We start from the raw sequence: 57671 nt of genomic DNA on the forward strand, positions 1-57671 counted from the left end.
GGTGATGACGTCGTACCAGGTGCCGGCACCCATGTTTCGGTTGGTCGCCAGCAGGCGAAGCAACTGACCCACATGCCCGTGGAACGTATAACGCACGACCTGTCCGGGCTTTTCAATGACCGTATGCACTGTGGAGTTGGGTTCGAATGCACCACCGTCCACATACTTTGTGAGCCAGAACTTTGTATCCATCGTTTGCGTCCGCGTGTCGTACGGCGCGAGCGTCGCCGTATACGAGCCGGCGGGTCGATAGATAATTTGACCCTGACAGTCCCCATAACCCGAGTAGCCGCAGGCGTACGAACCGGCAGACTCTCCCGAAGGGCCGTTGAAATTCATATACAGCGCGCCGTTTGCAGGCAGGGTAGTCAGGTCCGACGTACCCACACCAAAGGCGCCGGCGTCCGGAACATCGAACGCGATACGTTTCTGATGAAAGGGCAACGTGGTAACCAGATGAATGGGCGAGTCTTCGGCTTTCACCGTCGCGTCCACTTGCGCTGCGACAAAGCACGTCCATGCCTGGGAAGCGCTCAGGACAAGCGTAAACGTGCCAGAAGCGGCGGCCCTCGGCAGCAAGAGTGTCGGTGACGTACTCACTAGCGTGCCACTGACCGTACTGCTTCCGTCGGGCGCAAACAGCTTGTAGCTCAGCCCCGCGGAAGGCAGGCCTGTACAACGGGAAGTGTCCAGGTCAAGCGAGATATAGCTACCAAGCGTGCCTGCGAAGCTCAGTGCATAACCACGTCCCGCAAGCGAGCTATAGGATCGAAACTGAGCATCGAGCGGTATCGATGTACCACCTAAGAGACCGGACAGGTCGCTGCCGGCGGGAAGTACGACGAAGTTGCTTGCCGATTGGCCGCGCTTTGCACCAACCGCGACAGCGACAGGCCCCGTCACCGCCGAGGCCGGAACCTTGGCGGTAAGAAGGTCGGCGCGGGCGCTATCCACCACTGCCGCAACGCCGCCAAACGATAGTTGATTGTTGGCTGCGACCGGATCAAATCCCTGTCCCTGGATGGATACCGTTGTTCCAATCGCTCCGTATGCTGGCGCGAAACCGGTGACAGCGACGCCATCGACGACTGGCCCCTGGGCAATCAGTCGACCATCCGCGTCATAGGTGTAATGGACCTCCTGCGCGTTGACGGCAGGAGCCAGGAAAGAGATGAGGACAACCGCTCTGAACCGAGCCCAAAACCAAGCTGACATTCCCTTGCCCCTGAGTGAAACGTTGGCGCTCCCGCCCGCCTGGGACGAAGCCCAACGTACGTGCAAGCGTATCCCCCGGGCACCGCGCCAAAGCGTGCCTAGGAAAATATTGCGATGTCCGCAATCTTTTTTTTGCTACTCGCGTCACATAATTGCGAACCGTGCACGACGGAAGCATTCCGACCCTTGAGGCAGCCATCGACCGGGAGGTCTAATATCGAAGCCTCGACACTGGGTACGCGACCGGGCTAACCGTCCAAGAACGGAAGGACCTGCGTTCTTTCCTGGAGACGCTCTAGCCGACCGGCTCGTGCATTCGAACACCAAGCAGGCAGGTAGCTACCCACCCTCTCAGTTACGACTCATGCGAAGCAGTTGCAACCGTCCACCTTGACGTTCGAACTCAACATGAAAGTACTGGTCATCCGTCGAACCTTTACAGTGCACGTTTAGCTGAAAGGCTTCATAGTCGCCGGAGAATCGATACGAAAAGCCGCTCAACTGAGGGCTTACGTCACTGTCCGCAGGTATTGGATATTGTTTATTTGCGAGAACAAGCGACCTTGCCTCGTACCAGCTATCCGAATCCTTAAAAAATTCAAACGCTGTAATCCACGCCGAGACTGCGATAAGGAGGATTGCAGCGCATAGGACAATCAATCGCTTCGTATCGAGGGATCTAGCCACGCGTATAACCTATAACCAAATGTAATTCCGCCACCGCAAGATCGTCGAGCTCCGGATGATCCACGTAGAGAAGGTCCATCAGCTCAGTCTGTATGGTACCGATGGATAGACCAATACCTCTCTTGATCTTTTGATAGTCCGGATTCGGACAGGTCGCCTCCACGTCACGAAGCAGGGTGGACAACTCCACGATCGCTTTAAGCGAGGCTTGGTGAATCTGTTCGGCTACCGCCTTATCAATCATGAGCCGTCTCCGCTTCGTTCCTCGATGCTTTGTGAGTCGCCGGCACCGAGGCTTGTGCAGGACGAGGGATGACTTTCATTCTGAACCAGGCCCGCGTATCTGACGCGATCTACACGTTGCGCTCGCTGTTGCTGCATGAGGTTCCACAGGGTACGAGGATCCATGGCAAGGCGAAGCCGGTCCGTCCAGCCAAGCGGCGGATCCGTAAGCATCGCGATCTGTCGCTGCATTTTCAGATCGACCCGAAGATTCTCCATCGCCTTCGACGGGTCCTCCTCCAGGCAGCGGAGCAGCCTTCGCTCGGCGATGAGCCGGGCCACATCGTTGGCATATTGCCGATCGAGATGGTCCGAAAGCATCTCGCTGTAGCCGGACAAGAATCCGAACCAGCCGCAAGCCAGGCACGCCAGGAGAAACGTCAAGACGACGAGCGGCTTTCTCATAGATCATCCTTTGCGGAATCGACTCGGCCAGCTGGAATCCCCACCCTCACGACGTCCATACTATTGCCACGTCAACTCCCAGGTTGCTTAGCCCTTCAAGATGGGCTCGCGTGAATCTCGGTCCGCCATCGAAGGCGTATTGGGTATGCTCGCAGACCAACGCCCACGGTTTGCCTGACGCCGCGCTGCGCAGACGATCCTCCTCGAGCCGACCGATAACCCGCTCCATGCCTGCCGCGAAGTCCGTGTCTTCTTCGATGGGGGACAAACTGGCGACTCGCGCAAGATAGCTTCCACCCGGCCCCCGTGCCTTGTCTATCCAGAAACGATACCGGTGAATGGGAAGCCCGTCGCCCTCTTCGTCGTCCCCGATCGCGGACACGCCATCCTCGTCCGTTCCCACCTCGTCCGACGAAGGATGGTAGTTATCGAAGCAAGCGGGCGCACCGATGGCGCCCAGTTTTTCGAGCAGGTCGTGCGATAGATAGATCAACGATGAGCGCGCCCGATGGAAGCATCCAATCCACCAGTAGGCGTCTTCGTTTTCGACGTAGTTCTTGAGGGTTTCTCGAACGGGAAAGAGGCCCTTGACGGAGAAGCCTAACGCCTCCTCGATCGACGACCAGATCCGATAGGTCCCTTCACCGCCGTCACCCATCGGGTACTGCCAGCGGCGCAGATTGATCGCAGACCTCCGTTGCGTCGCCCGTCGGTTGACGTAGACATGCTCGCCTTGCAGGTTCAACGCCGCATCCATCGCCGCGAGATCCAACGCACTACCGTCAATTCTCAACACACACGTGTACTCTGCATCTGGCAGGTGCTCGTCATCGAACGAAGTGCCGGCACCAGGGTCGCGTGGCAGCTCGGTAGTCCCTAACTTGTTTGCAACGGACTTGTTGTCAGCGCCTTGAGGTCCTTTAGGCACGGTCTATCCCGTCGAAGTCATCGGGATTCGCAATCCAACCGACGACGCTGCGTCGGGCTACGACCCTGTCGCCGGCCTTCGACGCAGAGCATTACCTACTCGACGTCAGATTACGGCGCGAGCGCATACCGTCGTTTGATGCCTTCCCGTTTTCGCTCCCCGCCGTGAAGGAACTCGGCACCCTGAAGCTCCATCCCAGGGTCATGTTCATCGTCGGCGAAAATGGCAGTGGGAAATCCACCCTACTGGAGGCGATCGCCACCGCCTCCCGGGCGAGGCTAGAAGAGACCGAGATGCCGCGTCTGTAGGGGAATGCCTACAAACGCATAAAATGGGACCTCGATCGCCATCTGAGCAGGACAGCGAGAGACTGCCATATCATCCGGAACCAGCTCGGCCGCTTTTCACCCAGGACCCCATGGCTTCCACGTCCACCGCCTCAAGCGACCAAACACTCCGCTACCGACCAGATATCGACGGCATGCGCGCGATCGCCGTGCTGGGCGTGGTCCTCTACCACGCAGGCATCGGCCCAGCCGGCGGTTTCGTGGGCGTCGACGTCTTCTTCGTCATTTCCGGCTTTCTCATCACGTCACTGCTGGAGATCGAGCTCGGGGCAACCGGGCGCATCGACATTGCGGCGTTCTACGCGCGTCGCGCCCGCCGGCTACTGCCCGCTCTGGCCATCGTGCTGACCGCTACGGTCGCGGCAAGCTTTTTCGTTCTGTCGTACGGCGACCTCAAAGCAGCACTTCAGTCCGCGGCCGCATCCGTCGTGTTCGGTGCAAACATCTTCTTTCAGTTCACCACAGGAGATTACTTCGGGCCGGATGTCAGCCGCCTGCCTCTGTTGCATCTATGGTCGCTGGGAGTCGAAGAGCAGTACTACCTTGTGTGGCCGATTGCACTATGGCTCTCACGCAGGTTACCCCTCAGCGGGCGACGCGCCGTCTTCTTGATCGGTGCACTCGCGTCGATCGCCTTCGCGGAATGGGCGCTCTACCAAGGCAGTCAGGCGGCTTTCTATGCCATGCCGTCACGCTGGTGGGAATTGTCGCTTGGGGCCCTTATCGCCTGGGCTCCCGCTCCCGGCCCGCGCGCGCGCCGCTGGGAAAGCTGGGCGGGTCTCGCCCTCATCGGTGTGGCCATGGCGGCCCCGACCCATCACTTTCCCGGAATCGGCGCCCTGCCCGCAGCGCTTGGGGCAGGACTGCTACTGCACGCATCCACGAGCGCGGGGGGCATATGGCGACTGTTGTCATCCCGCCCCATGGTGCTGATTGGGCGTATTTCGTATCCCCTCTACCTGTGGCACTGGCCCCTGCTAGCCCTCGCTTCTGCGACATGGCCCGGGCGGCTCGACGCGTCGGTGCGAGGCGCGCTCTTACTAACCGCGATGGCGCTTGCCGCCGCGACCTGGCGCTGGCTCGAACGGCCAATCCAGCGCATACCTGTGGCGGCCCCGCGACGACTTGTCGGAGCCACCCTGGTAGCCAGCATGGCGATGGCGATTCTTGCGACGCAACTGGCGAACATGACGGCAGCCTCGCCTCCGCCACACGATCCTGGCGTGGCCGCCGAGCAGGATGCACCGACCAACTTCCGTCTTTGCAATAACCGGATGACGATGCCTGCCGCCCTCCCGGACGAAGCGGTGTGCGTGCTCGGAGGGACGGCACCGCCACGCGTTGCCATCTGGGGCGACTCCCATGCGATGGCCTTTCAACCTTTCGCCATTGCAATCGCGCATCGCGCAGGGAAAACCGCCATCGCCTACTCGCGCGATGCGTGCACACCCAGCGTCGACTCAGATAGCGGACAAGCACCCTTGTTCATTTCACGCTGCAAGGATTTCGACGAACTGGCGCTGCGTCGCGCGGAGATGATGGACACCGTGATCCTGTCCGCGCGTTGGCCGGGCAATCCCACGGCCAATTTCACGGCTTCCTTCACTGCGATGGTCGGTGAGCTTTCAGGCCATGTGAGCCACGTCATCATCATCGGGCCTACGCCGGACTTGCCCGCTTCCGTGCCAGACTGCCTGCGAAAGGCCTCGCCGCACGCATGCGAAGTAACTCGGGATGCCTTTGTCACGAAGTCCGCAGCGATCCGCCAGCTCCTTTCTTCGTTCCCTGCACGACATGCCAACGTCGCCTATGTCGAGCCACTCGATTTCTTCTGCGACCAGACCGTCTGCCCTGGGGTACGCGACGGCATGCCATTGTACTGGGACGACAATCACATCTCCTGGACGGCAGCGGCCGCTTTCGCCGAGCAATTCCTGGCTGATCAGCCGAAGCGGGAACGACTGCACACCCCCTAAAAAAACGGCGACCCGAAGGTCGCCATTTTTTCCTTATCTTACTTGGTCGTAGGAGCCGTCCACTCCTTCAACCACGCATTGACCTCTTCATGCCATTGCACGCTGTTCTGCGGCTTGAGCACCCAATGGTTTTCATCCGGGAAATGCAGCAGCTTGCTCGGAATGCCACGACGCTGCAGCGCGGTGAACGCGCCCAGGCCTTGCGTTTCCGGAATGCGGAAGTCCTTGCCGCTGTGGATGACGAGCATCGGCACGCGCCAGTCCTTCACGTGGTTGATCGGGTTGAAGCGCTCGTAGTTTTCCGGGTGATCGTACTGCGTGCCACCGTTCTCCTTCTCTTCGAACCAGAGCTCTTCGGTGTCGTAGTACATGGCGCGCGCGTCGAAGACACCGTCGTGGTCGACGAGGCACTTCCACGGCTGGTTCCACACGCCGGCGATCCAATAGACCATGTAGCCGCCGTAGCTCGCGCCGAGGGCGCAGGCACGGTCGCCGTCGAGGAAGCTGTACTTCGACAGCGCGGCGCTCCAGCCGGCCTTGAGGTCTTCGAGCGGCTTGCCACCCCAGTCACCCGAGATGGCGTCGGTGAACTTCTGGCCGTAACCCGTCGACCCGTGGAAATTCACCGTGACCACGGCGAAGCCCTGCCCCGCGTAAGTCTGGGCGTTCCAGCGATAGCTCCAGCTATTGGTCATCGCACCCTGCGGACCGCCGTGGATGACGAAGGCGACCGGATAGGTCTTGCCCTTCTTGAAGCCCACCGGCTTGACCACGTAGCCCTGCACGGTGTCGCCGTTCGCACCCTTGAAGGTGTAGAACTCGAAGTCACCCGTCTGCGCACTCTTGATGCGCTTGGCGTTGAAATGCGAAACCTGCTTGAGGCCTTTGCCCTTGACGTCCGCCGTGTAGAGATCGGCCGGATGCTTCAGGTCGTCGCGGGTGAGCAGCACCTTGTTGCCGCCGATCGAGAAGCCACTGACGGAACCGTCTGTGACCAGCGTGGTGGCCTTGCCCGTCGCCACGTCGATCGCGAACAGCGGATGCTGGCCGTTGTCGTCGGTGGTGGTGTAAAGGGTCTTGCCATCAGCCGACACCGTGAGCGTCCCGGCGGAGCGGTCCCATGAGGGATCGACTTCGTGCTTCGAGCCCGAGGCGATGTCGAGAGCCCAGATGCCGAAACGATCGGCTTCCGAGCCCGGATCCTTCATGGCCGTATAGAAGAGGGTCTTGCCGTCCGGGGACACGACCGGGTTCGCATCCCAGGCCAGGTTGTCGGCCGTGAGATTTGTCGGAGCGGCCGAGCCATCGGCAGGCACGCTATAGACGTCGAAGTTGGTCGACCAGGGCTCGGTCTTGCCGGCAATGCGTGCATCGAAGTACACGGTCTTGCCGTCCGGCGAGAAGGTGAACTCGTCTTCGCCGCCAAAAGGCTTGCTCGGCACGTCGCCATCGATGCCCTTGCTCAGCAGTGCTGGCTGCGAAGCATTGCTGGCGTCGGCGATGTAGAGCTGGTTGCGTCGGCCGTCGGCCCACGTATCCCAGTGCCGGACAAAAAGCTTGTCGTAGACAGTACCAGTCGACTTGTCCTTCTCGCGGCCGTCCAGACGCTCCTTGGTGCAGGCCAGGTCGGCGCAGTCGGTAAACACTTCATAGCTAAGCAGCAGCTTCGAGCCATCCAGCGAGAGCTTGAACGAGCCGACATCGAGCGGTGCCGACGTCACGGCGTCGCCGGTTCGGATCGTCAAGGCCAGGCCCTTGGCGTTATCGGCATCGAAGGCGCGATGCCAGACCTGCGCAATGCCGTCCTTCGGCGCGCTGTAGAAGATGGACTTGCCATCCGGGGCCCAGCGCGGCGACGAGCCCTTCTCCACCACCTTCATCGGCTGTGGCGGCTTGTTGAGGTCCATCACATAGATCGAGGTGTTGCCCTTGTTCGCGGCGTAGTCCGTGGCGCGCACGGTAAAGAGTGCATAGCGGCCATCCGGCGACAGCTGCGGATCCCCGACACGGTCCATCATGACCAGGTCGCGGATAGAGAAAGGATGCGCGGCGGCGCTGTCGGCGTCAGCGGCCAGGACAGGGCCGGACGCCAGCGCGAGGGCCAGCGCGGCGAGAAGTGGTTTCATGCTTGGGGGTTCCCTTGGTCGTTCGGAGACACCGGCGACGGTAAGGTCCCAGCCCCCGATGCGCAAGCACGTGTGCGCCCCGTCTCACTTTCCGCCATCGGCCGGGCGCCCGCTTACCCATGGTACGAAACCTGCTAGAGGGTCTCGACCACGATGGAGCCAACCCATGTCACCCGATCATCGCCGCGGCTTCACCCTTATCGAACTGATGATCGTCGTCGCCATCATTGCGATCCTGGCTGCCATCGCTATCCCCTCTTACAGGAACTATGTGATCCGCGCCCAGGCGTCCGAGGGCATGGCCGTGTCTGCCGCTGCGCAAACGGCCGTTGCCGAATTTCGCAATGCGAAAGGGGCATTTCCTGCCACGAACGAGTCGGCAGGACTGCCGACCGCGGCGTCCATCTCGGGCCGCTACGTATCATCCGTCGCACTGGTGGCCAACGGGGTGATTCAGGTCAATTACGCCAAACCCTCCTCCAATCCCGCGATCGCACAATCCAAGCTCGTCCTTTCCGCTATCGATAACGGCGGCAGCGTTGGCTGGTCCTGCAAAGGGAACGTCGATCCGCAGTTCGCACCCCGTGGATGTGGCCAGGGTTGATCGGCGCGCGTCTTCCCTTCCTTTCGCGTATTGTCACGCGCTTCTACCGCCAGAAGCGGTGATGACCTTGCCACGAAAGGAGTTGAGATAGTGCACTCAGTTGCATGGACACGCAGGCAGATCATCGCCCTGGCGGCGATCGCTGCGCTCGCGCTTCTCGTCCGCCTCTACTACGTCCATAACGCCGTTGTCGTTGATCCACTCCGTGGCGACGCGGTGCAATACGTGGTCTACGCGATCAACCTGCTCGATCACCATGTGTTTTCGATGCAGACCGAAGGCGTATTGCTGCCCGATGGATTCCGCGACCCGGGATACCCGACCTTTCTCGCGATACTGATGAGTGTTGCAGGACGGCAGCAAGGCTTTTACCTGTTGACACTGGATGTTCAGAGCGTGCTTTCTGCGGCTACCGTTGCGATGTACTTCGTGCTCGCCCGGCGTTGGCTCGGCATGGCCGCTGCCTTCGTGGTCGGCCTCGGCATGACGTTCTGGCCACATGCCATCACCCTGACCGGTTATGTCCTCAGTGAAACCCTCGTTGGGTTTCTGTTCGTTCTCGGACTCGTTCTACTGCAGGTGGGGTACGATCGACGCTCTCGCTGGATCGGCGCCGCAGCGGGACTTTTCTTCGCGGCAGCGGCGTTGACGAACGCGACACTCTTACCCGTACTCCCGCTATTCGCCCTTGTTGCGCTATGGCGAGATCGGGATCGTCGGCCGATGTGGTCGATGGTCCTGCTGGCCGCACTGATACCCGCAACAGCGTGGTCCGTCAGAGGTGCCAGCCTTCCATCCACTCGAAGCGATCGCGCCAGCGACCGCATTGCGATGAACTTCGTCCAGGGCTCCTGGCCCGAATACCACACGGCGTGGTCCTCCGTTGTCGTCAAACGGGACGAGACGCCCCGGGCCGTCCTGAATGCCATCGACGCCGACGTCAATCGGTTGCAGCAAAATCGTGCCCAGGGCCTGTCCAGCATTTTCGGTCGCTTTTCAAGTGAGCCGCTGCGCTACACGCTCTGGTACCTGAGCAAGCCCGTGGAGCTGTGGGGATGGGAGATCGGCATCGGCAACGGCGGGATCTATGTGTTCCCGACGCTGCAATCGCCGCTTTCAGGACAGGGGCCTCTTCGCATCACCACCGACCTTTTCATCATCGCCAACCCGCTACTGATGTCGCTGGCACTCGTCGGTCTGATCGTCGTACTTGCAACGGCACGTGCGCGTCCCAAGCCGCTCGTACTTGCCGCATTCGCCGTCGCGTTCCTGACGATGGTGTTCACCGTACTCCAAGCGGATGCCCGGTATGCCGTGCCTTATCGCGGGATCGAATGGATCCTCGCCGCAGCGGGATGGATGTGGCTTGTCGGTCGCTATGAGCGTGTACGAGCCCGGCTCAGGACGACCCCAACGGGCGTCGTCGCAAATGATTGATTTCGGCATATGACTGGACGCTTTGCGTCACATAGTGACCTCCGTGGTCACATCCATGCTTCGCTGCAATCCCATGAATCTTCGAATTTTTCCTGTTGATGTCATAGCGTGACCCGATGCACAATCCCGGCACCGGCAGATATGAGGCAATATGCCGGTCGCGGAAGCCATGGCATAGACCATGCAGGCTTTGCGGCGAGCTTCCTGGTCGTTCCTGACCAAAGTAAGTGAGGGGTGCCTGCGTTCCCGCCCAGCGGGGCCGGGGACTAGGGCTCAGGGGGCGTCACTTTTTTCGGTTAGTCAATTCAACGAGGAACATTCATGAAGAACGTCCAGAAGGGCTTCACCCTGATCGAACTGATGATCGTGGTTGCGATCATCGCGATCCTGGCTGCCATCGCTATCCCGCAGTACCAGAACTACCTGATCAAGACCCAGGTGTCGGAAGGCGTGAACCTGGCTGACGGCGCCAAGACCGCTGTTGCCGAGTACTTCCAGAACTACGGTCGTTACCCGACGAACAACCTCTCGGCTGGCCTGTCGCCCGCTGCTTCGGTCACGGGCAAGTACGTAAGCCAGCTGGTTCAAGCTGGCGGCGTGATCACGGTCACGTTCAATTCGACGAACGCGAACAAGAACATCCAGACCCTCCACTTCGACCTCTCGCCGAGCAACAGCGGCGGCTCGATCTCCTGGAACTGCCGTTCGGACGCCGGCGGCGCCTCGAAGACGACCGTGCCGGACGTCTACCTGCCGACCGTTTGCCGCAAGTAAGCCTGAGGGCTTGAAAGAAGGGGCCGCTTGCGGCCCCTTTTTTTTGTCTATCGCATGATTTCGACGCCGCGTGATCTCCTGTTGCTTCCCGTCCTGCTGGTCGTCGCGGCGGTACTCGTGTACCTGCCCGGCTTGCATGGGCCGTTTCTTTTCGACGACTGGGCAACGCTGCCGCAACTCGGTGCGAACGGACCCATCCACGACGCCTCCAGCTTTATCCGCTACGTCACCTCGGGCACATCCGATCCCACCGGGCGTCCGTTGGCACTCGTCAGCTTCCTGATGAATGCCCACGACTGGCCCGCCGATCCGCTGCCGTTCAAGATCACCAATCTGGCGATCCATCTCGCCAACGCGCTCTTGCTTGGCACACTGCTCAGCCATTTGGGTCGCCACCTCAATCTGAGCCCGGCACGACGTACGCAGGCGGCGTGGTTTGCCGCCACTCTTTGGGCGCTCCATCCTTTTCTCGTCTCGACCGTGCTCTACGTGGTGCAGCGCGAGGCGATGCTGGTCGCCACCTTTTCGCTCGCTGCGCTGATCCTCTGGCTGAAGGGTCGCGATGCCCTCGGCGATGCGGATCGGCGCGCGGCTTTCAGGCTCTTTGCGTCCGCCGTGGCGACGGCAGGCCTGGCCCTGCTGTGCAAGGCGAACGCCGTGGTCATCCCCTTGTTGGCACTGGCGATCGAGGTCACGCTGCCGCCACTGCCGGAAGCTGCGCGTCGGGACTACCGACGGGTCGCACGCGTGGCGATCCTGTTTCCCAGCGCACTTCTGCTCGTCGCACTGGCGTGGCTGGCCTTAGCCGCCCTGGGACAGCCTGCGCTACCGGATCGCGGGTGGACCGTGAGCCAGCGCCTGCTCACCGAGCCCTCGATTCTCCTCGACTATGCCGCAAGGCTGTGGCTGGTTCTCCCGGCGGGCGGGGCGTTTTTTCACGACCAGATGACGGCCGCAACGTCCGTACTGGATCTGCGGCGCGTCGTTCTGCCGCTGGCCGCGTGCGTCATGCTGGTTGGCCTGGCGATCGTGTGGCGCAGGCGATTCCCGGCCGCCGCGGTCGCGGTGCTCTTCTTCTTTGCGGGACATGCGCTTGAGTCGACCTCGGTGCCCCTAGAACTTTATTTCGAACATCGCAATTACCTCCCTTCCGCGCTGTTGTTCTGGCCGCTGGCACTATTGATCGTCGATGCACCGTTCCCGTGGCTGCGCCGCGGCCTCCCTACCCTATTGCTCGTGGGGGTTGCCTGCCTCACTTACACTCAGGCGGCATTGTGGGGCGACCAGGTGGCGCAGGCTGAGGTCTGGGCTCGCCTGCAGCCCGATTCACCACGTGCGCAATCGAACGCCGCGGGTGTGGAATTGGCCACCGGACGAATAGGTGAAGCGCTTCAAAGGATCGACACCGCGCGACACCGCTTCGACGGAGAGCCCCAGGTCGCGATCAACCTTCTCGATATTCACTGCGTCCTTGGGCGTGTCAGCGCCGACGATCTCAGCTACACCACACGGGCGTTTGCCACAGCCAGGCGCGATCCGGGCGCCCTTGTGACGCACTGGTTTGAAGAGCGCATCGGCAAGCTGTCCCGGCCGGGCTGTCGTGGCCTCGACGCGACAGCCTTGCATGCCTTGTTGAGCGCACTTCAAAGCAATCCGCGCGTTGCAGCGCTACCGGGAAGACGCCAGGATGTCGCTCACCTGTCTGGCGTGATCGCCCTGTCCGAGGGGCACGCTGACGCCGCCGCGGGACTATTTGCGACGGCCCTTGCGGAGGAACCCACGCCCAAGGTCGCGCTGAACGAAGCCGCCCTGCTCGGGCGGGCAGGCCGTCCCGATCTGGGACTGCGCCATCTCGCGCTTTTCGAAACGTTACCTGCCGCCGCTGGCCCATCGCTACGCGATCCCATGGCCTGGATCCATGCCCGGGTCCTGGAACGCCAACGTTACTGGCCTGACGAACTGGATCACCTGCGCGAGGTCCTGACGGCCGCAGAGCAGCGCCGATCCGCGACGACGACCTGATGACGGAGGCTGTCGCATCACTGAAATGCCCGGTAAAGTCGCTCCTCGTGCGTGTCATTGCAGGCACTCCGCTACCTGAGATTGGTTCATGACATTGCGCTCCCTTGCCCAGCTGCGCCTCCGACCCGGATTCTGGCTCCTGATCGCGATGCTGGTGACGGCCGCCGCCTATCTGCCGGGCGCCAGGGGTGGCTACCTGTTCGACGATTTCCCGAACATCGTCGACAACGACGGCATCCACATCACGAACTGGTCCGTGCCGTCGCTCGTGTCGGCTGCGTTGTCGTCCCCGTCAAGCGAGTTCAAGCGCCCGCTGGCCTCGCTGACCTTCGCGCTCAACTACCTGCTGGGCGGGCTGGATCCCTTTGGCATGAAGGTGACGAACATCGTCATCCATCTGCTCAACGGACTGGTTGCCTTTGCGCTGCTCCGCCTGTTGTTCGCTGGGGCGATGCGCACGCCGACGCGCAACGACGGCATGAATGCCATGATCGTCACGGCGCTGTGGCTGGTGATGCCGATCAACCTCACGGCGGTGCTTTACGTCGTCCAGCGCATGGAGAGCCTTGCCAACCTGTTCGTCCTGATTGGCCTGCTCGGCTACACGATCGGGCGCCGCCGCATGATTGCCGGAAGGAAGGGCTTCGGGCTGGCGGCATCCAGCCTGATTGGCGCCACCGCGCTCGGCCTGCTTGCGAAAGAGACCGCGATCCTCACTCCGCTGTATGCGGGATTGCTCGAATGGCTCGTCCTCGGCTTTCGCGCCTCCTCCCTGACGCCGGCACGCAGGATCAGCCGCAAGGTCGTCGGCCTCTTCGTCGTGGTCCTCGCGATCCCCTTCCTTGCCGGCGCGATCGTGGTGGGCCCCGCGCTGTTTGCCCATAGCACTTGGGCACCACGCAGCTTCACGATGCAGGAGCGACTTCTAAGCGAATGCCGCATCGTCGTCGACTACATCATCTGGACCGTGCTGCCGACGCCGTCGGATCTGTCGTTCTATCACGACGACTTCATAACYTCGACGGGCTGGACCCAGCCCTGGGCGACCCTGCTGTGCGCAGGGGTGCTAGCCGCCGTCGTGGTTGTCGGGATCGCCTTGCGTAAACGCATGCCGTTGTTCGCACTGGGCACCGGCTGGTTCTTCGCCTGCCACGTGCTTACCGCCACGATCATCCCGCTCGAACTGATCTACGAGCATCGTAACTACTTCTCCAGCCTGGGCCTCGTACTCGCCCTGGTCGCTTTCCTGCGCGGGGTCGGCAACCCCGAAGCTCAGCCCATGGCTGGCCGACGCGGCGGCACCGTCATACTGGCTGTGCTGGGTGCCTATCTGCTCGCGATGACGGCATTCACGGCGACCCGCTGGGCGACACCGCTCTCGCTGGCACAGGAGCTGGCGAACCGGGCACCGATGTCACCCCGGGCGCAGTACGAACTCGGCCGGACGTACATCATCACGTCCGCCTACAAGCCGGACTCTCCCTTCATCACGCCGGCATACCGGGCACTGGAACGGGCAGCGGCGATGCCGCGATCGTCGACGCTTCCCGAGCAGGCCCTGATCTTCTTCGCGTCGAAGATGGATCGCCCCCTGAAGGACGAGTGGTGGCAGTCCATGGAGGCCAAGCTGCGCGCCAACCCCGTCGCAGTCGAAGACGAAAGCGCCATCATGTCGTTGTCGACCTGTGCGCTGCAGAAGGGCTGCGATCTTCCAAACGACAGGCTCCTTGCCGTGTACCTGGCCGCGCTCTCTCATCCGGCGCCGCATTCGCGCTTGCTGGCGGCGTATAGCGAGTTCGCGTGGGCGGGACTGGGCGACCGGCCGCTCGGCTACGCCATGATCCGCAAGGCGACCGAGGTCGAGCCTTCGGAGCCGGCCTATCACATCACGACGCTGCGTTACGCCATCGCCATGGGCGACCTCGCCACCGCCAGGGACCAATTGGCGCGACTGGAGCGACTCAATGTCGGCGGACGCCTGCGTACGCAGATCGGTCAACTCCAGGCACAGATCGATGTTGCGAGCACCACATCCGTGACACCGCCCCAATCGTGATGCGCAGGGCTCCGCACGCCGCATGAATATCCTGATGACCAGTACCTCGTATCCCACGGACGCCGGCGACTGGCGTGGTGTGTTCATACGCCATCTTGCCGCCGCGATCGGCAGGCGCACAGATGCCTCCCTGAGGCTTTGGGCACCTCCCGGCGAACTCCCGACCGAAGTGTCGTACGCGGCAACCCCGGAAGAAGCGGCCTGGCTACGGAAGCTCATGGAAGCAGGCGGGATCTCTCACTTGATGCGAAGCGCCGGCTGGCGCGCCGCTGGCCAGCCCGTGCGTCTTCTCCACATGCTGCGCCAGTGCTACCGCCGCGAGACGGCGACCGACCTGTATCACGTGAACTGGCTGCAATCCGCGCTGCCGTTGCCACGCGACGGCAAGCCCGCCGTGATCTCGGTCCTTGGAAACGATCTCAACCTGCTGCGCCTTCCCTTCATGCGAAGCTTGCTTCGTCGCTCCATGCGCGGGCGTCGTGTCGCCCTGTGCCCCAATGCCGAATGGATGGTTCCAATCCTTGAGAAAGCCTTCGGTGACCTGGCCTTGGTGATCCCAGTCTCGTTCGGCATCGACCAGCGCTGGTACGACATCGCCCGCCAGCCGGCCGACCCGGCACGCTGGATTGCGGTGACGCGGTTGACGGCCAACAAGCTCGGCCCTCTGGTTGAATGGTCCAAGCCGTTATTTGAAGGAAAATCGCGCGAGCTTCATCTGATCGGCCCCATGCAGGAGACCGTGTCGTTGCCGCCTTGGATCCACTACCACGGCGCGGCATCGGCCGATGAACTGGCCACTCGCTGGTTCCCGATGGCGCGCGGCCTTATCACGCTAAGTCGCCATGCCGAAGGGCGGCCGCAGACGATGCTGGAAGCGCTAGCCTCGGGACTGCCGATCATCGCCTCGGACATGCCGGCGCACGCCAGCATCGTCGAGCATGCCGAAACGGGTTTTCTCTGCGACAGCCCGGCCACGTATGCCGCCGCGATCGACGCCCTCGAGAATGACGACACCCAGGCCCGCATCTCGACCAACGCGCGCGTATGGGCTCGCCAAATGTTCGGCACGTGGGACGATGCAGCGACACGGTACGCAAACGTCTACGCCCGACTGCAGGCGCCTGTCCGATGACACCGCATGTTCTTGTGACGGGCGCCGGCGGCTTCCTCGGTCGGCATGTGGTCGCAGCACTCAGTGCGCAGGGTGTCGCGGTGCGCGCCGTCGCCACCCGTGGCGACACACGCTCCGACCTCGCCGAGTGGCATGTCCTCCCATCGCTCACCCATGCCCCATGGGCGGACTTGCTCGAAGGCATCACCGCGGTCATCTATCTGGCAAGCGCGTCGACACCCGGCAGTTCCGCCGGCCGGCCGACATACGAAGTCACGGACCATCTGCTCCCGCTCGCCGAACTGCTCCAGGCATTGCAGGCCAGCCCGAGCGTACATCTGGTCTACGTCTCGTCCGCGGGCTCGCTATACAGCCCCATCGATCATCACCCGTCGACCGAGAGCGATCTCATCGCGCCGCGTTCTTACCACGGCGCTACCAAGGCCGCCGCGGAGGCTTTCGTCGGCGCATGGAGTGCGCAATTCGGCGGCTCCGCCACGATGCTTCGTCCGTCCAACATCTATGGACCCGGGCAGCCGGCACGGCGGGGTTTCGGCGTCATACCGCAGGCATTCCAACACATGCTCGAATCGACCCCCATGGATGTATGGGGCGACGGGTCGCAGACGCGCGACTACATTTACGTCGACGACATGGTGTCGCTTTGCCTGGCAGCCAGCGCCGCGCCGCATCGGGAAGGCGTGCACGTCATCAATGCCGCGAGCGGTGAGAGCACGAGCCTCAACGCGCTGTTCGAGATCATGGAGCGTGTGAGCGGACGAGACCTGCCCCGCATTTACAAGCCACCTCGCGCCGTGGATGCCACGCATGTCGCTGTCGACCCGTCGGCCGCGTTGCGTCTCTATGGATGGCGCGCAGCGGTGTCGCTCGAGCAAGGCATCGCTGCCACCTGGCAATGGTTCCGCCACCGGGACGCATGAGCATGGCCACCGACTCGCGTTGCACGGTATGCATCGCCAACTACAACGGGCGCGCCCTGCTGGCCGACTGCATCGAGTCGATTCTTTCGCAAGGTCTTGGTGATCAGGTGGACATCCTCGTTCACGATGACGCCTCGACAGACGACTCGGTCGATTTCCTTCGCGAGCACTATCCGCAGGTCCAGATCATCGCAAGCGAGACGAATGTCGGCTTCTGCATCGGCAATAACCGCATGGTCGCCGCCGCCGGCACGCCCTTCGTATTGCTGTTGAACAACGACGCCGCGCTGATGCCGGGCGCCCTCTCCGCGTTGCTGGACGTCTCGTCGACGACGACCGAGGAAGTGGTACTCACGCTTCCCCAGTACGACTGGCAGAGCGGCGCCCTGGTGGATCGTGGCTGCCTGCTCGACCCCTTCTACAACCCCGTGCCGAACGAAGATATATCGACGGATGAGGTCGCCATGACGATTGGCGCGTGCCTGTGGATCCGTCGCGCGTTCTGGGACGAGATCGGCGGCTTTCCGGCGTGGATGGAATCCATCGGGGAAGACCTGTACCTCTGCTGCGTGGCGCGCCTGCGCGGCGCGCATGTCAGGGCGCTGGCCACGAGCGGCTATCGCCACTGGCAGGGAAAAACTTTCGGCGGGAACCGCGCAGGTGATCGCTCGCTATCGACGACCCTGCGTCGGCGCCGCCTCAGCGAACGGAACAAGACGTTCGCCATGGTCACCTGCACGCCGGGCATCGGCGTCTGGCCGCTCCTTGCCATGCATCTGTGCATCCTGGCCATCGAGGGGGTGGCACTTGCCCTGGTCCGCCGCAGTTGGCACATCTTCCGTGATATCTACCTTGCCGTACCGCTGGCACTGATTCACCACCGAGGAACGCTGATTGCACAGCGCAAGGTGAACCTTGCCGATCCTCGTGTCATGCCGAGCCGCTATTTCAGTGTGTTCCGCCTCGTGCCGCGAAAGCTGACGATGCTGCTGCGTTACGGCTGGCCACGCGTGACGCGATAACCCGCCCATCGACGCCGCACCTCGGTGCGGACATCCGCGGCAGCCCAGGCGGCACAGCCCAGAATGGACACGCCGGCGACACCCAGCCACATCCAGCCACCCAGGCCCGAGGCCTCGCGGGGGCCTCCCAGGCGCCACGACAAGCCGACGACGGTAGCCGCCAGCAAGGGCGGCAGCACATCGGTGGCATACCAGCGCCGCTGCTCGCCCTGAAGCAGGCGTCGATGCATGAGCGGAACGACGACCACCGCGTAACCCGTATTCAACGCCAGCCACGTGAGTGCGGCGGCGATCGCACCGTAACGGGGGACGAAAACCACGAGCGCGGGGACCACGAGCAGAATGGCGACCACGTTGACCCGGATGGTCAAGCCGGTCCACCCCGCCGCCAGCTGCAGGAAATACGGCAGGGTCATCATGCCATTGAGCATGCTTCCGACCGCCAGGATCGCCACAAGCATCTGCACCTGCTCCACCGTGGCGGGATCGCGTAGCCACAGCATGAGCAGCGGGTGCCCGAGGAAGACGAGAAACGCCGTGGCGCTGCCGAGGAGCACGCTGACGAGCTGGCACGCCATGTGATAAATGCCCGAGAGCTCGGGCGACTTAGCCGCGTAGGCCTGGGTGAATCGTGGGTAGAAGGCCTGGGCGATCGGCGTCACCAGACCTAGCGGCGTCTGTGCCACGACCACGGCGAGCGCGTAGTAACCAAACGCATCCAGGGACAGCAGACGCGTCAGCAACACCTTGTCCAGATTGCTGAGTACGACCGACATACTGGCCACGATCATCGTTCCCGCGGCGAATCGCCATGCCGCACTCAACGGCGCGAACGAGAACGTGCGCGGTCCAGCGTAAGCGGGAAGCCACACATAAACGACCGCAGCGAACGCGATGACCGTGGCTACTGCGGCGCCCAGCTGCCAAAGGAAAAAAGCCGTGACAGTCGGCGATACCCACGCGACGATGGCGAAGGCGCCCGCGTTCCGCAGCGTGGCCGACGCGGCGAGCACGCCGTTAAGCACGACTTGCCTCTGAAGCCCGATAAGAGCGCTGCGGTAAACGTTCTCAACCAGCCGGAGTGCTACCAGCACACCCATCACACGCAACGCGACGATCACATCGGCAACAGCCAGGTCGCGTGTTTCCAGCCAGTGCGCCGCCAGCCAGGGACTACTGAAGCACAGCACAGCCGCGACAACGACCGCAAGGACACCGACCACCCATTCCACGCTCCGCAGCAGTTGCCGACTGTCGCGGGCTCCGTCTTCAGGCTGGGCTTGCAGGCGTGCGAGTTCACGACTGACCGTGGGCGCCATACCCAGATCGATCAGCGTGAGCAAGCCGATGAGAAGCGCAAACACGCCGACAATGCCGTAGCCCTCGGGCCCGAGGTAGTGCACGTAGGCCGAAACAAAGGCCACGTTCATCAGCGCGCTCCAGCCGGCGCCGATGTAGTTGGCAACGATGTTTCGGCTGAGGCTCACCCTCAGCGCGTCGCGATGCGGCGCAGGTAGGCGTTCGGCCAGTAAGTCACGCGCTCCTGAATGCGCCCTTCGTTGAACGGGAACGTGGGCTCCTCGAGCACGAAGTCCGGGCGCTCTGCCAGGAAATCCTGCACGGCATATTGGGGATTGTTGGTATCCCAGTCCGGCGACGTGCGCTCGCCACCGACGACGTCCTGCATGATGCCGTCGCAGGCCACGATGTACGAGCCTTCCGAGACCATATCGCCATAGGCACGAAGCTCGTCAAGTACGTGCTGGCGTGTGTGGTTCGAGTCCAGCAGCACGAGCACTTTCTCGCCCGTGCGGATGCGCGATCGGACGTCCGCCACGATGGCCGGATCGACCGACGAGCCTTCGATCATCTCGATGCGGCTGACCATCTCATGCGCCTCGATGGCAGCGCGATTGTGCGGACGGATCTCGATGTCGACACCGATCACCCGACCATGATTCATCGCGGCCATGAGGCCGGCGTAGAAGATGAGGCTGCCGCCGTGCGCGATTCCGGTTTCCAGGACCACGTCCGGACGCAGGGCGTAGATAAGCTCCTGGATGCGGATCATGTCCTCCGGCAGCTGGATGATCGGCCGACCCATCCAGCTGAATCCGTAGACGTACTTGGCGTCCCATCCACTGCGCAGCCAAGCCTTGGTGATCGCGCGAAACGCGTCGGGCGAGCCGATGGCCATTTCCGTTGTGCCGTCCGCGCCTTCGATCTGCACGAGGCCGCGTTCCATATCGATTTTAAGCATTGAAGGATCTTCCGAACGTTTGGGTCAGTGATGCGAGCGCGGGCGGCACGGAAAGCGGCTCGAAGCCGAACTCCGTCCGCAAGCGGGTGATATCGATGGGTGGCGCCATGGTGGTTGCAGCATCGGCGGCGACGTCGACCGTCGCGCCTGAAACCTGAAGGATCGGAGCGAGCACTTCCGCATGTTTCAGGTTGATGCCGGACGCGAGGTTATAGCAGGAGGCTGTACCCTCCACGGCGATCCGTGAAAGCATACGCACGACATCCTCGACCAGGATGTAATCCTTGGAGGAATTCAGGGCTGATCGCAGCTGCACCGATCCGTCTCGCCACGCGGCACGAATCAGGTCGAACACAAAGTTGGTCGAACGAAAATCTTCGCCAATCACGTTCGATAGCCGGGCCACCCGAACCTTGTCGCGTCGCGAGCGATGACAGATCGCTTCGCCCATAAGCTTGGTGAGGTCGTAGAGGTCTTCGGGATCGGCGGGCTGCACGCTGATCGCCGCCTCCTCCGTGGTGTCGGACGCATGGCGGTAGATCCGTGTCGACGACAGGTAGAGGAAAGAGCTGAATTCGCACTCGCGAAGCAGTCGGGCCGGCAGTGTGACATGGGCCTGTAGCGTCTCGAACGGACGCTCGCGGAAATCGGCGGTGATGCCGATGGCATAGATAATGTGCCCCATCGGTCCGGAGGGGATTTTATCGTCGCGCGACAGGGCGACGACATCCGCGCCATCGGCCCGCAGCGCCTGGACAAGCGCACCTCCGATGAATCCGCCCGCACCGAAGATCGTGAACTTCACGTGCGCTGCCCCATCAACCGCAGTGGATTGCCGCCGTAGATGCCGTAGGGCTCCAACTCCCCGCGTACCACTGAGGCGGCCGCGATCACGCAGCCCTGGCCAATCCGGGCACCATCGAGCAAGACGCAGTTCGCCCCGATCCAGACATCGTCGCCGATGATCAGGCCGCCTTTGGATGGACCGAAACCCTGGGATACGATTGGCACGTTACGATCGGCATACGCGTGATTGACGGGTGCGAAGGTGCAGTTGGCGGCAACTGCGACGTTCTCGCCGATCGTGATGCCATTGCCGGAGTACAACACGCAGCCTGCATTGATCGTGCTGCCAGCACCAATCACGACGTCGCCCGAGCCGCCGGCTGGCTTGATCTTGACGAACGCATCGATCGTCACGCGGGGGCCCACGACGATTCGGGTACCGCGCACGGAATCCTCGATGTCGGCCAGCGCCGACACGCGCGCGGATGGGTCGATGATGATCATGCGTCGAACACGCTCAGAGCCGGAATGGCGGTAACGAATCTGCCGCCCCACTCACGAACGTAAGACAATTGGGCCGAAAGCTCCGTACGCAGGTTCCATGGCAGGAGAACGAGGTAGTCCGGACGACGTGTTCGGAGGACGTCTTCACCGACGATCGGTATGCGGCTGCCTGGGAGATAGCGCCCCTGCTTGTGAGGGTTGCGATCGACGACGAAGTCGATGAGATCCGGGCGGACGCCCGCGAAATTGATCAGTGTGTTGCCCTTGGCCGCGGCACCGTACGCTGCCACGGTCTTGCCCTGCCGGCGCGCCTCGATCAGAAACGACACGAAGCCGTCCTTCACACTTTCCGCCACGGACTGGAAATCGCGGTAGAAAACGTCGTCGTCCATGCCTGCCTTCAGCTCGCCATCAATCACCCGGGCCACATTCGTGGTTACCGGACGATTCCCTGTCGCCGTTCGCTGAGCGAAGACACGCAGGCTGCCGCCGTGTGTCGGCAGCTCTTCCACATCGAACACATCCAGGCCATTGCTGCGAAACACGCGCTCGACGGCAAGCAGGGACAAATAGGAATAGTGCTCGTGGTAAATGGTATCGAACTGGCGCTCACGGACCAGGTTCAGCAGGTGCGGAAACTCGAAAGTTGCCACGCCATCGTCGGCGAGCAGCACGGTGAACCCGCCGACGAAATCGTTGATGTCCGGCACGTGGGCGAGCACATTGTTCGCCGCCATCAGGGTGGCGCGGGGCCCTTCGGCAACTAGCGCCGTCGCCTGCGCCACGCCGAAGAAAACTTCGGCAATACGCAGGCCCCGAGCGCGTGCGGCGATGGCCGTGCTTGCCGTCGGCTCGATACCCAGGCAAGGCACGCCCCGATCGTGGAAGAAGCCCAGCAGCGAACCATCGTTGGCGGCGACCTCCACTACGAATGAATCGCTGCCAATGCGGAAGCGTGCCTGCATGGCGTCCGCGTAGCGCTCGCAGTGCGCCAGCCAGCTGGTCGAAAAACCGCTGAAGTATGCGTACTCGGCATCGAACAGTTCGTGCGCCTCGGCGAAATCCTCGGTCTGCACGAGCCGGCAGACAGAGCAAACAAGGACCGTCAGCGGAAACCATTTCTCCGGTCGCTTGAGCGCCTCGAAGGAAAGATACGCGTTCGACGGCGGCGCGCTACCGAGGTCGATCAGGGTTTCGGTGAGCGGCTCACCACAGTGCCGGCACTTCACGGCGGGACTCCTTTGAAACGTTCGGCAATCGGCGGATGCCCCGCGTCACGCTCGGACAGCAGGGTGATGTCGAGAGGCCACGAAATGCCGACCGCTGGATCGCAGGGGTGGACTCCCGCTTCCGCGTCCGGTCGATAGGCCTGGCTGTGCACGTAGATCATTTCGCAGTCGTCGTCGAGGGTCTGGAAGCCATGCGCGAACCCCTCGGGGACGCGCATGAAGCGTTTGTTCTGTGCGCTCAATATCTCGCCGTGCCATTGAAGAAAGGTCGGCGACGCGGGACGGATGTCGACCACCACATCGAAAACCGCGCCCCGGACGCAATGGACGATCTTGACTTCGGCATACGGATCGCGCTGGAAGTGCATGCCGCGGAGCGTGCCGCGTGCCGAGGTCAGCGTACGGTTTACCTGCGCGACGCGCGATACCCCAAGGAGGCCCTCGAGCCCATCGTCATCGTAGAGCCGCTCCAGCATGCCGCGCGCATCGCCGATCGGCTGGCGTTCGAACACGCGCAACGACGGCAGTGGCTCCGCGATGACAAGAAACCGATTACCGGACATCAGAGCCCCCCAGGTACGCAGCGATATGGGCCTGCGACACGCGCTTCATGTCGTCACCGGCAAGCCAGCGCCGTTGCCATGCCACCGTCGCATCGAGCGCCTGATCCAGCGACCAGCGGGGTTGCCAGCCCAGCTCGCGGGTCACAGCGCCGCTGTCCAGCGCCAGCAGGCCGGCTTCGTGAGGTTGTGGGCCGTCGTCGAGTTCGACGCTCGCCCCGTCACCCCACATGACAGCAAGGCGCCGGGCGACGTCGCCGACCGTCGCCTCGTCGTCCGGACGCGGGCCAAAATTCCAGGCACGGGCGGCGTGTGCTGCGTTTGCGCCGGCCAGCCTTTCGGCAAGGACCAGGTACCCAGCAAGTGGTTCCAGAACGTGCTGCCACGGCCGACTTGCCGCGGGGAAACGCAGGTGCACGGGCTCACGCTGCGCGAAGGCGCGCATGCAGTCCGGGACGAGGCGGGCCGTGGCCCAGTCGCCGCCGCCGATCACGTTGCCGGCACGGGCCGTGGCGATGTTCGGGCCATGGCCCGCGCGGAAGAAACTGTGACGGTAGCTGGCAGTGACCAGCTCGGCAGCCGCCTTGCTGGCACTGTAAGGGTCATCGCCGCCCAGGGCGTGGCCTTCTACAAAAGGCCGGCCCGCCCCGTCGTTGGCGTAGACCTTGTCCGTGGTGACCACCACGATGGCCCGAACGCCCGGCAGGGACCGTGCCGCTTCGAGCAGGTGCACCGTACCCATCACGTTCGTCGCGAAGGTATCCACCGGGCGGACATAGCTCTCGCGAACCAGTGGCTGCGCGGCGAGATGCAGGATGATGTCCGGCTCGGCCGCCACCAAGGCTTCGGCAAGTCGTCCGCGATCGGCAAGATCCGCGCGCGTGTCGCTCGCGAGCCCATGCCGGATGCTGGCGACATCGAACATTGACGGGCCCGGGTCGGGATCAAGGGCGTAGCCGTGCACGCGTGCGCCGAGCGCATGAAGCATGAGCGCCAGCCAGCCGCCTTTGAACCCGGTGTGACCGGTAAGAAAGACGGAGCGCCCGTTCCAGGCGTCGCCGTGCGGGTTTACCAGACCTTCCATGGCGCCTCACCCGATGCCCACAGTTGCTCCAGCAGCGTTCGCTCGCGCAGCGTGTCCATGGCCTGCCAGAACCCGCCATGTTCGAAGGCTTCGAGCTGATCGGCCGCGGCGAGCGCGTTCAGCGGGCCCACCTCCCAACTGGTCGCGTCACCCTCGATCCGATCGAGGCAGGAAGGTGACAGGACAAAGAACCCACCGTTGATCCAGCCGCCATCACCGTCAGGCTTTTCGGTGAACCCAGCGACCGACGACCCGTGCATGCGCAGGGCGCCATAGCGACCCGGCGGACGTACCGCGGTGACAGTGGCTTCTTTGCCGTGATGCCGATGAAACGCAATGGATGCCGAGATATCGAGATCGGCCACACCATCGCCGTACGTGAAGCAAAACGCCTCCTCGCCCGCGAGATAAGGCGAAACGCGCTTGAGACGTCCCCCGGTCATCGTGGCATCCCCCGTATCGACCAGGGTCACCCGCCACGGCTCGGCATGGCGTTCGTGGACTTCCATGCGATTGTTGGCGATGTCGAACGTGACATCCGAGGTATGCAGGAAGTAGTTCGCGAAGTATTCCTTGATCAGGTAGCCCTTGTACCCGCAGCAGATGATGAACTCGTTGACGCCATGCGCCGAGTACATCTTCATGATGTGCCACAGGACGGGCTTACCACCGATCTCGATCATTGGCTTCGGACGCAGGTGCGTCTCTTCCGATATCCGTGTACCCAGTCCACCTGCAAGGATGACCGCTTTCATACGTTGTCCCGATTCGAAGTGATGGCGTGGCGATCAGCGCACATGTGGAGTGCTCCCGGTGACGGCGTCACGACGGGCGGCACGTCGCGCAAGCGCAAGTATCCACGTAAACAGGCGTACCAGACGAAGGGCCGCCGCGGCGCGCAGGAGCAGTCGCGTGCCGGCACCGAAGGCGGCATCGAAGCCCGTCGCCTCGCGCAGCGCCACGTATCCGTAGCGGTCGGCCGTCACGAGCACGGTGAGACTGCGCTTGAGCCACGCGAGCGGCAGCCAGCGGCGGCCCATGCGCTTGTCACGTACCAGCTGGCGATATTGGTCGTACTCGAACAGCGCGATCCACGTCAGCAGAACCGCATCGAACGCCTGCCGGGACGAGGCGTTGTCGCCGTCGTTGTCCCAGTAACCGGAAATCTCGCGGGAAACATACGCCGCGTGCGATGCGAATGCGGTCGTCAGGATCAGGCCATCGCCCGTGTTCCCCATCTCCGGATAGAAGTGGAAGACATCACGCAGGTCCCGACGAAACAGGCAGTTGGTGATCAACGGGTAGTGCCCAAGCAGGCAGCGAAACACGCCGCTCCCCGCGCGGTAATAGCCCTCGTCCCAATAATCGAGCTGGCTGCCTTTGACCACGCCATGGACGCGGGTCGGCGCATTACAGGCGACCAGCCCGATGTCCGGATGACGGCCGAAGTGCCGCATGGCGGTCGCCACGAAGCCGGGCTCGTAGGTGTCGTCGTCGGTCAGGACCGAAAAAAAGTCGGCATCGATGCGGCCGGCGATGGCGTTGAAGTTAGCGATCATGCCGATGTTCGCGTCGTGGCGGATGTGCTGGACCCGGGAATTATCCGTATACAGGGAAGCCAACATCTCCGCCGTCGCGTCGGTGGAGTGGTTGTCGAGCACCACGACCTCGACGCCCGGCCAGGACTGGCCGAGCACGCTGTCGATCGCACGGCGCAGGCGCTCCGCGCGATTGAACGTCGGAATGAATACCTGGATGCGCGATGTCGGCGCCTCCGTCCCGGATTCAGGCGTCACGACTCTTCACATACATGAGCGACGTGATCTGCTCGGAAACCAGGCCGATCAGGAACACGATGACCGAGGCGCTCCACATCAGGGTCGACATGTTCGTCAGGCGCCCTTCGGTCAAGAACGTGTACAGATAGTTGGCCAGCCCGAGCGCGAAAAACAGAAAGCTGGCCGGCACGAACAGCTTCAATGGCGAATACAGCGTCGCGATCTTGAAGATGATGAGCAGGAAGCGCACGCCATCCTTAAGCGGCTTGATGTGGCTCTTGCCCACCCGCTCCGCCGCCTTGATGGGCTCGTAGGCCACTCCATAAGCACTGCGGAAGAACGCCATGGTGCTGGTGGTGGGGTATGAGAAGCCGTTGGGAAGCAGGTGAATGAATTCACGGAAGCGCTCCGCCCTCGCTGCGCGGAAGCCGGAGGTGAGATCGGCGACGACGTGACCGGTCATCCGGGTCGCCAGCCAGTTGTAGAGCGTGTTGGCCAGACCACGGCCAACGCCGGCCTGACTCTCCCAATCCCGGGCGCCGACGACCATGTCGTAGCCGGCATCGAGCCGGGCCACGAGCCGGGCGATGTCGGCCGGGTCATGCTGTCCATCGCCGTCCATAAAGACGAGGATCTCCCCCGACGCCTTCCGCGCGCCGCGCTTGATCGCGGCGCCATTACCCATCGAATAGGGTGAGGAAAGGCAAAGGACTCCCGACGCCGCGCATACCTCGCGCGTGTTGTCGGTCGACCCGTCGTCCACCACGATGATCTCGGCGCCCGGCTGGACGGCTGTCAGGCGGGGGAGAAGGTCTTTCAGTGCGGCCGCCTCGTTCTTGGCGGGCAGGATAATGCTGATACGGCTCAAGATATGTCCCCGATGGTCGTTGAATCATAAGGGATATCCGCATCGGGAAACGAGACACCCGGCGCTGCGTCCAGGCCGGATGCGGCTGGCGCCCGCTCAGGCCACAGCGCGTGACCAAAGCCACAATCTAGAGTAGATTCAGTCGCGTATCTCGGGGAAACGGGACCCAACATGGCTTCACAAATGCAGACGCCGATGCTGGCGGGCCTGACGGGCATGGCTCGTCGGCTGGTTACCGAGGGCGTCCTGCCCGAGGCGGACGTGCGCAAGGCGGTCCAGGATGCGGCAGAGAAGCGGGTCTCGCTGTCGGCCTGGCTAGTGGATCAGAATCTGGTCGAGAGTGCCAAGCTGTCCCAGGTCGCATCGTCCGAGTTCGGCATGCCCCTGATGGATATCGGGAACATGGTCGCGGCGAATATGCCGCTGGACCTGGTCACTGAGGCACTGATCACCAAGCATCAGGCGCTGCCCCTGTTCAAGCGCGGCAAGCGGCTGTTCGTCGGCATCGCCGACCCCATGCAGTCGCACGCGCTGGACGAGATCAAGTTCCACTCGAACCACATGGTCGAGCCCGTCCTGGTCGAACGCAGCCAGCTGAAGCGCATCATCGATGGCGCGCTCGCCTCGATGGGCTCCCAGGTTGCCGGTTACGAGGACGGCGCGCTCGATGAGCTCTCCCTGGAGGGTGGTGACGGCGACGACGAGCCGACGTCCGGCATCGATGCAACGGCCGGTGATGACGCTCCTGTCGTCAAGTTCGTCAACAAGATTCTGGTTGACGCGATCAAGCGTGGCGCTTCGGATATCCATTTCGAGCCTTTCGAAACCGTCTACCGCGTGCGTCTGCGCATGGACGGCATCCTGCGCGTGGTCGCCACCGCACCGATCAAGCTGGGCAATCGATTTGCCTCGCGCCTGAAGGTCATGAGCGGCCTGGATATCGCCGAGCGCCGGGTCCCGCAGGATGGTCGCATCAAGCTCAACCTGACCAAGACCCGCGCTATCGACTTCCGCGTCAGCACCCTGCCGACCCTGTTCGGCGAGAAGATCGTGCTGCGTATCCTCGACGGCTCCTCGGCCAAGCTGGGCATCGACAAGCTCGGCTACGAGGAGGTCCAGAAGAACCTCTACCTCGACGCCATCGAAAAGCCCTACGGCATGGTGCTGGTCACCGGCCCCACCGGCTCGGGTAAGACGGTGTCGCTCTACACGGCGCTGAACATCCTCAACACCGAGGGACGCAACATCTCCACGGTGGAAGACCCTGTCGAAATCCGTGTCGAAGGCATCAACCAGGTCCAGCAGAACGTCAAGCGCGGCATGACCTTCGCCGCCGCCCTGCGCTCCTTCCTGCGCCAGGATCCGGACGTGATCATGGTCGGCGAAATCCGCGACCTGGAAACGGCCGAGATTGCGGTCAAGGCCGCGCAGACAGGCCATATGGTCCTGTCCACCCTGCACACCAACGACGCTCCGCAGACCATCGCCCGCCTGATGAACATGGGTATCGCGCCCTACAACATCATTTCGTCGGTGACGCTGATCATTGCTCAGCGCCTGGCTCGCCGCCTGCACGACTGCAAGCGCGAGATCGTCCTGCCCGCGACCGCGCTGCTTGCCGAGGGCTATACCCAGGAAGAGATCGACGCCGGCTTCAAGGTCTATGAGGCGGTTGGCTGCGACGGCTGCAACGAAGGCTACAAGGGCCGTGTGGGTATCTATCAGGTCATGCCGCTGGTCGAGGACATCCAGAAGATCATCCTCGAGGGCGGCAACGCCATGCAGATTGGCGAGGTGGCCCGCCGGAACGGCATCAACGATCTGCGCGCGTCGGCCTTGCTCAAGGTCCGCAACGGCATGACCAGCCTGGCCGAGATTAACCGCGTCACCAAGGACTGAAACCGATCCAGGCCCTTCGGCGCACTCAAGATGTGCGCCAGATGGCAGAATCACCGACGACGAAAGCTTCACACTAGAATAAGAACAGGGGCCGACCGATAGGGGGCGGCGCCCTGAAGCATCAATCCGGGGGAACACCGCGTCATGGCCACTGCCACCGCCACCAAAAACGCGCGCGCCATCGGCGCCGCGCGCGCCGAGATAAGCAAGGTCATCCAGTACGACTGGGTCGCCCTCGACAAGCGCGGCAAGCGCATGAAGGGGGAGATGACGGCGAAGAACGCCTCCCTCGTTAAGGCCGAGCTGCGTCGGCAGGGCATGAACCCCCAGACGGTCCGGGAGAAAGCCAAGCCTTTGTTCGGCTCGACGGGGAGCAAGGTCAAGCCGAGCGACGTCGCCATTTTCAGCCGCCAGATCGCCGCCATGATGGCCGCCGGCGTGCCCATGGTCCAGGCGTTCGAGATCATCGCGAACGGCCAGAAGAACGTCCGCTTCAAGAACATGCTGACGGAGATTCGCCAGAGCATCGAGGGTGGTTCATCACTGCACGAGGCCCTCGGCCTCTACCCGGTCGAGTTCGACGAGCTCTATCGCAACCTGGTCCACGCCGGCGAGTCGGCCGGTGTGCTCGACACCGTACTCGACACCGTGGCGACCTATAAAGAACGCATGGAAGCCATCAAGGCCAAGATCAAGAAGGCCTTGTTCTACCCCATCATGGTGCTGGTCGTCGCCTTCCTGGTGTCGATGATCCTGCTTCTGTTCGTCGTCCCCGTCTTCCAGCAGACCTTCGAAGAAGCCAAGGTGGAACTGCCCGCGCCGACGGCTTTCATCGTGGCGGCTTCGAAGTTCGTCCAGTCCTACTGGTGGGCGATGATCGGTGGCATCGTCGGATCCATTTTCTCGGTCATCTTCTTCAAGAAGCGTTCGCTCAAGTTCGCCCACTTCCTCGACCGCATGTCGCTGAAGATCCCGGTGATCGGCGACATCCTTAACAAGTCGGCCATTTCGCGGTTCGCGCGCACCCTGGGCGTGACCTTCCATGCGGGTGTGCCGCTGGTGGAAGCGCTGGATGCCGTTTCCGGCGCGACGGGCAGTGTCGTTTACGGCGATGCCGTGAAGCAGATGCGTGACGACATCGCCGTCGGCCACCAGTTGCAGCTGGCCATGCGCCAGACCAACCTGTTCCCGAACATGGTGGTGCAGATGACCGCGATCGGCGAGGAGTCCGGCTCGCTCGACCATATGCTGTTCAAGGTGGCCGAGTTCTACGAGGCCGAAGTGGAAACCGCGGTGGACACCCTCGCCAGCCTGCTCGAGCCGTTCATCATGGTCGTCCTGGGCGTCCTCGTCGGCGGCATGGTGATCTCGCTCTACCTGCCGATCTTCAAGCTGGCCGGCACGGTCTGACCTCTCCGCCCCTGCGCCATGCACAATAGGAACCCTTCGCCCTCGCGGGCGGAGGGTTTTTTCTTGGATCACGGATTGCCCATGCTCGATTATCCCCTCGCCTTCTGGATCGGTGTCGCCGGTGTCTTCGGCCTCGCCTTTGGCAGCTTCCTCAACGTCGTCATCCTGCGCGTGCCCGAGCGCATGCAGGCTGACTGGCGCAAGCAGGCGCGCGAGGTGCTCGAGATCGATGCTCCCGAGGAACCCCGCCCGCCGGGCATCGTGGTCGAAGGCTCGCACTGCCCCAAGTGCAAGCACGCCCTCGCCGCACGCGACAACATTCCGCTGTTCGGCTGGCTGATGCTGCGCGGCCGTTGCCGCTATTGCCGTGAACCGATTTCAGCGCAGTACCCCCTGGTGGAACTGCTGGCGGGTGTCGCCAGCGCTGTCGTGGTGTGGCGATTCGGACCGACCATCGGCGCCCTGGCCGCCCTGACCATGACGTACTTCCTGATCGCCCTGTCCGGCATCGACGCACGAACCCAGTACCTGCCGGACGAACTCAATTACCCCCTGCTCTGGATCGGCCTTGGCCTCGCCCTTATCCCGGGTTGGCAGGCACTGCCCGTCGCACCCTCCTCGGCCATCCTCGCTGCCCTGATCGGTTACCTCAGCCTGTGGAGCGTCTATTGGCTATTCAAGCTGCTCACCGGCAAGGAAGGCATGGGTCACGGCGACTTCAAGCTGCTGGCGGCGCTGGGCGCGTGGCTGGGGCCGGTGGCGCTGCTGCCGATCATCATGCTGTCCTCGCTGATCGGCGCGCTGGTCGGCGGCGCCTTGATGCTGTTCCGCAAACACCAGCGCGAAGTGCCGATTCCTTTCGGACCTTACCTCGCGGCGGCCGRCTGGGTCTGGCTGATCTTTGGCGACACGCTTTTGAGTAGTTACCTGCACCTGGCGGGGATGCGATGAGCGGCTTTGTCGTCGCGCTGACCGGCGGCGTCGCCTCGGGCAAGAGCTCGGTGGAGCGTTGCTTCGAAGCGCTCGGCGTACACGCCTACGACGCGGATGTCGCGGCGCGCGCGGTGGTCGAGCCCGGGTCGGAGGCGCTGGCGGAGATTGCGCGCGCCTTCGGCACGGACGCGCTCGACAGCGAAGGACGCCTGGATCGCCCGGCCATGCGTAAGCGCGTGTTCGACAACCTGCTGGCCCGGACGACGCTGGAGGGCATTCTTCACCCGCGCATCCGTGCGTGGCTGCACGATGCCGTCCACGCCGACACCGGTCCCTACTGCATTCTCTCGATACCGTTGCTGGTGGAGAACCGCGCGAACTACGAGTGGGTCGACCGGATACTGGTCGTCGACGTGCCCGAGGCGATCCAGATCGAACGACTCACCCGGCGCGATGGCGTCGACGAGGCGCTGGCACGCAAGATGATTGCGGCGCAGGCGTCGCGTGAGCGGCGCCTGGCGATCGCGGACGATGTGATCCTCAATGAGGGGAGCGAGCAAGAGCTCGCCGGCAAGGTGGCCGAGCTGCACCAACGCTTCCTCGGCCTCGCTGCCCTGTAGGAGCCGATTCATCGGCGATCCCAGGTTGCGACACCGTTAGAGATCGCCGATGAATCGGCCCCTACCGAGCAGGGTCGCGCGATCACGGGTGTGCGCGATCGCGGGGCGGCTTAGACCGTCGAGGCGGCGGCGATGCGCTCGGCGACGAAGGTCTCGGCCAGCACCGGGCGACCGATGTGGTAACCCTGGACAAGATCGCAGTCCATCTCGACCAGGCGACGCAGGGTCTCCTCGTTCTCCACGCCTTCCGCCACAGCCTCCAGGCCGAGGCGATGGGCGACGTCGATCATCGCCTGGACGAGCAGCTCGGTACGGCGGTCGCCGATCATCGCGTCGACGAAGGTGCGATCGATCTTCAGCTCGGTCGCCGGGAAGTGGCGCAGGTAGGCGAACGAGGCATAGCCCGTACCGAAGTCGTCGATGGCCACGCGCACACCGTGGTCGCGCAGGCGGCGCAGCACGCGCACGCTCATGTCGAGGTCGGTGAGAAGTGCGGTCTCGGTGATCTCGATGATCGCCGATTCCGGCGGTACGCCCCAGATTTCCAGCGCGCCGAGCATGTGCTCGGCAAAGCCCTGCTCGACGAAGACGCGCGGGGAAAGGTTGATTGCCACGTCGAGCGGACAGCCGCCACGGTGAAGCGCCGCCGTGTGACGCAACGAGGCGTTGAGGCTCCAGCGGGTCAGTTGGACGATGAGGTCGCTGCGCTCGGCGAAGGGGACGAAGTCGCCCGGCGCGACTTCGACACCGGAGCGCGTATTCCAGCGCGCCAGCGATTCCACACGCACCACTTCGCCCGTCCGCAAGTCGCACAGTGGCTGGAAGGCCACGTGCAAGCGGTTGGCTTCGATGTCTTCGCGCAGTTCGCCGTAAAGAATTTCGATCGGCGTGACGTCTTGCTGATAGACCGCAAACGGTTCGCCGACGCGGAGCGCCTCGTCGTGCGCGAGCTCGGCACGTCGGTAGAGCAGCTCCGCCGTGGTGCCGTGCTCGGAGTACAGCGTCACACCGATCACCGCGCGGCCATGCCAGGGACGCTCGCCGCGCAGCAGCGGGCTGTCGAAGGCACCGACGATGCGCGTGGCGGCCAGCAGGGCATGCGTGCGATTGCGAATGGAGGGGAGCACGGCCACGAAGGTGTCGTCGCCGGCGACGAAGATCTTGTCGACATGGCGCACGGCCTCGACGATCCGTTCGCGGGCCGCGAGCATGATCTGGCTGCCGAACTCGAAACCGAAGCGGAGCTGCGCCTCGCGAATGCCCTGCAGGCGAATGACCAGGATGCCGCACATGCCCTCGGCGTTGGCCGTGCGGTCGAGGATGGCCTGGACGGCGGGCAGGATGTGTGACCGCTCGCTGGTCATGACAGGAAATACTCCCTGGGTTCGATGCCGTAACTGCCGGCGGCTAGTGTGCGAAGTATCTCGCGACGTACGCCGTCGGTCTGGCGCATAAGGTCGACAATCATGAACTCGTCGAGGTGGTTCTTGTCGGTGCGGGTAAGGATCGCCACGCGCGGTTGCAGGCGACGTGCCTGGTTCTGCACCATGACGATGGCCACTTCGCCGGTATTGAGCTCCACCAGCGAGCCGGTAGGATACACACCCAGGCAGGCCTGGAACTGCTCCACCAGCTCACCCTGGAATTCGCGGTCGCGACCGGAATAGATTTGCCGGATCGCAAGGTGCTGCGACACCGCCGGACGGTAGGGCCGCGGCGTCGACATGGCGTGGTAGGTATCGATGATCGCCGCCATGCGCCCGGCGAGCGGAATAGCCGTCCCGGCCAGGCCATGGGGGTAACCGCTGCCGTCGTAGCGCTCGTGATGGGTGAGCACCATGTCGCGCACTTCCATGTCGACGACGCCGGAGTGGTCGAGGATGGCCACACCCTCCTTCACGTGCTGGCGCGCGAGTTCCCATTCGGCGTCGTTGAGCGGGCCGCCTCGCTCGAGCATCTCTTCGGGCAGCTGCGACTTACCCACGTCCATCAGCAAGCCACCGGCAGCGAGGCTGACAATGGCGTCACCGGTGAAGCCCATGTGCCGGCCAAAGGCGGCGGCCAGGGTGCTGCAGCCGACGGCATGCTGGTAGGTGTAGCTGTCGCGCTTGCGCAGGCTCTGCATCCAGAAGAAAGCGTCGCCACTGCGCAGCACGCTCTCGACCATCGGGCGCACGGCACTCTCGACGGCGCCCTGATCGATGGCCCGGCCGGCCTGGAGGTCCTCGACGATACGTTCGGCGAAGCTCGCGACCGTGTCGAAAGCCTCCCGCGCGCGCGGCATCTCGTCATCGAAGGAGGCAGTGTCGGTGTAGCTGTGCCGGGTGACCAGGCGGGTGTTCAGGGCCGGGCGCGGCATCGCGGCGCGCACCGGGACGGCGGTCGTGACGTGGGCTGGCGTGACGCGGCGGTGCAGGTCGACGAACACGTACTTGCAGAAGCGCCGCAGCGCCTCGATGTCTTCTCGAGAGGCGATCGGCACCCCCTGCAACGGAAAGGGCGTGTCCGACCAATCACAATCGAGACGGCTCACGTACATGCCGATCTCCAGATCGGTCACGAACACGCGTCTCTCTACCAGGTCGTACGCCACGTTTCCCCCGCCTCCTTTGCCAAACAAAGCGCGCCATTTTGCCGAATCCGCGCCAGGTCAGCCAACCCACGGTCGTCGGTCCTATATCGGCCGGGGCCTCGGTAACTGTAGCGGGGATGCGTGTCAGATTACTGTGACTCGCCCGGTCTCATTCAGCAGGCCCCCTCCCTCGGAGATCCGCATGAACCGTCGCTCCCTGCTCGCCCCGCTCCTGATCGCGCTCACGGCCTGCTCGGCCGCCTCCGCCCGTGACGAGGGTGTTCGCCTTCCCGCGCCCACGGTCGACGCCGCCGCGGCGCCTGGCGAAGCCACGGCCGTGTTCGCCGGCGGCTGTTTCTGGGGTGTCGAAGGCGTATTCCAGCACGTCAAGGGCGTGAAGAGCGTCCGCAACGGGTATTCGGGGGGCGACGCCGCCCACGCGAACTACGACGACGTGAGCGATGGCGACACCGGCCACGCCGAGTCGGTACGCGTGGTGTACGACCCTGCCCAGGTCACCTATGGCCAGTTGCTCCAGGTGTTCTTCTCGGTCGCCCAGGATCCCACCCTGCTCAACCGCCAGGGCCCGGATTCCGGCACGCAGTACCGGTCGGCCGTGTTCTATGCCACGCCTGAGCAGAAGAAGGTGGCCGATGCGTACGTCGCCCAGCTGACGGCGGCCCACGCGTTTTCCGCGCCGATCGTCACCCAGGTCGCCCCGTTGAAGGGGTTTTACCTGGCCGAGGACGAGCATCAGGACTATATGCGGCTGAATCCGGACGCGATGTACATCGCGATCAATGACCGGCCGAAGGTGCTGGCGTTGGAGCGGATTTATCCGGAGCGGTATGTGGCGACTTGGGCTAACGGGCGCTGAGGCTAGCACCCGTTCGCCGATGAATCGGCTCCTACCGGGAGCCGATGCTTTACCCCACCATTGGCAGGTTCAGCCCCTGCTCCTTCGCGCAAGCGATCGCATCCTCGTAGCCGGCGTCCGCATGGCGCATGACGCCGGTGCCGGGGTCGTTCCACAGCACGCGCGCCAGCCGCTTGTCGGCTGCTTCGCTGCCGTCGGCGACGATGACCACGCCGCTGTGCTGGCTGTAACCCATGCCGACGCCGCCGCCGTGATGCAGGCTGACCCAGGTCGCGCCGCCAGCCACGTTGAGCATGGCGTTGAGCAGCGGCCAGTCGCTGACGGCGTCGCTGCCGTCGCGCATGGACTCGGTTTCGCGGTTGGGGCTGGCCACCGAGCCGGAGTCGAGGTGATCGCGGCCGATCACGATCGGCGCCTTGAGCTCGCCATTGCGGACCATTTCATTGAACGCCAGGGCGAGACGATGGCGCTGGCCGAGGCCGACCCAGCAGATACGCGCCGGTAGCCCTTGGAAGGCGATGCGCTCGCTCGCCATGTCGAGCCAGCGATGCAGGTGAGGATCGTCGGGGATCAGCTCCTTCACCTTGGCGTCGGTCTTGTAGATGTCTTCCGGATCGCCGGACAGCGCCACCCAGCGGAACGGACCGACACCACGGCAGAACAGCGGGCGGACGAAGGCCGGCACGAAGCCCGGGAAGGCGAAGGCTTCGGTGAGGCCCTCGTCCTTGGCCATCTGGCGGATGTTGTTGCCGTAGTCGAAGGTCGGCACGCCCATGGCGTGGAAGGCCAGCATCGCCTCGACATGCTTGCGCATGGATTGCTTGGCCGCGTGCGAGGTGCCGGCCGGATCGGACTTGCGGCGCTCGAACCACTCGTCCACCGTCCAGCCGGACGGCAGGTAACCGTTGACCGGGTCGTGCGCACTGGTCTGGTCGGTGACGGCATCCGGGCGAACGCCRCGACGTACCAGCTCCGGCAGCACGTCGGCCGCGTTGCCCAGCAGGGCGACGGAGACGGCTCGGCCTTCTTTCGCGTAACGGTCCAGGCGCGCCAGCGCGTCGTCCAGATCCGTTGCCTGCTCGTCCACGTAGCGGGTCTTCAGGCGGAAATCGATGCGGCTCTGCTGGCATTCGATGGTCAGCGACGACGCGCCGGCCAAGCTCGCGGCCAGCGGCTGCGCGCCGCCCATGCCGCCGAGGCCGGCGGTGAGGATCCAGCGACCGGCGAGACTGCCGCCGTAGTGCTGACGGCCCATCTCGACAAAGGTCTCGTAGGTACCCTGGACGATGCCCTGCGAGCCGATGTAGATCCACGAACCGGCCGTCATCTGGCCGTACATCATCAGGCCCTTGCGATCGAGCTCGTTGAAATGCTCCCAGTTCGCCCAGGCCGGCACGAGGTTGGAATTGGCCAGGAGGACGCGCGGCGCGTCCGGGTGCGACGGAAAGACGCCGACCGGCTTGCCGGACTGGATGAGCAGCGTTTCGTCATCGCGCAGTTCGCGCAGCGCCTTGAGAATGGCGTCGAAGCATTCCCAGTTGCGCGCGGCGCGACCGATCCCGCCATAGACCACGAGTTCGGCCGGGTTCTCGGCCACCTCGGGGTCCAGGTTGTTCTGCAGCATGCGGAACGGCGCTTCCGTCAGCCAGCTGCGGCAGGAGAGTTCAGTGCCGCGCGGTGCGCGGACGGTGCGGGTCGTGTCGATGCGCGTGAAGGCCGTCATCGGGGAGGCTCCGTCGATCCAGGGGAATCGCCGATTATGGGCTTCCTCCACGGCACCTCGCCAGCCGCGTCGCAGCAAACAACGCGTTAGTAGCCTGCGGGTTAGTGCCCTGCAGAGCCCGAGCTGGCCGGCGCGCCCCGCTGGGTCGTGCCGCGCACCCGCGGCACCGTCTGGTCACGCCGTACGTTGGCGTCCTGCTGGGCCTGGTAGGTCTGCTGCTGGGCGCGATCGGCGTTGTCCAGCTGAGTACGCAGGGCCGGATCCGTCGCGGTGCTGCGTTGTTGGCTCATGTTGTTCTGGCGCAACTGTTGCTGCACGGCGTTCTGGTTCTGCTGGTTGATCACCTGCTGGCGATTCACCTGCTGCTGGAACTGCTGGGTGTGCGAGGGCGTGGCGACGACAGGCCGCGCGACCGCCGCAGGCGGGGCCGGACGGGCCGCGGGAGCCGCTGCTCGCGCGGGCTGCGGCTGGGTTTGCGCCAACGCCGTCAGTGGCATGGCAGTCGCAAGAACGAACAGCAAGATCTTGTGAGATGAATTGGTCATGGGACTCGTCCATCATGGGCGGATTGCCTGGATATATAGAGCCTACGTCGACCCTCATGAACGCCACGTCGTCCACGCTGCAACGCGTCTTCATCGCGCTTTTCGCAGTGGCCCTGGCCGGTTGCGCCACGCGCCCTGCCACGCCTGCCGCCCCGCCCGTCTCTCCCGTGCTTCTGGTCTCGATCGACGCCTTCCGTCCGGATTACCTCGACAGGGGCCTGACGCCGAACCTGGTCGCCCTTGCGGCCGACGGCGCGCGAGCCCAGTACATGCTGCCCTCGTTCCCCTCGCTCACGTTTCCCAACCACTACACCCTGGTGACCGGACGCGTCCCCGACCGCAACGGCATCGTGAACAACACCATGCAGGACCCGGTGCTGGGCAAGTTCAGCCTGTCCAATCACGCGGCGACGAGCGACGGCCGCTGGTGGGCGGACGCCGAGCCGATCTGGGTGACCGCGCAGAAGCACGGGCTGCATACCGCGACGATGTTCTGGCCCGGCACCGAGGCGGCCATTCATGGCGTACGCCCCGACCACTGGATTCCCTTCGACGATTCGCTTACGTCGCGGCAGCGCGTAGACAAGCTGCTCTCGTGGATCGACGAGGCCGGTCCGAAACCCGCCTTCGATACGCTGTATTTCGATACCGTGGACCACGCCGGGCACGAGCACGGGCCGGATTCCGCCGAGCTGAACACCGCCCTGGGCGATGTGGACGACGCCATCGGTTACCTCGTGGCCCAGCTGCGCCAGCGTGGCCTCTACGAGCACATGAACCTGGTGATCGTGTCCGACCACGGCATGGCCTATGTGCCCAAGGGCAACATCGTTTTCGCCGACGACGCGACCGACCTCAACGCGCTCGACGCGGTGTCCTACGGCGTCATGGCCACGTTCAACCCGAAGCCGGGCGTGGACGCAGGCCTCGCCGTGGCGCGCCTGCTCGGCCCGCACGAGCACATGCACTGCTACCGGAAGCAGGACCTGCCAAAGCGCCTGGACTACGGCACGCATCCCCGCGTACCGGCGTTCGAATGCCTGGCCGACACCGGCTGGTCGATCATCAGCCGCGAGGCCCTCGCCAAGCGCAAGGACCCGATGTCGCTGGGTGAGCACGGTTACGACAACCTGGACCCGGCCATGCGTGCCCTGTTCGTTGCGCATGGTCCGGCGTTCGCGCGCGGGGTGAGCATCGCGCCCTTCCCCAACGTGGACGTGTATCCACTGATCATGAGCCTGCTGCGCCTGCCCGCCGAGGCCAACGACGGTCATATCGAGGACGTGACGGGCCTGCTGGCCCCCGCGCAAATCCCGTAGAATCGGGGCATGCGCCAGATCTATACCTCACCCCGCCCGGAAAACATCGACCGGATCGTGTCGCTCCTCACCGAGCACGACATCGAGACGACCGTCACTAACCGGTCGACCTGGAATCGCCCGACCTACCAGCGCTTCAGCTATTCGCAGCGCAACGACAACCGTGATTCGTGGCCGCAGGTATGGGTCAAGAGYGCCGACGACTTCCCCAAGGCGCGTGCCTTGCTGAAGGACATCGGCATCGAGCCGGTAGTGCGTTTCCAGGAAGAACTGCAGATGCACCGCTCGCCGGACCTGCGCCCGAAGCCTCAGCGCACGGCCTCCCGCGTGCGCCTGATGGCCCTGGCCATCGTCGCCGGCGTCGTGGTCGTCGTGGTGCTCAAGGCCGTCCAGGTACTCTGAATGGCCGGCGCCGTCGGTTTGACGCCTGCCCACCTGTTTCTCCGCGACGCGACCCGCGATGCCCACGAGGCCGCCGAGGCGACGGCAGGCATGCGCCTGCTGATTGGCGGTGAGCTGGATGAAACCGGATATTCCGCCCTGTTGCAGGCACAACTGTCGTTGTTCCGCGCCTGGGAGAACGAGCGCCACGATTGGCTCGCCGGCCTGACGGACTGGCGTTACGCATCGCGCGCCTCACTGATCGAGGCAGATCTCTGTAGGAGCCGATTCATCGGCGATAAGCGTGACAACGAAACAAGCAGCGTCGTCGCGCGCCGGGTCGCCGATGAATCGGCTCCTACCGAGCAGGGTGCGGCTTGCTGGGGTGAGCTCTACGTCATTGAAGGCTCCGCCCTCGGGGGTCGCGTGATCGTCCGCCGCTTGCGGGAGCTCTACCCCGACCTGCCGCATCATTTCTACGCCGTGGGCGAAAACGCCCCCGCCAGCTGGCGACGCTTCCAGTCCCTGCTCGACCACGCACTTCCCGACGAGGCCTCACAGGCCGCCGCCGCCCACGCCGCGCAGCGAATGTTCGCGCGCTTTCAACAGACGCTGAAGGATCCTGCGGCGCATGACTGACTTGCCCGATCTGACCGCCTGCGACCGCGAACCCATCCATATTCCCGGCTCGATCCAGCCTCACGGCGTCCTCGTCGTGGTGGATGCGCGCACGCGAGCCATCCTGCAGGTGAGTGAAAACGCCGCTGAGGTGCTCGGCGTCGACCCGGCCGTCATGCTGGACGCTCCGCTGGAGGAGGTCATAACGCTCCCGTCGGATCTGTTCGACGACGGCGAACGCCCGGCGCACAGCCCCTGGGTATCCGTGACGTTTCCAAACGCCACGACGCCGGCGACGTGGTACGCCGCCGTCCACGCCTACGACACGCGCTGGATGATCGAACTCGAGCCGCGCGAAGGCGACTTCGACGACGATCCGCGCCGCATAGGCCATGACCTCGCTCAGAAGCTCGAAGGCGATGCCACCGTGGAACGCGCGGCCGCGCGGCTCGCACGCACCGTGCGCAGCCTGCTCGCCTACGACCGCGTCATGATCTATCGCTTCGATCATGACTGGCATGGCGAAGTCGTGGCCGAGGCACGCAGGGATGATCTCGAGGCCTATCTGGGCCTGCACTACCCCGCCACCGACATCCCCGCACAGGCACGCGCGCTCTACCTGCGCAACCGCGTCCGCCAGATCAGCAACTGCCGCTATGTGCCGGCGCGCATCCTGCCTGCGTACGATCCGGAAACCGCGGCGGCGACGGATCTCAGCGACGTGTCGCTGCGCAGCGTGTCGCCGGTGCATCTCGAATACCTCGGCAACATGGGTGTCACCGGTACCCTGGTGGCGTCCATCATCACCCACGGCAAGCTGTGGGGCCTGATCTCCTGCCACCACTATCGACCGTTCTTCGCCGACCACCGCATGCGCGACATCGCCGACGCGGTGGCACGCGCCTTCGCCTCGCGCGTGGCGGCGATTGAAGCGCTGGAGACGATCGACGTCGAGAGCGTCCTGCTCACGGTGCGCGAAAAGCTGATCACCGCATTCAACGGCGCCGATCGCATCGACCCGCCGTTGCTTGCCTCGCTCGCGCCCGAGTTGCTTGAAGTGGTCGATGCCGACGGCGTTGCCATCTTCTCGGGCAACAAGGTGACGCGTTACGGCCAGCTGCCGGATGAAGACGCGTTGCTGCGTCTTCGCGAGTGCGCCCGCCGGAGCGTCGCCGAAGACGTCGACGGCACGGACGATCTGCTGCACACCGACGAGATCGGCGCGCGCTACCCCGAGCTGGACGATCCTGCCGTCACCAGCCTCGCGGCCGGCATCATCGTCTTGGCGCTCCCGTCGGACGCACACGACGCCATCGTCTGGACACGCACCGAGCAGGTGCGCAGCGTGCGCTGGGCCGGCAACCCCGCCCTCGCCAAGCTGGAGGTCTACCCCGGTGCGCGCCTGTCACCGCGGCAGAGCTTCGACACCTGGCAGGAAAACGTACGCGGCCGCTCCCGCCCCTGGTCACCCCTGCACCTGGCATCCGCACGCGGCCTGCGCGCGCTGATTGAAATACAGCACTAAGCCCTTTGACGACCCTTGTGGGAGCCGATTCATCGGCGACAGGTGCTAGCACACGACCCACCATGACGCCGACCCACCATCGGCGCTATAACATCCCCATGACCGACCGCGTCCGCCTGTTCCAGACCTTACCGCACACCTGCGGCTACTTCGCCGAGCGGACGGCGCAAAACCTCGTGGTCGATCCGGGCGCGCCGAATCTCGACAAGCTGTACGGCCCGGCGCTCGCCAAGGGTTTCCGCCGCGCCGGCGGGCACCTCTACCTCCCCCAGTGCAGCGCCTGCCAGGCCTGCGTGCCCTGCCGCATCGACGTGGACCGCTTCACCCCCGATCGCGCCCAGCGCCGCTGCCTCAAGCGCAACGCCGACCTGACGATCCGCGAAGGTATCCCCGGCTTTACGCCCGACCGGCATGACCTCTACGAGCGCTACCTGCGGGCACGCCACAGCGGCGGCGGCATGGACGGGGCGGACGAGGAAGATTTTCAGCGCTTCCTGGCGGCGCCATGGAGCCCTACCCTCTTCCTCGAGTATTACCTCGGCGATCGCCTCCTCGGCGTCGCCGTGACCGACATCGCCCTCGCGGGTGTATCGGCTGTCTATACGTTCTTCGATCCCGATGAAGAAGCGCGCGGACTCGGCACCTTCGGCATCCTGCAGCAGGTGGAACTCGCGCGTCGACGTGGCATTCCTTACGTCTACCTTGGCTTCTGGATCGCCGGGCATCCGAAGATGGATTACAAGCGGCGGTTCCGGCCGTTGGAGATTCGGAAGCATGGGCGTTGGATTGAGATGCCGTGAGGCGGTAAAGACGCTGCGGCCTGGAATGTAGGATTTGCCCTACAGACACAGCGTCCCTGCCTGCCCTACCTTCACCTGCAAGCAATGACGAGACGACCCAGGGGGAATGATTGACGTGACTACTCAGCTCCCCGCGGTCATGACCGAATGCGATGAATATGCAACGCTGACAGAGGAAGAACGGGCCTCGCTTCTTGGAAGGTTGCAAAGCGCGCGCAATTTAGGTCTGGCCTTGGCCGAAGGTGAACTGAGAAAGGATTACCCGAACTTCTTCCAGTTCGTCGAAACGCTCGAACAGGACGCCAGCCACATTCAAGAGTTCCACTTACCCTGGGGTGGAGCGCTAAGCCGGTGGCTGATGCATCACTCCTGGACGTTCTACACCACGCCGAGAGACATGAGAGCCTGCCTCACCACGAAGATGGTTGAACTCATCAACGCGAGTGAACCGTCAACCGATGCGCCGCTTGAAAGTTCCGACCGCTGGATCGGAGAACTGGGGGATGGTCTGGTCGCCGCGACGAATGCCATCGCGGACGCAACGGATTACGGCTCGGCGATGGCACATCAGATCGCTCTCGACATCTTGCTCGGAAAAGTGCTTTCCGCTTGCTACAAGCTGCGCTTGAATGGGCTTGTTCCGAGATGACCGATCAAAGAAAGCGGGGTATTGCTAATGCATTGGAATAGCTTTCAGGACACGACCGAGTGAACGCCCCCAATCCATTCGTCTTAGCCCCGATGGTGCTCATTGCCCTCTTAGTCGCCTACGTGTGGTGGTCACTGCGCACGAAAACGAACAACAGAGCCAAGCGGACAGCAGCCTTCGTCCTTCTTTGGCCCCTCGTTCTTCAGGGGCGTCGAACGAACAGGGAAAAGGTCTTCCTCTGCGTCGGCGTCATCATTGCAGCCCTTCTCGTCGGCTGGTCCTTCACACTACCCAACCCATAAAGAAAGATCAGTGTCTCAGAAGCGGACTTATGCCGCGATCATCTGAGAAGCATGTTAGGAGTGAGGTGTGACGAACTTCCTGGAACTGGCCGCCGCACACGACGCGACAGATAAAAGCGTGGAACTTGAGATCAGATTCCTGTGTGACGGATTCTCCGGCCAAGGCATGGCGTACTTCAATGCAACCCAGTTGCTATCAATAGCGGCGAGCCTTCGTACGTTCTCGCTTCCGTCCGAGGCGCCGATCACCATTGAAGGTGGGTACTTTGAGCCCGAACAGGTTGACGTTTTACGCGAGAAGCACGTTCTACTCCGCTTCGCTGCGGGGAAATCAAGTCCCGTCGAGCTCCACGTGGGAGCCGGCGTTCCTTGGGAGCACAAGCAAGGGCTACGCCGGTGGGCTGAGGCGACATTTCTGATCGATTATGAGCAGCTGAACGTCGTGTCGAGAGCCATAGAAAGGTTGGCCGTGGCGAAAGAAAGCACCGTGAAGGTAGAACTGCCGACGTTCCGGTAGCTCTTGGTGGGCCTCGGGTTGGATCAAAACGCCCTGACACCGCACAATCGGCGTMTACATTCGCATCGGAACCCCCATGGGCCCGCGCCGCATCGTCTGCCTCACCGAAGAACCGACCGAAACCCTCTACCTCCTTGGTGAGCAGGATCGCATCGTAGGAATCAGCGGCTTCACCGTACGGCCCACCGAAGCTCGTCGCGACAAGCCCAAGGTCAGTGCGTTCACCAGCGCCAAGGTCGACAAGATCCTCGCCCTGAAGCCCGACCTCGCCATTGGCTTCTCCGACATCCAGGCCGATATCGCGCAGGCGCTGATCAAGGCCGGCGTGGAAGTGTGGATCTCGAACCACCGCAGTGTGGAAGGCATTCTCGAATACATCCGCCGGCTCGGCGCGATGGTCGGTGTCGCGGAAAAAGCCGACGAGCTCGCCGCGACGCTCGAGCGCGGACTCGACGAAACACGCGAAGCCTCGGCGCTCCTCTCGCGCCGCCCGCGCGTCTATTTCGAAGAATGGGATGAACCGATGATCTCCGGCATCCGCTGGGTGTCGGAGCTGGTCGGTCTCGCCGGTGGCGACGATGTGCTGCCGGGTCGTGCGGTGCAGTCGCTTGCCAGGGACCGCATCATCGCCGACGCGCAGGAGGTCATCGACACCGCACCGGACATCATCATCGGTTCCTGGTGTGGCAAGCGGTTTCGTCCCGAGCAGGTGGCGGCGCGACCGGGCTGGGAGAATGTGCCAGCGATTCGCGATGGCCAGCTGTACGAGGTCAAGTCGCCGTTGATTCTTCAGCCGGGGCCGGCGGCGTTGACGGATGGGCTGGCTGAGTTGCGGCGGATCATTCATGGGTGGGCGATGAGGTAGCACAGGCGTAAGTAGTTTTGCGGAAGTTCGCTACGCACAACTGCGCTGTCGCGCCCGTCGGGGCGGATCGATGCTCTTCCACGGGATTCGTATCGTGGGAGAGCGCTCGTGAATGCACGCATGGCTTGGCGGCTTGGCATGGCGATCCTGCTTGCCCTCGGCGCGTCGGTCGCCTCGGCGCAGGCGGCCGCACCCGTCGCACAAAACGCAGCGGCGACAGCACCGGCAAAGGTGTTCCCGAAGGAACAGATCGACCAGTTCATGGCGCCGATCGCGCTCTATCCGGACGCCCTTCTCTCCCAGATCCTGATGGCGTCGACCTATCCCGCCGATGTGGCGGATGCCGCGACCTGGTCGAAAGCCAACCCCAAGGCATCCGGCGACGCCGCGGTGAAACAGGTGGCCAGCCAGCCCTGGGATCCCAGCGTGCAATCGCTGGTGGCCTTCCCTCAGGTGCTGGCCCAGATGGGCACGCACCCGGACTGGGTGCGCAACGTGGGCGACGCGTTTCTCGCCCAACCCGATGATGTGATGGGCGCCGTGCAACGGCTGCGCGCGCAGGCGCAGAAGGCCGGTAACCTAAAGACCACCGAGCAGCAGAAGGTGATCGTCCAGCAGAGCACGCCGCAGACGACAATCATCCAGATCGAACCGGCTGATCCGCAGGTGGTGTACGTCCCCTCGTACAACCCCACCGTGGTGTACGGCACCTGGGCGTACCCCGCGTATCCGCCGCCGTATTACCCGCCACCGCCGGGCTACTACCATCCGGTTGCCACGGGACTGGCCGCTGGCCTGGCGTTCGGCACGGGTATCGCCGTGGCCAATTCGCTGTGGGGCGGCTGCGATTGGGGACACAACGACGTCAACATCAACGTCAACCGTTACAACAATCTCAACGTCAACAACCGCATCAGCGGGAACGGCAACACCAACTGGAACCACAACGCGGCCAACCGTCGCGGCACGCCGTATCGCGGTGCGGCCACCCAGCAACGCTTCAACCAGGGTGTCGGCGGTGCACAGCAGCGTCAGGCCTTCCGCGGTCAGGCCGGCGCAGCCGACGCCAGCCGGCAACGTGCGATGCAAAGCTTCGACCGGACGACGGGCGGTGGCGCGGCAGCTTCCGCACGGCGGCCCGGCGAAAATTTCAACGGCGGACGCGACGCCGGTGGCGCTGCCGGCGCCGGAAATCGCGGAGATCTCGCCAATCGAGGTGACCTCGCCAATCGCGGCGGCGGCGGCGACCGTCAGGGTGGCCTCAACCGCGCCGGGGGCAACAACGCCGGCCGGGACGGTGGCCTGAACCGTCCCGGCGCGAACGGCGGCGGTGTGCAGAGCCGGCCGAATGCGCCGCAGGCGCGCGCCAATGCCTTCTCCGGCGTGCGCTCCCCTGGCAATGCGCCTGCGCAGCGCGAGCTGGGACAACGCAGCATGCAGAGCATGGGTGGCCAGCGCGGCGGTGCCGCCGCCGGCCGCCCCATCAATCGGCCTGTCCCCGCCCGCGCTGGCGGCGGCGGATTCCATCGTCGCTAGGAGCACGACATGTCCCGATTCCTTGCCAAACGGTTCGCGCAGTCACTCCTTGCTACATCCCTGCTTGTCGCGCTGGGTGCCTTGGCTGCTGCGGCTACCTACCCGACCCCCGATGCGGCGACCGATGCCTTCGTCGCCGCGCTCAAGGCACACGATCAGCCTGCCCTCGCCCGTGTCCTCGGTGACGACTGGCGCACGTACATCCCGACCGATGGTATCGATCGCGCCGACGTCGATGCCTTCATCGCCGACTACGACAGCGCACACAAGATCGTGACCGTCGGCGATACCAATCACCTCGCCGTGGGCAGCGCCAACTGGGTACTACCCATCCCCCTGGTGAAGGGAGCGGGCGGCTGGTCGTTCGATACGAAGGCTGGGCACGAGGAGATCATCGCCCGCCAGATAGGTCACAACGAAGCCTCGGTGCCCCAGGCCCTGCTGGCCTATTACGACGCACAGCGCGATTACGCCTCCAGCACCCACGACCAGGATACGGAACCGCATTACGCCAGCAAGCTGATCAGTACCCCGGGCAGGCATGATGGCCTGTACTGGGAGGCGAAGGACAACGCCCCCGAGAGCCCGTTAGGGCCCTACTTCATCACGCCACCCACCGGCGGCGGCTACTACGGCTACCACTACCGCATCCTCACCGCGCAAGGGCCATCCGCGCCCGGCGGCGCGTACAACTACATGCAGGGCAAGGTGCTGGCCAACGGCTTCGCGCTGATCGCCTGGCCGGTACGCTACGGCGAGACGGGCGTGATGACGTTCGAGATCAGCCATGACGGGCAGATCTTCGCCAAGAACCTGGGCAAGGACACCGAGCACGCGGCCGCCGCCATTACCCGTTTCGACCCGGACTCGAGCTGGACCGAAGTGCAGGCCGACACGCCGACCTCAGGAGATACCCAGTGAACGCTCGCCCTCTGATCGCCCTGCTCGCCCTCGCCACCGGCACCCTCGTCGCGACACCGGGCCACGCCCAGGCCACCTTGAAGTGCACGATGCGCTTCGACCTCGCGTCGTGGTCGATCCTCTACAAGCACGCCTCGGGAACGGGAACCATTACCTGCGCGAATGGCAGTCACCTCAAGGTGAAGCTCACCGCCAACGGCGGCGGCCTGTCGGTCGGCAAGTCCACGATCAAGGATGGCAAGGCCAACTTCTCGCACGTCATGTCCATCGACGAGACGCTCGGCACGTATGTCGCCGCCGAAGCGAGCATGGGCATACCCAAGAGTGGTGAAGCTCAGATCATGACCAAGGGCGAGGTGAACATGTCCCTCGCCGGCGCCGGCAAGGGCTTCGGGCTGGGCGTCACCCTTGGCGGCATGACGATCGAGAAAGTGCCCTGAGGTACAACGCGATGCGCAAGGTCAAACTCGACTACTCCTACGAAGTGAGTTGCGTGCGGCACCTGAGCGATTCGGGTGCCTCCTGCTTTTCGGCGGACGTGATCATTCGCGATGCGGACGGCAAACAGGTGACAAGGCTGGTCGGCAAGCGCTTGCACAGCTACGTCGAAGCCGCCGAGGATGAGGCGGTCGAAGAGGCCCGCCAGGAAATGAAGAAGCTGCAGGCGCACAGGCCGCAGAGCGACGGTTCGCGCTAACCGCGAACCGTCGCCGCGAACTGCCGGTTACTTGCCGGCCACGGCGTCGTTGAGCTTCTCGATCGCCTGATCAGCCGTGAACGTATTCGGCTTCTGGACCTTCGGGAAGTCAACGAACGTCTGGTTGAACTTCGTCAGTAGCGCGATGGCGCCATAAACGATGTAGACATGGTTGATGACCCAGTCCCAATAGGTGTTCGAAGTGACGTCAGCGAACTCGTAGGGATCCGTCCTGAGATTGTAGATCTTGGGAATGCGCATGGCCGTAAACGGTTCACCCCAAAGCGCCATCGTACCCCTGCACCTCAGCTCCATGAACGTGACCTTCCAGTTGTCGTAACGAATGCCAAGGATGTCGCCATCGTCCGAGATGTAGACGAACAGCTTGCGCGGTGACTTCGCCTCCTGGCCGGTGAGGTACGGCAGCAAGCTCACGCCATCGATGTGATTCTTGTAGGTACGACCGAGCGTCTTCACGCCTTTCTTCAGATCGCCGACGACGGTCTTGTTCCCCGCGAGCTCGAGAAACGTCGGCAGCCAGTCGTGATGTTGGACAATCTCGTTCGACACCGTGCCGGGCTTGATCTTCCCGGGGTAGCGGACAACCAGTGGAATACGAAAGGCACCTTCCCAGTTCGTGTCTTTTTCGCTGCGGAACGGCGTCATGCCGCCATCGGGCCAGGAGTTCCGGTGGGGACCATTATCCGTGGAGTACAGAACCATCGTGTCGTCCGCGATACCGAGTTCATCCAGGTAGTCCAGGAGTGTGCCGACGTTCTTGTCGTGATCGATCATGGTGTCGTGGTAGGGGGACTGCCAGCGGCCGGCCTGGCCCAGGCTCTCCTCTTTGGTGTGCGTGTACAGGTGCATGTGGGTAAAGTTGACCCAGACGAAGAAAGGCGTCTCGTCATCCGTCGCGTTCTTGATGAATCCCTTCGCCCGCTCGGCAAAGTCATCGTCACAGGTGAGCATCCGCTTCCTGTCGAGCGGGCCTGTATCTTCGATCTTCTGCTTGCCAACTCTCCCCCACCTTGGTTGTTCGGTGGGATCGTCGACGTCGGTGGCGAAGCTATGGATCACGCCGCGCGGCTTCACCGTTTCGATGAAAGCACCGAACTCTTCCGCAGGGAAGTAGTCGTACATCTCCGGCTCTTCCTCGGCATTGAGGTGGTACAGATTGCCGTAGAACTCGTCGAACCCATGATTGGTCGGCAACATGTGGTTGAGGTCACCAAGATGGTTCTTGCCGAACTGACCGGTTGTGTAACCTTCTCTTTTCAACAGGGCGGCGATCGTGACGATCTTCTCGTTCATTCCGACGGGGGCGCCGGGTATGCCGACTTTCGAGAGGCCCGTGCGCATCACGCTTTGGCCGGTAATGAAGGATGACCGTCCCGCCGTGCACGACTGCTCGCCGTACGAGTCGGTGAAAATCATTCCCTCGTTTGCCAGTCGGTCGATATTGGGTGTCTGGTACCCCATGAGTCCCCGGCTGTAGCAGCTGAGATTCGATATGCCGATATCGTCACCCCAGATAACAAGGATGTTCGGACGCTTACCTCCCTTCCCCCCGCCCCCTTTGGACGGATTCGCCTTCTTGTCTTTCTTGTCGCTCTTGCTTGCGCTTGCCATGGTCGCTTCTCCGCAAATGCACCGATGGATCAAGGGGCCGACGGACGTGGGGTCACCGACGGATCGAATACGGTCTTCCAGTCGTTCTTCATGCTGACGACGCGGAAGTGGTAACGGGCGGCGGCGGCAAGGGAGTCGCCGTTCTTCTCGGCATAGGCGAATTCGCGCGTGGCATCGTCGTGATTGACCAGCAGCGCGAACGACGGACCGTCACGGTCCATGGCATAGCGCATCATCGCCACGTCGCCCACGCCGCCCACATTGCCGCCGACGAAGACCGGCCGACGACCGATGGCCAGATGGATAACGGGCGGCTTACCCTCGCGATCGGTGACGTGCTCGATCTTGCCGGTGTACGTCAGCACGGTCTTGCCGTCGCGCTCACCGAAGCGTGTCTGCAGGGAGCTACCGATCACCCGCTCCGGCGGAATGCCGAAGACCTCCTGCGACATCCCGCGGGTGTACGCGACCGGCGAGCCGCTGCATATCCAGGTCTGGAAGCCGTTGGCCTCGAGGTAACGCAACAACTCGACCATCGGCCGGTAGGCCAGTTTCGTATACGGCTGGCCAAAGTGGGGATTGGACGCAGCGCGTTCCTCACGCGCCATATCGACCGACACCTCGTCGGCCGTACGATCGTCCACCGCGGCGGCAACAATCTGCGCAAGCCCGCTTTCGCCGAGCGCCTGTAGTCCCTTGAGATCGCCTGCGAGAAGCGCTGCCACGCCGGGTTGCTGTTTGAGTTCGGGATGTTTGGCCACCGCCGTYTTCACATCGGCCACCAGGGGTAAGACCGCGCCTGGCAGGGGCTTCTCCGTCACCAGCGTGCCGTCCATGTCGAACACGGCCACGCGCGCCTCGGGGGCGATGTAACCCGGATCGCCGGCCTTGGATGCCGCCGTCACGAAGTCGATGACGGCGGTGCGTGTCGGGCCGTCGTTCCACGAGGGCAGCACGTCACCCGTATCCGAATGCGCTCGTCCTGTCGTGACAAGGATGAGCAGCAACCCGAGAACAGCGACGCTATGGCGCGTCTCCCATCGATAGCAAAGCATGGACACACTCCCGCCTCTGAAGCGTCCGATGATCCGCAGATGATTGAGATTGTCGAAGCGTAGTAGCGCGCATAAGACCGTAAGTAAATTTACGAGGGGCGCGCAACCTAGGTAGAAATACCCAGCCGTTTCGCGGTGGTTTGCGCTGTGTCACACGCTCGTCGGCCGCGAAGATCGAGGCATGCGAAGCGCGACGATCCGACGCCTTTTGTGCAGCGCGATGTTCGCGCTGGTGCCCGCGTTCGCCGTCGCCCAGGAGGCTCCGACGGCCAAGCCCTCCTTCTGGCAGCTCATGCACGATCCGAACGACCACGCCGTCGACATGTCGCGCTGGCTGCTCCAGCACAAGGGCGCCCTGATCGTGCCGATCGTCATTACCGAGCCGGCGGTCGGAAGCGGTGGTGGCGCGGCCGCCGTGTTCTTTCGCCCCGCAAAGCAATCGCAGGCCTCGAAGGACCGTGGTGAACGCATCGCACCGGACATCTACGGTTTCGGCGCGGCCAAGACGCAGAACGGAACCTATGGCGGAGCGCTCGCCGGCGAATTTCACTTCCGCGACGATCGCTGGCGATACAAGGCGTCGCTGGGCAAGGCGTCGGTCAACCTCGACTTCTACACGCAGGGACTGGTGCTCGCGCCGCGGAAGATCGGCTACAACCTCGATGGCTATTTCTCGTTCCAGCAGGTCCAGCGCCGCGTGGGCGACACGCCCTTGTACCTGGGCGTGCGCTGGATCTACATCGATCTCGACAGTCGCCTGAACATCGAAAGCAACCGGCAGTTCTTCCAGCCGAAGGACTTTGCCAGCAAGGCGTCCGGCCTTGGCCCGGTGATCGAATACGACATCCGGGACAACACGCTGACCCCGTCGAGCGGCCTGCTGGCGATGATCGACACCACGTTCTACATGCCAGGCATCGGCAGCAGCAACACGTTCCAGTCCTATCGCGCCCACACACTGGGCTATATCCCTATCGGCACCTCACTGGTGCTCGGCCTGCGCGCGGACTACCGCACGGCGCCGGGCAACGTGCCGTTCTACCAGTTGCCATCGATCGACCTGCGTGGCATTTCCTATGGCCGCTACCAGGACACCTCCGTCGGCATGGTCGAGGCAGAGCTGCGCTGGAACATGACCAAACGCTGGGCCACGTTGGCTTTCGCCGGCGCGGGACGCGCCTGGGGCAGGCATAACGCGTTCGACAGCGCACCCACGGAGACGACCAGGGGCGTCGGCTTCCGTTACCTCATTGCCAGCGCACTCGGCCTGTATGCCGGTGTGGACTGGGCCTGGAGCCACGACGACCACGCCTGGTACCTGCAGGTCGGTAGCGCCTGGCGCTAATACGGAGACTGCGATGACTACACCGGGCGACTACCGTTACACCCCTGCGGCCACCGTCGGCAACCCGGACGACCGGGGCGACCCCGCCGTCGAACTCTCGGCGCGGCGGACGGGCATGTCGTTCCAGCGTACGCGCATGAGTACCGACCGCACGCTGATGTCGGTGATGCGTACGTCAATCTCGTTGATCAGCTTCGGCTTCACCATCGGGCAGTTCTTCGAACGCCTCCGGACGTCGAAGATCCTGCCGCAGGAAAGTCATGCGCCCCGTAACTTCGGCGTGGCCCTGGTAGCGCTGGGGATCTTCATGCTCGTGTTGGGGATCGTTTACCACTTGCATTACATGCGTACGTTACGTGCGGAACGCGAGGCTATGACACGCGAGGGTCTGATCCACGGGGAGACGCCCTACCCCGTGTCGATGACCCTGTTGGTGGCGGTCGTGATGCTTCTGCTTGGTGTGCTAGCTACCATCAGCATGACGACGCATATCAACCCCTTCGACTAACGGATGACGCCGTCGGCCTTCATCTTCGGGATGAGGGTCTTCGACAGCTGGTTGGTCGCTTTGGGAATGTCGTTGCTGGCCAGTCCCTGCGTGGTCACGGTCCAGACCAGTTTCTGGCTGCGGACATCCCACAGGCTCGTCTCCAGGGTGACGACCGTGGTCTGGGTGATCTCGGGCGTGTTGTCCCAGGCACCGCCGTACCAGCCGTAGAAACCGCCGTAGCCCGGACCCGGGCCGGTCGGCGTCACATTGATGCGATCTTCGACGCGCTGGACGCGCGTGACCAGGACCGCATCGCTGCCGGTACGGCGGACCACGTCGCCGAGTTTTGCCGAGCCTCCGTGACCGGAGGGGATGGCCGCGTAGCTTGCCTCCGCGCGAACGCCGGCGGCGCTGAGGTCCCGGGCGAAGGTGTCTTCGAACAGCCGACGCATGGTGTCGCTGCGTGCGACGCCGATCACCAGGATGTTCGAGGCCGGCGGGCCAGACCAGCTGGGATCCTTCCATTCGTTGGTGACACTGAACGTGGCGCAGGCGGATAGCAGCAGCGCGACAATGAGGCTTGCACGGTGTTTCATGATCGGAGCTCCTCGATAATGACGGCTTCTACGGTGCGTTCTCGTCCCTCGCCGCCGTGTAGGGACCGCCCGGATCACGGATCAGTCCCATGCGAATGGCTTCGCGCACCAGCGCGACGCCGCTGTGCACATGGAACAGATCCAGTAGCGATTGCCGATGACTCTCCACGGTCCGCACCGAGATACCGAGTTCCATGGCGATGTCGCTGGCTCGCAGGCCATTCGCCATCCGCTCGAGCACCTCGCGCTGGCGACGGGTCAGGCGATGGACGGACGGTGGTGCGTTGACCAGCGCCGCCATCAAACCCGGGCTAACGTAGCGATGACCGTCCAGGACGTCCCTGACGGCATCCAGTAATTCGTTGCGTGGTGACTGCTTCAGCACATAGGCCCAGGCACCCGATTGCATCGCGTCCTGCACGATCAGCGGCTCGTCATGACCCGAAAGGATGATGAAGCGGCTGCCGTCGCGACGCTCGGCGATCCGACGGACGGGTTCGAGGCCAGGCATGTCGGGCAGGTCGATGTCACCGACGATCACCATGCCAGGCTTCACGCATTCGAGCAGCGCGCTGGCCGAATGCACCAGGACGACGGAACGGACGTGCGGCGCAAGCAAGGCCGATACCCCTTCCGCCACCACGCGATGATGATCGGCGACGACGACATCGACCGCCAGGGCTGGGCCTTCGCGTGGCTCGTGCATCGTCGTCAGAGCGCGAGATTGATGTTCAGGACGAGTGGTTCGCCCTTGATCCGGTTCTTCACATCGAACTCCTTGACCCAGCGCAGGGTGAAATCGATGCTGCTTTCCTTGCTGAAGGATTTTTTGTAAGCAAGCGCAGGACCGGCGCCATACGAACGGCCCTTGAAACCATTGAGGCGATCCGCCGTCGCCCCCTTGTCGTCATCGATCTGGCGAATCACACCGACGACGCCGCCGAAACCCCAGCCACTCGGCGTGCGCTTCATGGCGAGCAGGTCGAGATGGAAGACCCCGCCGTTCTGGTAGTCGGTGGCGTGATTCTTCGAGTAGAAGTCGACACCAGCCAGGGCGCTGAATTCGATGCTGCCCTTGTCGTAGAGATGCGTGTAACCGACGGCCGGTGTATAGGTCCAGATATTCAGGCCCTTGTTTGCCAGCCGGTTCTTCTCGTAGTCCGCGGTAGGCGCGTAGACGTATACGCCGAATGACCAATGCTCGACTTCGCTCACGTGGTAGCTGGCGATCACCGGTGCGAAGTACAGATCGAAAAGGCCGGACGCCCGGTCATTCACGCTGCCGGAGCGCTGGCCGACGAACAGCGACGCCGACACGGAAGGACGGATGTAAGGCACGGTGAACATACTCGCGAAGTTCCAGCGACCTTTCCCCGTATCCCATATGTACGCGAACGTTGCCGCGTAAAGATCGACCTTGGCGTGCAAATTCAGCGCCGTGCTGCCACCGATCGGCACCGACCGGCTGGCACCGATACTGCCGTCGTAATTGATGTAACTCACGGAGACGTTCAGCCCTGGCGTCGGCGGAATGATGCCGACATAGGGCGTGACCTGGGCACCCGTGATCGAACGACCAAGTGCCGCTTCCGTAGCGTGCGCCGCAGCCGGCGACAACGCCGTGGCGATCAGGGCAAAGACGAGTCGACGGTTCATGGTCACGATCCGGCATCGTTGACGGTATATGCAGAGTGCGGCCCGCGCGGCCGTGCGATAAGCGAACTTTCACCCTGTGCGCGTAGGTAAAACTACCGGCCTCACAGCCTCGGCCTCAGCAGGGAACCGAAGCTCAGGTACACGGCAGTGTGTCCACCGGCGGCGTGACCGAGTCCCAGGAATACCGGTCCCAATGGCGATTGCACGCCGGCGAAGATGCTCCCGGCATAGATCAGGTTGCCGAAGCTCACGTCGCTCTTGCTCTGCCATGTGTTGCCGGCTTCCAGGCTCATCCCGATGAAGATCGGCGTCGAAAACAAGGCATCGAGGTTACCGGTACGGCGATACAGGACAGCGCGCCCGAGGGCGGACTGATTACCCCTCAGCGATCGTTCGCTATAGCCGGAGAGATTGAGGAAGCCACCCAGGAAGTCCTGGGCCTCGAAGAAGTTCGAGTTATCGACGGCACTCGAGGCACGCACGCCGAGCAGGAGGTGATAGCGTCCGTCGCTCATGCCCAGGTTTGGTACCCAGTCAGCGACGAGACGTGCCACGTCTCCCTTCACGTCGCCCCCAAGCACCGGCCGGTAGCTCTCGTAATCGAGGTTGACGTGCGCACCACGCGTCGGAAACGCCGCGTTGTCCAGACTGTCCCAGTCCAGCTTGACACCGAGCGAAGCGAAGTCGGACGAGCCGCTCGGGAACGTCGTCGGTGTCCCCACGCGAAGGTCCCCGTTGTCCCGCCCGCGGGCGAAGACGGTCGAGACTCGCCAGTAGGACGCCGGCGTCCAGCCGAGTTCGACGCCTGCGTTGCGACGACGGATGCGGTACTCCGCCAGTTGGTGATCGGCACCGTGGTCGAAGACCGGGACATCCTCGTTGCGCAACACCGCGAACGGCATGACGTACGCTGTCGCGCCTTGTCCGAATGGCTGATAGAACTCGGAACGGACACCGCCGATACGGCCACTCCATAGCGTGTTGCGCCACTCGCCGCCGCTGTCATTGAGGTTGGCCGCGGTGATCTCCGCCGAGATCAGGTATTCGCTGCGGCCATTGAAATCGTCGTCGAGCTGGAAGCCCATCTTGCCGTAGATCGGCCCCCACGACTTGTCTACCGGTGTCAGGCGGATGCCACGATCTTCCCCGCGCTCGACGAGGTGGTAGTCCACTTGCTGAAAGCCACCCTGCCCGTAAATGCCGCCGATGCGCTGTTCGACATCCTTCGGATCGAAGACCTTGCCGATCTCGGGTTTCAGGCGATTGGCGGCGAACTGACCGCTGGCCGTGCTTTTGGTGTCGACATCGATGAAGGCCACCAGCTTCGGATCGAAGTTTCGCTGGCGATGATTCGCCTCGAACGCCTGCCAGGACGAGGGTGACGCGGTGAGCTGGCGAAGCCGCGGAAGCGCGGCCTCCGCCGCGGCGCGGCCGATCGCGATCGCCTCTTGCGCCCGATTGAACTCGCCGGCTCCCAGCTTGCCCAGGGCCGGCCGGATGAGGATGTCCCTGTCGTTCAACGCGGCCAGCTGTCGGGCCGTCTTCTCCGCCATCAACGCACTGACCATCTGGTTGAGCAGGGCGACGGGGTTGGTCAACGTCGACTGCTCAGCCAGGGGCGATCCCACATCCACGACGATCAACCGATCAGCGCCCATGTCGCGCACCACGTCGATCGGGACGTTGTCCATCAGCCCGCCGTCGACCAGCAGCTTGCCGTCGACATTGGTCGGCGCGAACGCCCCCGGCACGGACATGCTCGAACGAATAGCCAGCGGCAGGTCGCCGTGGGAGAACACGACTGGTTCACCCGCCACGATGTCGGTCGCCACGGCGCGGAAGGGCACCGGCAGGTTGTCGAAGTCGGTTACGTTCCAGGTCGACAGCAACAGACGACGCAGCAGCAGAAGCAGCTTCTGGCCCTGGACGACACCGGCTGGCGTGACGATATGGCCGTTCTTGTAGCCCACCTCGAAGTTCAGCAGATACCGATAATCGGCATCTTTCCGCCGCATGGGCTCCTCGACGCGGTCCGGATCGTCGGAAAACAGGTCCTTCCAGTCGAGCTGGCCGATCACGTTGGCCATCTCGTCGGAGCTGTAACCTGCCGCGTAGAGGCCGCCGACGATCGAGCCCATGCTGGTGCCTGCGATGCGACAGATGGGGATGTGCTCGCGCTCGAGCACCTGGATCACGCCGATGTGGGCGGCACCCCGTGCACCGCCGCCGCCGAGGACCAGGCCGATGCAGGGTGAAGGATCGCGCGGGGCGGCATGCACGCTGGCCGTGCCGAGCAGGAGGCAGGCTGCCAGCGTCGAAAGCCACGGGGTAGACAGGTGCATGCGGGTTGCCCTTGTCGCGATCGGTTCCGCAGTGTCGGACAGACCAACCGTCCGGGGCAGCGAAGAACCGGGCCCGGGAACTGCGCAGAACTACTTAGACAGAAGTGGGACGGCCGACCGGGGGGCAACGACAACTTTGGCCCGACGCACGCGTATAGTCCTCCGGGGGTGTGGCAGGGGCGGCCCTTTGAAGTCATGACAGCTGTTCGGGGCCACCGTGACCAGGTGGCGGGAGAGGCGATGACGCAGGCCTTGGCATCGACGCAGAGCGCGACCCATTGGTGCGGGGGCGTTTTCGTGGGCGCCATCGTGGCGCAGCTGCTCTCGGCCGCCTTGTGGAGCCATCAGGGCGGTACGCATATCGTCTGGTTCCCGGGTGCCGTCCTGCTCGGCGCCCTGCTCGCCACGCCGCGACGGATGTGGCCGGCGTTGATGGGTGCCGCGCTGATGGGCCTGATCGTCACCGGGGTGAGTTTCGGGCTGCCGCTGGCGGATACCGCCCTGGTCGTGTCGCCAGCCGTGTTGCTCACGCCGGTGGCCGCGTGGCTGCTCCAGCGTGTGCCCTCGCGTGTCCCGCCGCTGGAGGATTTCACGCGGCTCTACATCTTCGCGGCGGTCGCCGTCATCACCCTGCCCGCGGTATGCGCGACGCTCATCGAGCACGCGAGCCGCTACACGTCGTTTCGCGGCTCGATTCTCAGCGACTGGCCGAACATCGCGCTCGCCCATGCCCTTGGCTACGTGCTGTACGTGCCGGTCTGGGTGAGCGTGCGGAGTCCGGACGCGGCCGTGCGCCACGAACCGCGACTGCCCACCGAGTTCTACCTGCTCATGGTCGTCTCGA

Annotated in this window: 55 protein-coding genes (1 of these 55 running past the window's edge); 30 read left to right on the forward strand and 25 right to left on the reverse strand. The window is 63.6% G+C overall.

Translation table 11 applies throughout. The features are described from left to right. From AC1DYM_RS05110 to AC1DYM_RS05125, 4 genes are all read right to left on the reverse strand, one after another. Positions 1-1215 (reverse strand): IPT/TIG domain-containing protein (locus tag AC1DYM_RS05110; RefSeq protein ID WP_477336581.1); only part of this gene is annotated, 1215 nt, incomplete at its 3' end. A 679-nt stretch (positions 1216-1894) separates the two neighbouring features. After that, on the reverse strand, positions 1895-2146 hold the full coding sequence (locus tag AC1DYM_RS05115; protein WP_477336583.1) for a hypothetical protein: 252 nt from the start codon (positions 2144-2146) through the stop codon (positions 1895-1897). Next, positions 2143-2589, reverse strand: a complete 447-nt coding sequence (locus AC1DYM_RS05120) for a hypothetical protein (RefSeq protein ID WP_477336585.1) — start codon at positions 2587-2589, stop codon at positions 2143-2145. The genes AC1DYM_RS05115 and AC1DYM_RS05120 overlap by 4 nt, the downstream gene beginning before the upstream one ends. Positions 2590-2635: 46 nt before the next feature. Continuing rightward, positions 2636-3517, reverse strand: a complete 882-nt coding sequence (locus AC1DYM_RS05125) for a hypothetical protein (RefSeq protein WP_477336587.1) — start codon at positions 3515-3517, stop codon at positions 2636-2638. 164 nt (positions 3518-3681) lie between these two features. Here AC1DYM_RS05125 and AC1DYM_RS05130 point away from each other — a divergent pair, with 164 nt between their 5' ends. Together AC1DYM_RS05130 and AC1DYM_RS05135 are read left to right on the forward strand one after the other, a co-directional pair. Continuing rightward, positions 3682-3825 (forward strand): AAA family ATPase, encoded by a 144-nt coding sequence (locus tag AC1DYM_RS05130; protein ID WP_477336589.1) that lies wholly within the window; start codon positions 3682-3684, stop codon positions 3823-3825. 110 nt (positions 3826-3935) lie between these two features. After that, positions 3936-5840, forward strand: coding sequence for an acyltransferase family protein (locus AC1DYM_RS05135; RefSeq protein WP_477336591.1), 1905 nt, complete (start codon positions 3936-3938; stop codon positions 5838-5840). Between the two features lie 38 nt (positions 5841-5878). On the opposite strand, the gene AC1DYM_RS05140 is transcribed toward AC1DYM_RS05135, so the two are convergent. Beyond that, positions 5879-7966 carry a S9 family peptidase gene (locus tag AC1DYM_RS05140; RefSeq protein ID WP_477336593.1) on the reverse strand — a complete coding sequence of 696 codons (2088 nt, stop codon included), beginning with the start codon at positions 7964-7966 and terminating at the stop codon, positions 5879-5881. Between the two features lie 166 nt (positions 7967-8132). Between AC1DYM_RS05140 and AC1DYM_RS05145 the strand changes: the two genes are divergently transcribed. The 8 genes from AC1DYM_RS05145 to AC1DYM_RS05180 all read left to right on the forward strand — a co-directional run bounded on the left by AC1DYM_RS05145 (position 8133) and on the right by AC1DYM_RS05180 (position 17933). After that, positions 8133-8570, forward strand: a complete 438-nt coding sequence (locus AC1DYM_RS05145) for a pilin (protein WP_477336596.1) — start codon at positions 8133-8135, stop codon at positions 8568-8570. 225 nt (positions 8571-8795) lie between these two features. Next, entirely contained in the window at positions 8796-10007 is a 1212-nt protein-coding gene (locus AC1DYM_RS05150; RefSeq protein ID WP_477336598.1) for a hypothetical protein, read from the forward strand. A gap of 321 nt (positions 10008-10328) precedes the next feature. After that, entirely contained in the window at positions 10329-10781 is a 453-nt protein-coding gene (locus AC1DYM_RS05155; protein WP_477336600.1) for a pilin, read from the forward strand. A 27-nt stretch (positions 10782-10808) separates the two neighbouring features. Continuing rightward, positions 10809-12803 (forward strand): tetratricopeptide repeat protein, encoded by a 1995-nt coding sequence (locus AC1DYM_RS05160; RefSeq protein WP_477336602.1) that lies wholly within the window; start codon positions 10809-10811, stop codon positions 12801-12803. Between the two features lie 88 nt (positions 12804-12891). Continuing rightward, positions 12892-14859 (forward strand): hypothetical protein, encoded by a 1968-nt coding sequence (locus tag AC1DYM_RS05165; protein WP_477336604.1) that lies wholly within the window; start codon positions 12892-12894, stop codon positions 14857-14859. A gap of 34 nt (positions 14860-14893) precedes the next feature. Continuing rightward, positions 14894-15991 (forward strand): glycosyltransferase family 4 protein, encoded by a 1098-nt coding sequence (locus AC1DYM_RS05170; RefSeq protein ID WP_477336606.1) that lies wholly within the window; start codon positions 14894-14896, stop codon positions 15989-15991. Next, positions 15988-16911 (forward strand): NAD-dependent epimerase/dehydratase family protein, encoded by a 924-nt coding sequence (locus AC1DYM_RS05175; protein WP_477336608.1) that lies wholly within the window; start codon positions 15988-15990, stop codon positions 16909-16911. The genes AC1DYM_RS05170 and AC1DYM_RS05175 overlap by 4 nt, the downstream gene beginning before the upstream one ends. A 2-nt stretch (positions 16912-16913) precedes the next feature. Then, on the forward strand, positions 16914-17933 hold the full coding sequence (locus AC1DYM_RS05180) for a glycosyltransferase family 2 protein (protein ID WP_477336610.1): 1020 nt from the start codon (positions 16914-16916) through the stop codon (positions 17931-17933). On the opposite strand, the gene AC1DYM_RS05185 is transcribed toward AC1DYM_RS05180, so the two are convergent. From AC1DYM_RS05185 to AC1DYM_RS05230, 10 genes are read right to left on the reverse strand one after another with little or no spacing between them, the layout of a single operon-like run. Continuing rightward, positions 17906-19420, reverse strand: a complete 1515-nt coding sequence (locus AC1DYM_RS05185) for a lipopolysaccharide biosynthesis protein (RefSeq protein ID WP_477336612.1) — start codon at positions 19418-19420, stop codon at positions 17906-17908. The genes AC1DYM_RS05180 and AC1DYM_RS05185 overlap by 28 nt on opposite strands. A 2-nt stretch (positions 19421-19422) precedes the next feature. After that, on the reverse strand, positions 19423-20193 hold the full coding sequence (locus AC1DYM_RS05190; RefSeq protein WP_477336614.1) for a cephalosporin hydroxylase family protein: 771 nt from the start codon (positions 20191-20193) through the stop codon (positions 19423-19425). Then, positions 20186-20998, reverse strand: a complete 813-nt coding sequence (locus AC1DYM_RS05195) for an NAD-dependent epimerase/dehydratase family protein (protein WP_477336616.1) — start codon at positions 20996-20998, stop codon at positions 20186-20188. Before AC1DYM_RS05195 ends, AC1DYM_RS05190 begins: the two co-directional genes overlap by 8 nt. Beyond that, entirely contained in the window at positions 20995-21483 is a 489-nt protein-coding gene (locus AC1DYM_RS05200; protein WP_477336618.1) for an acyltransferase, read from the reverse strand. Before AC1DYM_RS05200 ends, AC1DYM_RS05195 begins: the two co-directional genes overlap by 4 nt. After that, positions 21480-22712, reverse strand: coding sequence for a methyltransferase domain-containing protein (locus AC1DYM_RS05205; RefSeq protein ID WP_477336620.1), 1233 nt, complete (start codon positions 22710-22712; stop codon positions 21480-21482). Before AC1DYM_RS05205 ends, AC1DYM_RS05200 begins: the two co-directional genes overlap by 4 nt. Beyond that, complete coding sequence (locus tag AC1DYM_RS05210; RefSeq protein WP_477336622.1) at positions 22709-23275, reverse strand: dTDP-4-dehydrorhamnose 3,5-epimerase family protein; 567 nt, start codon at positions 23273-23275, stop codon at positions 22709-22711. The genes AC1DYM_RS05205 and AC1DYM_RS05210 overlap by 4 nt, the downstream gene beginning before the upstream one ends. Continuing rightward, positions 23265-24356, reverse strand: a complete 1092-nt coding sequence (rfbG, locus tag AC1DYM_RS05215) for a CDP-glucose 4,6-dehydratase (protein WP_477336624.1) — start codon at positions 24354-24356, stop codon at positions 23265-23267. Before rfbG ends, AC1DYM_RS05210 begins: the two co-directional genes overlap by 11 nt. Beyond that, on the reverse strand, positions 24341-25111 hold the full coding sequence (gene rfbF, locus AC1DYM_RS05220) for a glucose-1-phosphate cytidylyltransferase (protein ID WP_477336626.1): 771 nt from the start codon (positions 25109-25111) through the stop codon (positions 24341-24343). The genes rfbG and rfbF overlap by 16 nt, the downstream gene beginning before the upstream one ends. 33 nt (positions 25112-25144) lie before the next feature. Next, a complete protein-coding gene (locus AC1DYM_RS05225) occupies positions 25145-26152 on the reverse strand; it encodes a glycosyltransferase family 2 protein (protein ID WP_477336628.1) in 1008 nt (335 codons plus the stop codon). Then, positions 26142-27002 carry a glycosyltransferase family 2 protein gene (locus tag AC1DYM_RS05230; protein ID WP_477336630.1) on the reverse strand — a complete coding sequence of 287 codons (861 nt, stop codon included), beginning with the start codon at positions 27000-27002 and terminating at the stop codon, positions 26142-26144. Before AC1DYM_RS05230 ends, AC1DYM_RS05225 begins: the two co-directional genes overlap by 11 nt. Positions 27003-27173: 171 nt before the next feature. Here AC1DYM_RS05230 and pilB point away from each other — a divergent pair, with 171 nt between their 5' ends. From pilB to coaE, 4 genes are all read left to right on the forward strand, one after another. Continuing rightward, entirely contained in the window at positions 27174-28901 is a 1728-nt protein-coding gene (gene pilB, locus AC1DYM_RS05235; RefSeq protein ID WP_477336632.1) for a type IV-A pilus assembly ATPase PilB, read from the forward strand. 144 nt (positions 28902-29045) lie between these two features. Beyond that, entirely contained in the window at positions 29046-30311 is a 1266-nt protein-coding gene (locus tag AC1DYM_RS05240; protein WP_477336634.1) for a type II secretion system F family protein, read from the forward strand. Positions 30312-30392: 81 nt separating this feature from the next. After that, a complete protein-coding gene (locus AC1DYM_RS05245; protein ID WP_477336636.1) occupies positions 30393-31262 on the forward strand; it encodes a prepilin peptidase in 870 nt (289 codons plus the stop codon). After that, positions 31259-31864, forward strand: coding sequence for a dephospho-CoA kinase (gene coaE, locus AC1DYM_RS05250; RefSeq protein WP_477336638.1), 606 nt, complete (start codon positions 31259-31261; stop codon positions 31862-31864). The genes AC1DYM_RS05245 and coaE overlap by 4 nt, the downstream gene beginning before the upstream one ends. A gap of 110 nt (positions 31865-31974) precedes the next feature. On the opposite strand, the gene AC1DYM_RS05255 is transcribed toward coaE, so the two are convergent. Beyond that, on the reverse strand, positions 31975-33228 hold the full coding sequence (locus AC1DYM_RS05255) for a putative bifunctional diguanylate cyclase/phosphodiesterase (protein WP_477336640.1): 1254 nt from the start codon (positions 33226-33228) through the stop codon (positions 31975-31977). Beyond that, entirely contained in the window at positions 33225-34457 is a 1233-nt protein-coding gene (locus AC1DYM_RS05260; RefSeq protein WP_477336642.1) for an HD-GYP domain-containing protein, read from the reverse strand. Before AC1DYM_RS05260 ends, AC1DYM_RS05255 begins: the two co-directional genes overlap by 4 nt. Before the next feature lie 181 nt (positions 34458-34638). Here AC1DYM_RS05260 and msrA point away from each other — a divergent pair, with 181 nt between their 5' ends. Then, positions 34639-35313 carry a peptide-methionine (S)-S-oxide reductase MsrA gene (gene msrA, locus AC1DYM_RS05265; protein WP_477336644.1) on the forward strand — a complete coding sequence of 225 codons (675 nt, stop codon included), beginning with the start codon at positions 34639-34641 and terminating at the stop codon, positions 35311-35313. A 49-nt stretch (positions 35314-35362) separates the two neighbouring features. Here msrA and hutU read toward each other — a convergent pair whose 3' ends face one another. Next, positions 35363-37036: a urocanate hydratase gene (hutU, locus tag AC1DYM_RS05270; RefSeq protein WP_477336646.1), complete on the reverse strand. Its 1674-nt coding sequence runs from the start codon at positions 37034-37036 to the stop codon at positions 35363-35365. A 101-nt stretch (positions 37037-37137) separates the two neighbouring features. Beyond that, positions 37138-37581 carry a hypothetical protein gene (locus AC1DYM_RS05275; RefSeq protein WP_477336648.1) on the reverse strand — a complete coding sequence of 148 codons (444 nt, stop codon included), beginning with the start codon at positions 37579-37581 and terminating at the stop codon, positions 37138-37140. A gap of 56 nt (positions 37582-37637) precedes the next feature. On the opposite strand from AC1DYM_RS05275, the gene AC1DYM_RS05280 reads away from it, so the two are divergent. The 12 genes from AC1DYM_RS05280 (at position 37638) to AC1DYM_RS05335 (ending at position 47711) form a co-directional block, all read left to right on the forward strand. Beyond that, entirely contained in the window at positions 37638-38900 is a 1263-nt protein-coding gene (locus AC1DYM_RS05280; RefSeq protein ID WP_477336650.1) for an alkaline phosphatase family protein, read from the forward strand. Between the two features lie 9 nt (positions 38901-38909). Continuing rightward, on the forward strand, positions 38910-39302 hold the full coding sequence (locus AC1DYM_RS05285; protein WP_477336652.1) for a putative signal transducing protein: 393 nt from the start codon (positions 38910-38912) through the stop codon (positions 39300-39302). Further along, complete coding sequence (locus AC1DYM_RS05290) at positions 39303-39920, forward strand: biliverdin-producing heme oxygenase (RefSeq protein WP_477336654.1); 618 nt, start codon at positions 39303-39305, stop codon at positions 39918-39920. It abuts the gene before it with no gap. Next, a complete protein-coding gene (locus tag AC1DYM_RS05295; RefSeq protein WP_477336656.1) occupies positions 39913-41424 on the forward strand; it encodes a GAF domain-containing protein in 1512 nt (503 codons plus the stop codon). The genes AC1DYM_RS05290 and AC1DYM_RS05295 overlap by 8 nt, the downstream gene beginning before the upstream one ends. A 62-nt stretch (positions 41425-41486) precedes the next feature. After that, positions 41487-42224, forward strand: coding sequence for an arginyltransferase (locus AC1DYM_RS05300; RefSeq protein ID WP_477336658.1), 738 nt, complete (start codon positions 41487-41489; stop codon positions 42222-42224). Positions 42225-42330: 106 nt separating this feature from the next. Then, positions 42331-42873, forward strand: coding sequence for a hypothetical protein (locus AC1DYM_RS05305; protein ID WP_477336660.1), 543 nt, complete (start codon positions 42331-42333; stop codon positions 42871-42873). 369 nt (positions 42874-43242) lie between these two features. Next, a complete protein-coding gene (locus AC1DYM_RS05310) occupies positions 43243-43692 on the forward strand; it encodes a hypothetical protein (protein ID WP_477336662.1) in 450 nt (149 codons plus the stop codon). A 76-nt stretch (positions 43693-43768) separates the two neighbouring features. Next, positions 43769-44557, forward strand: a complete 789-nt coding sequence (locus AC1DYM_RS05315) for a cobalamin-binding protein (protein WP_477336664.1) — start codon at positions 43769-43771, stop codon at positions 44555-44557. Positions 44558-44665: 108 nt separating this feature from the next. After that, positions 44666-46093, forward strand: a complete 1428-nt coding sequence (locus AC1DYM_RS05320) for a DUF3300 domain-containing protein (RefSeq protein WP_477336666.1) — start codon at positions 44666-44668, stop codon at positions 46091-46093. A 9-nt stretch (positions 46094-46102) separates the two neighbouring features. Continuing rightward, positions 46103-47014: a DUF2950 domain-containing protein gene (locus AC1DYM_RS05325; protein WP_477336668.1), complete on the forward strand. Its 912-nt coding sequence runs from the start codon at positions 46103-46105 to the stop codon at positions 47012-47014. Beyond that, the gene (locus AC1DYM_RS05330) at positions 47011-47454 is read left to right on the forward strand and encodes a hypothetical protein (RefSeq protein WP_477336670.1); all 444 of its coding nucleotides are present in this window, start codon (positions 47011-47013) and stop codon (positions 47452-47454) included. Before AC1DYM_RS05325 ends, AC1DYM_RS05330 begins: the two co-directional genes overlap by 4 nt. An 11-nt stretch (positions 47455-47465) precedes the next feature. Next, positions 47466-47711, forward strand: coding sequence for a hypothetical protein (locus AC1DYM_RS05335; RefSeq protein ID WP_477336672.1), 246 nt, complete (start codon positions 47466-47468; stop codon positions 47709-47711). A gap of 27 nt (positions 47712-47738) precedes the next feature. Here the strand turns inward: AC1DYM_RS05335 and AC1DYM_RS05340 are convergent, their stop codons facing one another. Both AC1DYM_RS05340 and AC1DYM_RS05345 read right to left on the reverse strand, forming a co-directional pair. Then, positions 47739-49343 carry an arylsulfatase gene (locus AC1DYM_RS05340; protein ID WP_477336674.1) on the reverse strand — a complete coding sequence of 535 codons (1605 nt, stop codon included), beginning with the start codon at positions 49341-49343 and terminating at the stop codon, positions 47739-47741. Positions 49344-49372: 29 nt separating this feature from the next. Then, positions 49373-50398, reverse strand: a complete 1026-nt coding sequence (locus AC1DYM_RS05345) for an HAD family hydrolase (protein WP_477336676.1) — start codon at positions 50396-50398, stop codon at positions 49373-49375. A 181-nt stretch (positions 50399-50579) separates the two neighbouring features. Here AC1DYM_RS05345 and AC1DYM_RS05350 point away from each other — a divergent pair, with 181 nt between their 5' ends. Continuing rightward, positions 50580-51743 (forward strand): BamA/TamA family outer membrane protein, encoded by a 1164-nt coding sequence (locus AC1DYM_RS05350; protein WP_477336678.1) that lies wholly within the window; start codon positions 50580-50582, stop codon positions 51741-51743. Positions 51744-51756: 13 nt separating this feature from the next. Next, complete coding sequence (locus AC1DYM_RS05355; RefSeq protein WP_477336680.1) at positions 51757-52251, forward strand: YidH family protein; 495 nt, start codon at positions 51757-51759, stop codon at positions 52249-52251. On the opposite strand, the gene AC1DYM_RS05360 is transcribed toward AC1DYM_RS05355, so the two are convergent. The 4 genes from AC1DYM_RS05360 to AC1DYM_RS05375 all read right to left on the reverse strand — a co-directional run bounded on the left by AC1DYM_RS05360 (position 52248) and on the right by AC1DYM_RS05375 (position 56827). Continuing rightward, positions 52248-52829, reverse strand: coding sequence for a hypothetical protein (locus AC1DYM_RS05360; protein WP_477336682.1), 582 nt, complete (start codon positions 52827-52829; stop codon positions 52248-52250). The genes AC1DYM_RS05355 and AC1DYM_RS05360 overlap by 4 nt on opposite strands. A gap of 28 nt (positions 52830-52857) precedes the next feature. Continuing rightward, positions 52858-53535: a response regulator gene (locus AC1DYM_RS05365; RefSeq protein ID WP_477336684.1), complete on the reverse strand. Its 678-nt coding sequence runs from the start codon at positions 53533-53535 to the stop codon at positions 52858-52860. Positions 53536-53540: 5 nt separating this feature from the next. Beyond that, on the reverse strand, positions 53541-54485 hold the full coding sequence (locus AC1DYM_RS05370) for a SphA family protein (RefSeq protein ID WP_477336686.1): 945 nt from the start codon (positions 54483-54485) through the stop codon (positions 53541-53543). Positions 54486-54586: 101 nt separating this feature from the next. Further along, positions 54587-56827, reverse strand: coding sequence for a patatin-like phospholipase family protein (locus tag AC1DYM_RS05375; protein WP_477336687.1), 2241 nt, complete (start codon positions 56825-56827; stop codon positions 54587-54589). A 240-nt stretch (positions 56828-57067) separates the two neighbouring features. Here AC1DYM_RS05375 and AC1DYM_RS05380 point away from each other — a divergent pair, with 240 nt between their 5' ends. Then, a protein-coding gene (locus tag AC1DYM_RS05380; RefSeq protein WP_477336689.1) for a sensor histidine kinase crosses the window boundary here: on the forward strand, positions 57068-57671 show its 5' portion. 968 nt of this gene lie beyond the right edge of the window; the window shows 604 of its 1572 coding nt (coding positions 1-604); it begins with the start codon at positions 57068-57070; its stop codon lies off the right edge, out of view.

The organism is Luteibacter sp. P1_D3 (assembly GCF_056406135.1).

What these genes read in the sequence shown, in the direction of transcription:
- AC1DYM_RS05255 (WP_477336640.1), bottom strand. Translation starts at nt 33,228, where the DNA reads ATGACCAGCGAGCGGTCACACATCCTGCCCGCCGTCCAGGCCATCCTC.
- rfbF (WP_477336626.1), bottom strand. Translation starts at nt 25,111, where the DNA reads ATGAAAGCGGTCATCCTTGCAGGTGGACTGGGTACACGGATATCGGAA.
- AC1DYM_RS05305 (WP_477336660.1), top strand. Translation starts at nt 42,331, where the DNA reads ATGATTGACGTGACTACTCAGCTCCCCGCGGTCATGACCGAATGCGAT.
- AC1DYM_RS05350 (WP_477336678.1), top strand. Translation starts at nt 50,580, where the DNA reads ATGCGAAGCGCGACGATCCGACGCCTTTTGTGCAGCGCGATGTTCGCG.
- AC1DYM_RS05180 (WP_477336610.1), top strand. Translation starts at nt 16,914, where the DNA reads ATGGCCACCGACTCGCGTTGCACGGTATGCATCGCCAACTACAACGGG.
- AC1DYM_RS05340 (WP_477336674.1), bottom strand. Translation starts at nt 49,343, where the DNA reads ATGGCAAGCGCAAGCAAGAGCGACAAGAAAGACAAGAAGGCGAATCCG.
- AC1DYM_RS05175 (WP_477336608.1), top strand. Translation starts at nt 15,988, where the DNA reads ATGACACCGCATGTTCTTGTGACGGGCGCCGGCGGCTTCCTCGGTCGG.
- pilB (WP_477336632.1), top strand. Translation starts at nt 27,174, where the DNA reads ATGGCTTCACAAATGCAGACGCCGATGCTGGCGGGCCTGACGGGCATG.
- AC1DYM_RS05290 (WP_477336654.1), top strand. Translation starts at nt 39,303, where the DNA reads ATGGCCGGCGCCGTCGGTTTGACGCCTGCCCACCTGTTTCTCCGCGAC.
- AC1DYM_RS05135 (WP_477336591.1), top strand. Translation starts at nt 3,936, where the DNA reads ATGGCTTCCACGTCCACCGCCTCAAGCGACCAAACACTCCGCTACCGA.
- AC1DYM_RS05145 (WP_477336596.1), top strand. Translation starts at nt 8,133, where the DNA reads ATGTCACCCGATCATCGCCGCGGCTTCACCCTTATCGAACTGATGATC.
- AC1DYM_RS05140 (WP_477336593.1), bottom strand. Translation starts at nt 7,966, where the DNA reads ATGAAACCACTTCTCGCCGCGCTGGCCCTCGCGCTGGCGTCCGGCCCT.
- AC1DYM_RS05210 (WP_477336622.1), bottom strand. Translation starts at nt 23,275, where the DNA reads ATGTCCGGTAATCGGTTTCTTGTCATCGCGGAGCCACTGCCGTCGTTG.
- AC1DYM_RS05115 (WP_477336583.1), bottom strand. Translation starts at nt 2,146, where the DNA reads ATGATTGATAAGGCGGTAGCCGAACAGATTCACCAAGCCTCGCTTAAA.
- AC1DYM_RS05200 (WP_477336618.1), bottom strand. Translation starts at nt 21,483, where the DNA reads ATGATCATCATCGACCCATCCGCGCGCGTGTCGGCGCTGGCCGACATC.
- coaE (WP_477336638.1), top strand. Translation starts at nt 31,259, where the DNA reads ATGAGCGGCTTTGTCGTCGCGCTGACCGGCGGCGTCGCCTCGGGCAAG.
- rfbG (WP_477336624.1), bottom strand. Translation starts at nt 24,356, where the DNA reads ATGGAAGGTCTGGTAAACCCGCACGGCGACGCCTGGAACGGGCGCTCC.
- AC1DYM_RS05300 (WP_477336658.1), top strand. Translation starts at nt 41,487, where the DNA reads ATGACGCCGACCCACCATCGGCGCTATAACATCCCCATGACCGACCGC.
- AC1DYM_RS05155 (WP_477336600.1), top strand. Translation starts at nt 10,329, where the DNA reads ATGAAGAACGTCCAGAAGGGCTTCACCCTGATCGAACTGATGATCGTG.
- AC1DYM_RS05375 (WP_477336687.1), bottom strand. Translation starts at nt 56,827, where the DNA reads ATGCACCTGTCTACCCCGTGGCTTTCGACGCTGGCAGCCTGCCTCCTG.
- AC1DYM_RS05280 (WP_477336650.1), top strand. Translation starts at nt 37,638, where the DNA reads ATGAACGCCACGTCGTCCACGCTGCAACGCGTCTTCATCGCGCTTTTC.
- AC1DYM_RS05325 (WP_477336668.1), top strand. Translation starts at nt 46,103, where the DNA reads ATGTCCCGATTCCTTGCCAAACGGTTCGCGCAGTCACTCCTTGCTACA.
- AC1DYM_RS05190 (WP_477336614.1), bottom strand. Translation starts at nt 20,193, where the DNA reads ATGCTTAAAATCGATATGGAACGCGGCCTCGTGCAGATCGAAGGCGCG.
- AC1DYM_RS05370 (WP_477336686.1), bottom strand. Translation starts at nt 54,485, where the DNA reads ATGAACCGTCGACTCGTCTTTGCCCTGATCGCCACGGCGTTGTCGCCG.
- AC1DYM_RS05360 (WP_477336682.1), bottom strand. Translation starts at nt 52,829, where the DNA reads ATGAAACACCGTGCAAGCCTCATTGTCGCGCTGCTGCTATCCGCCTGC.
- AC1DYM_RS05120 (WP_477336585.1), bottom strand. Translation starts at nt 2,589, where the DNA reads ATGAGAAAGCCGCTCGTCGTCTTGACGTTTCTCCTGGCGTGCCTGGCT.
- AC1DYM_RS05295 (WP_477336656.1), top strand. Translation starts at nt 39,913, where the DNA reads ATGACTGACTTGCCCGATCTGACCGCCTGCGACCGCGAACCCATCCAT.
- AC1DYM_RS05365 (WP_477336684.1), bottom strand. Translation starts at nt 53,535, where the DNA reads ATGCACGAGCCACGCGAAGGCCCAGCCCTGGCGGTCGATGTCGTCGTC.
- msrA (WP_477336644.1), top strand. Translation starts at nt 34,639, where the DNA reads ATGAACCGTCGCTCCCTGCTCGCCCCGCTCCTGATCGCGCTCACGGCC.
- AC1DYM_RS05240 (WP_477336634.1), top strand. Translation starts at nt 29,046, where the DNA reads ATGGCCACTGCCACCGCCACCAAAAACGCGCGCGCCATCGGCGCCGCG.
- AC1DYM_RS05335 (WP_477336672.1), top strand. Translation starts at nt 47,466, where the DNA reads ATGCGCAAGGTCAAACTCGACTACTCCTACGAAGTGAGTTGCGTGCGG.
- AC1DYM_RS05355 (WP_477336680.1), top strand. Translation starts at nt 51,757, where the DNA reads ATGACTACACCGGGCGACTACCGTTACACCCCTGCGGCCACCGTCGGC.
- AC1DYM_RS05275 (WP_477336648.1), bottom strand. Translation starts at nt 37,581, where the DNA reads ATGACCAATTCATCTCACAAGATCTTGCTGTTCGTTCTTGCGACTGCC.
- AC1DYM_RS05315 (WP_477336664.1), top strand. Translation starts at nt 43,769, where the DNA reads ATGGGCCCGCGCCGCATCGTCTGCCTCACCGAAGAACCGACCGAAACC.
- AC1DYM_RS05170 (WP_477336606.1), top strand. Translation starts at nt 14,894, where the DNA reads ATGACCAGTACCTCGTATCCCACGGACGCCGGCGACTGGCGTGGTGTG.